The organism is Sorangiineae bacterium MSr11954 (genome assembly GCA_037157815.1).
Lineage (GTDB): Bacteria > Myxococcota_A > Polyangia > Polyangiales > Polyangiaceae > Pendulispora > Pendulispora albinea.
Window position 1 is genome coordinate 173,015 of record CP089984.1, and the last position, 57,671, is coordinate 230,685.

The window sequence follows — 57,671 nt, forward strand, 5'->3', positions numbered from 1 at the left end:
GCCGGGTGCAAGGTCGGTGCTCACATCGTGGTCCCGCCCGATTCATCGCGAATGGCGTGCGGTGTGCACACGATGGAATCATGAGCACGAAAGCAGAGGAGTTTGCGAGCCTCCAAGAACGAGCGAAGCCCGCCAAGAAGGCCTCACCGAAGCGCAGGGTCAACGCGCGAAACGCAAAGAAAGAAGACGGCGCGCGCGTGCACGAACGAGCGCTGCGGGTCACCAGCGGCAGGCCGGCCAACGCCAAAACGGCGCGCCGCAATGTAAAGGAGGATACGGCTCACGCGTCGGCGTACACCCTCGAAGACTCGGGCAGCGGGCGCCCCTCCCGCAAATCGACGCGTCGCGCGGCCAATCGAAGCAAGCCCGATAGCCAATTGAAACGCCGCGAGATGCGAAGGACGAGCGCGCCCAAATCGCGGGCGGCCAGGGCCGCCGTAAAGAACCCGTCCTGATGCGCCCGCGTGACCGAGCGCGGCACTCGACTTGCTACATAGATGGTTATGTCGCTTCGACGCCCGCATCTTTATACGTTGGAGTGAGCGCCGTCGCGATTGGAACGCCACGCGACATGGCGCCTGGTGCGCCACGCGAGGCTCGCCACCGCGAGCACGATGCCGAAGGCGATCGCGTCGCGGGACGAATGCTCATCGCCGGAGGCGGAACAACCGCCATCGCCCGTGGGCCCGACCTCGCCGCCCGGCGGAGGCGCTGCGTCGTAGCCCGCATCGAGGCCACCGCTCGGCGGAGGTGCGGCATCCGCGGTGGGGCCTGCGTCCGGGCCTGCGTCGCTCGGGCACGTCTTACCCGTTCGCGGAAAGTACAATTGCCCGCGGATCTCGCCATCGGGGTACGCGGCGGTGCGAACGCTGACGTGGAGGTTGCCGGTTTGCAACGCGCCGATCTCCGCCGGATCGAGCGCGGTGTCGACGGTCGTTCGTGTGGCCCCAGGTCCAGGCAGGGGCCGCGCGACGGTGCCGCGGCTTCCGCAGGCGCCGATGCCGAGATCCACGCCCGCCGGCGGGGCGCTCAGCCCGGAGTACTCGATGGTGCCGGCCAAGGTCTTCGCCTCGTCATCGAATTGCAAGACCGCCGTGCCCGTGACCGGGGTCGCGTTGGGGGGAACCGGCTGCGATCCATCGAGGGTGGCCTTGTAGGTGGTGACCGCCGCGCGCGCCGTGCCGGCGAAGAGGATTGTGCAAACGAAGAAGGCGAGTGCTCTCATGGTTGCGCTCCCGAACAAATCCAATCGCGAATGGCCGTTTTTTGCGCGGTCGACAAAGTCCCTACTTGCGGCATGCCGCCGCCCACCGTCTCGCCGTTTGGACCGGCGAACCCTTTGAGGTCGCCGCCGAGCACCTTGAGCATCATGGTGCTGGTGTGCGGCGCGCCGGGATCCACGATTTTCAGCGTTTTTGCGTAGCCGATCGACGCGACGCCGCGCGTGGACGCGAGCCCCTTTTCGGCCGTGGACATGTCCGGCGCCGTTCCGCCGGCACCGCCATGATGGCAGCCCGTGCACGCGGGGCCGATGACTTGCGCGTGAAGATCCGCGAAGGTCATCATGGCCCCGTTTTCACATTGCAGCTCGGAGGCGATACCGCTCTGTGGCGGGGGATCCGTGGCCGCCGAGCACGCGGTCAGCAGGATCCCGAGATACGCGAAGGTTCGATTCGTCATGTGTTCCCTTCAAGCCAAGGCCGATGCCACGACTTTGCCTTTGCCGATGCTCGCGTCGAGCACCTGCTGCGGTACGCCCACGGCGCGGGCCAATGTTTTTCCGAACGCGCCCAAGGTCTCGTGCACCGGCACGTCCCCGATGGGGATCGCGGTGTAGTCCTGCGACGAGCCGGGCGCGATGCCGCCGACGACGCCGGCCCGAATCGATTTGCCAATCATCACGGAGACATGGTGATCGGCCCAATGATTTCGGCCCTTGGCGCCCAATTGCTTCAAGGTTCGCCCGAACACGTTGAGGGTGGCGAAGGTGACCCGATCTTCGAGCCCGTAGCTTTGCAGTGTGCTCATCAATGTAGCGATGTGGCTGACGCCGGAGATCGTCTGCTCGCTCTCCTTCAGTAAATTGAAGTCCGCGTGGTTGTCCTCCCCGAAGGGGATGCGAATCACCACCACCGGGGTCACGTTCATGGCGATCAACACCACCGCCCCGATGATTTGACCGGCCACGTCGTTGTCCTTCACCTGCGTCAGATCGCTCACCAGCTTGTCGGAGATGGCGCGCGTCTCGTTGCGCGAGCGGGCGAGGCCGTCCACGAAGGCCCGCTGCGACGCCGACCCTTTCGCTTTGAGCCGCGCGTGCAGCTTGTCCATGCTCTTGTCGCGCAGCGCGGTCAATTGCGCGAGCGCGCCTTGGGGATGAATGAGCACGTCGCGCAACGCGACGGGGTTCATATTCGGAATGACATTGCCGTCGAAGGTGATGTACTCGGGACGGGTCGCGCCCACCAGGGACGCGGGGGCCGCTTGGATGGTGCCCAGGCAGCTCCGCAGGTACCGCGAAAGGAGCGAAGGCAGCATCTCGCCCCCTTGGGTCGCCCCCATGAGCGCGAGCACCTTGGGAATGTCCGGGTGAATCGTGGTCATGGTGGCCATGTGAAAGAAGCACGTGCGCGCGCGCACCCACTCGGGCAATGTCGACCAAGGCTGCGCGGCCGTCGTCTCGACCTGCCCCAGCTTGAACGGGGTGGGCGCCATTTTGGGAGCGAGCGCCGGATCCGGATGGATCACCCCGGGATCGAGGTACGTCCCCGGAGCATTGGCGTTGATGGGATCCCCGTCGCCGCTCACGCTGAGGACGAGGAACCGCGCTTGGCCCGCCTCGGCGCACTCGGGCTCCGCGTATTCATCCGCCCGTGCTGATTCGGCTCGAAGCAGAAAAGAGGCAGGCAGGCCCGTGGCCAGGGCACGTAAACCGAGCCAACCTGCCCCGAAGAGACCCTGGGCCAAGAGACTTCTACGGCTGGTATTCATCATGAGAACGTCTCCTAAAGGCCCATGGCGCTGCTGGAAGGGGAGGTGCACGCGAGCACGAAGGTGGATCGGAGCGCGTCCGTCGCGCTGTATCCTGCTTTCACGGCTTCGTCGTGGTGCTCGGTGAGGATGTTGCGCACGTCGTCGAATCGCGCATCCAACGGAGGAATCGCCATGACGATGCGCACGAGATCGCGGATGGCCTCTGGATCGGCGCTGGAGAAGCAGCGCTGTCCGGGGAGGCACGCGGGGGGATCCACCGCGCGCTCGGCCATGCGCTGGCAAAGATTTTCCACCGCGGAGGTGAAGAACAGATTGGGCTCCCGCGGCAAGAGCGGGGTCGCCACGCCGCGGGCGTAGCTGGCACCGGGGACGCCGAAGGCCAAGTTCTGAATCGGGGTGGGGGCGGTCGCGTTCAACTCGCACACATCGGCCAGCCCCAGGCGATTCTGCAGCGCCGCGCAGAAATGGTCGCGGCGCGCGATGGTCGCCGGCGGCTCCGGGTACGACGCGGTGGGGACGGCCGACGTTACCAGCGGTGAGCTGAATAATTCACGTACGAGGGATTTGAAATCGTAATGGGCGTCGCGGAAGACGTTCGTCACGCGAACGAACTCGGGATCCGAATCGAGGCAGGGGCTCGAGCTCGCGTAGTGGCAAAGCTTCTGCACCCACGCCGGGGCGAAGCGCGGATGCTGCGCGACGATGGCCGCCAGATCGCGCACGCCCGTCCCTCCGGCGACCGTGTCGTCGAGGACGAATTTGGCCACTTGCTGCTCGGGTTTCAGCTCCTGCGTTTGCCGATGGTACGTGACCGAGAAGCTCTGCCGAACGAAGTTTCGCATGGGATCGAGGGTCTGGTGGCACGCGAAGCAGGTGGTGCCGGGCGCGGAGTGCTGGGCGTCCGGCTTCCCCGTCTCGCTGACCGGCGTGGCCTCGGAGCTGGCGATGCTATAGCCGAGGCCCACGATCAAGGTCTGGTTGATGGTCACCCGGGCCAGGTTGCTCGCGTTGGTGGGCCAATTGGCGAAGAACGCCGGCGTGGTCATGAAGCCCACGCGCGGTACGTTCAGGACCAGCTCGCGCTTGCTGCGAAAGTCGGGGAGGCTCCAATACATGGAGGCCTCCTCGGCTGGCGACGGCGGGCGCACCTGGACCATGTGCCAGTCGTTCCAGTCGGCCTCGGTGAACTTTTGATTGAAGAGATAGGTCAATAGGGCCTGATCGACCCGCGTCGGTTGCTTCAATTCGATGACCTCGCACTTGGGTATGCCGTTCTTCCGCGGGCACGGCTCGTAGAAGTGCAAAAAGTGGGGGCTCTTCGGATCGATCGACGCTTCGAAGGGGACCGAGGTCGTGTCGTCGTAATGGAGCACGAATTGGAGCGCATTTCCGTACTTGGAGACCAGGGTGCTGGACGTCACCGCGTCGTCGTCGATGGTGACGTTGTCCAAGTACGCGAGCAAGGCCATGAGCGGCGGGTTGAGCACGAAGCGCTCGGTGGCCACGGTCTCGGTGAACGGGCGTCCCTCGTCCACGAGCTGCATGGCCGTGAAGGGAAAGCTCATTTCGGCGCTGCGAACCAGGCGCGCCGTCACGGCCGGGGTCAGGCCCGGGAGCTTGCCGCCGATTTGATCTTCGAATTGAAGAAAGCCAATTTGCGTTTGCTGGAATGCCTGTTTGAAGAACTCGAGCATCTTCTGACGAAACTCGGGTGTCTCCATCCAGGTGTCGATGAGCCCCGGAAGGGCAGAAGGGTTGGCGAGGGCCGTCTCCGCCTCCTGGTCGGTGGGCGGGAGGCCGGTGAGCAAGTTCTTCACCTTGGCGGTGTAAGCGACGGGCGAAGGAAGCTCGGCGTGCGATTCGGAGTCGCCGCTGCAGGATGCCAGAACGGAGGCGAGCGCCACCGCCGTGGCCGCCCAGCGGCACGTCGTCGTCGTGGTCATGAGGCGACTCTGGAGGCGAGATCTTAAGTTTCTCTGAAGCCGTCGATCTCGCTCTGAAATCCACCCTCGGGCGGCGCGGAGAGGCGCAGATCCCAGCCGTGCGCGCGTGCGACGCAGAAGGCGATGTGCAAGCCCAACCCGCGCCCTTGCGGCTCGCGGGAGCGCGCGGCGTCTCCTCGGACGTGCCGTTCGACGAGACGGGCGCGCTCCTCCTCGGAGATGCCGGGGCCATCGTCCGTCACCCGCAGCACGAAGCGGCCTGCGCCCCTGGCCTCGAGGAGCACCGCCACATGCCCTTCGTCGTGGTTGTAGCGGACGGCGTTGGAGACGATGTTGCTCAGCGCCTGCTCGATCATCGTGACATCGCCGCGCACCCGCAGGGGCTCCTCGGGGATCGCGTGATCGAGCTGGATGCGCCGCTGCCGCGCGATGGGCGCGTGGCGGCCCACGACGCGTTCGACCACCTCGCCGAGGCTCACCGAATCCTGCCGGAGCTCGGGCTCACCGGCCTCCAGCGCGGCGGCCAGGGCCAGGTTGTGAACGAGCGAAGCCATGTAGTGCGCCTCGTTCATCGCCGGCACGATGCTCGCCGGGTCGAGGAGCTGGCCCTGCTCGGCGCGCTGCCGAAAGGCCGCCAGATGGCCGTGCAGCACGGTGAGGGGGATCATCACGTCGTGCGTCGTGTTCTCCAGGAACGCGCGCAACGCTCGTTCGCGCCGCTGCTGCCGCGCCATCTGCGTACGGATCGCGTCGCCCGCCTCCACGAAGGCGCGCGCCAGCTCGCCTATCTCGTCGTCGCCGCGAACGGTGATGGTGTTGCGGTAGTCGTCCTTGGCCGAGTCGTTTACCTCTTTGGTGAGCCGCCGCACCCTTCGAACGATGGGGCCCGTGGCCAGCAGCACCGCGCCGAACGCCACCAAGGTGACCGGCAAAAGAACGTGCACCGGGAACACGAGCCCCAGGCGCGCCGGCCGCGGCCCGTCCTGCCGCATCATCATGGCGCGGCGCCGCAACGCCTCGCGCCCGGTGTCCTCCGCGAGCAAGGTCTCGCGCTCGTGCAGCCGCGCCCACGCGATGAGCGTCATGATGGGCACGATGGCCGCGACGGTGGCCAGCGCGACGCGGAGGCGCAGCCTCATGGCTCGGCCCGCGGTACGCGAAGGCGGTAGCCGAGGCCCCACACCGTCTCGATGAGGTTCTCCTGGCCGAGCTTCTTCCGGATGCGCGAGACGTGCACGTCCAATGTGCGCTCCGTCCCGTCGCGGTCGGGATCGAGCACGTTCTCCACCAGCCACCGGCGCGTGACGACCGCGTTGGCGCGGCGGACCAACGCGGCCAAAATGTCGAACTCGACCCGGGTGAGCTCCACGGATTTTCCGCCGGCCTTCGCCGTGCGATGCTCGGGGTCGACGCGGACCGGGCCGGCTTCGAGCGCGCCCTCGCGCTGCATCGTCGGGCGGCGAAGCCGTGCGCGCACCCGCTCCACCAGCTCCTCGGGCCAAAAGGGCTTGGTCAGGTAATCGTCGGCGCCGAGCTTCAGCGCGCGCACTTTGTCGAAGGAGTCGTTGCGCGCGCTGAGGACCAACACGGGGACCTCCGAGAAGGCGCGCAGCCCTTTGAGGATGTCCATCCCGTATTCACCCGGGAGCATCAAATCGAGGATCAGGAGACGAATGCCGGAGGCGATGGGCGGCGTGAGCGATTTGCCCTCCGTCCACCAGAGGGTCTCGAACCCCGCCTCGCGAAGGTGCTCGACCACTTGGGCGCCGAGGAGACGGTCGTCCTCCACGAGCAAGATGCGACCTTCCATGCTGGGAAGGGATAGCACCGCCGCGCCGATGCCGCGACCCGGAGGAAAATCGCGCCGCGGTGGCGTACGTTACACGTTGGCGCGGGCGCCGTCGGGTACGGCTTGGAAGAAGCCCTGGTGCTCGAGCAAATGCAGCGGCGTATCGAAGAGATCCGACAGGCGCGCGCTCGTCACCACCTCCGACTTCGGCCCATCGGCGACGACGTGACCTTTGCGCAGGAGCACCACGCGGGTGATCTCGGGCGGGATCTCGTCGACGTGGTGGGTCACCAAGACCAATGTGCGCTGCTCGTGCACGAGCTTGCGAATGAGCGCGATGAACTCGAACTTGGCCTTCATATCGAGGCTCGCGGTGGGCTCGTCCAGCACCAAGATGCGTGGATTGTGCACCAAGGCGCGCCCCAGGAGGCAGCGGCGCTGCTCCCCGGACGACATGGCGCCAATGGGCTTTTGCGAAAGCTCCGCCGCGCCCAATTCGGTCAGCACCTCCTGGGCGTGCGCGCGCTGATCGGCCGTCGGCTGCAAGTGCGAAAAGTAGCCCACGCCCACGCTGGCGAAGAACCCGGAGAGCACCACGTCGAGGCCGCGGACGCTGCGCTCGTATTGCATTTGCAATTCGTGTGAAACGAGCCCCAGCTGCTTGCGCAGGTCGAAGACGTTCCAGCGCTCCTCGCCCAGGATGCGGACCCAGGAGCCCGCGCGCGCCACCGGGTAAATCTCGCGCGAGAGGAGCCGCAGCAACGTCGATTTGCCGGCGCCGTTGGGGCCGAGGATGGCCGTGTGGCTCCCTTGCTCGATGCGCAGCGACAGGTGCTCGAAGACGCGCGTGTCGCCTCGATACACTTCCGCGTCGTGGATGTCGATGAGCGGGGGTGTCTCGTTCGTCATACGCGTCATTCGATGGGTGCGGCTTTCGTCATCGTCGTCTTACTCGTCATACGATATTTCGTTCGGGGCGCGTGGCGCCGGCGGTAAAGCGGGCGGCGGAGAGGCCGGAGACGTCGACCGCGGGCTCACGGCCCAAGTAGAGATCGCGAATCGTCTCCCCAATGGCCGGGCCTTGCAAAAAACCATGGCCCGAAAACCCCGTCGCGTAAAGGAAGCGCGACAGCGACGGCGCCTCGCCCACGATGGCGTTGTGATCGGGGGTGATCTCGTACAAGCCCGCCCAGCCGCTGGCGATGCCGGCGCTCCCCACCGCGGGCGCGCGTCTCTCCGCGGCCGCCAGCAAGGATGGAACCCACGCGTCGTTGCGATCGAGGTGAAAGCCGGGGGGCTCCTCTTGGTACGACATGCCCACGAGCAGCCCGCGCCCTTCGGCGTGGAAGTAAAACGAGGTGGCGAAATCGATGGTCATGGGCATCGGCGGCAAGCTCGCCATGGGCTCCGTAAAGAGCACCTGACGGCGGTAGGGCGTGACCGGAAGATCGACGCCCACCATGTCGCCGACCTCGCGCGACCACGCGCCGGCCGTGCAAATCACCGTGCCCGTCTCGATGGATCCCAGCGATGTGTCCACGTGCCGGATGCTCCCTCCGCGGGTCTCGATGTTCGTCACCCGACACTGCGTGGCGATATGAACCCCGCGCTGGCGTGCGCCCCGCGCGTACCCGTAGACGACGGCCTCCGGCGTGGCGAGGCCGTCGTCGGGGCTGAAGGCCGCCGCGAGGAGACCGTCCGTCTCGATGAGCGGGCTGAGTCGTTTGGCTTCTTTGGGCTCGATGAGCCGGCTGGGCACACCGTATTCGCGTTGCAGCGCGATGCTCTGCTCGAAGGCGCGAACGTCTTCGTCGCGCGAGAGGAGAAAGAGATAGCCCGCGCGGCGAAAGTCGATCTCCTGGCCGGGGCGCTCGGGGAAGCGCGCGAAGGCCTCCAAGCTGCGCTGGGCGAGCTGGATGTTGACCGGATCGGAGAACTGCGCGCGCACGCCGCCGGCGGCCTTGCACGTGGAGCCGGAGCCGAGCTCGTTCTGCTCGAGGAGCACGATGCCCTCGGCCCCAGCCTCGGCCAGGTGAAACGCGATGCTCGTTCCCATCACGCCACCGCCGATGATGACGGCCGCGGCCTTCGAAGGCAGTTCGCTCATAGTGCGATCCTGGTTCCGCGGCCCGCCTGCCGGGCGCGGTCGATGAGTGCCCAAGCGGCGGCGGCGTCCTGCACGCCGACGCCCACGCTGTTGTACACGATGATCTCGTCGCGGTGGCGGCGCCCCGGATGGCGGCCCAGCACCACGTCGGAGAGCGGAACGAGATCCTCGACGTTGCGCTCGCCGCGGCGGAGCGCCGAGACGATGAGACCTCCGTGCGCGACCTCGGTCGGCACGTGATCGACCACCAGCACGCTCGCGCGCCCGGTGGCCACGGTGTCGATCTCGGAGCGCGTCTCCGTGAACGATCCCACGGAGAGCACGGTGGCCCCGGGTGACAGCCAATCGCCGCGCAGCACCGGCTCCTCGCTCGAGGTGCACGTGACGATGACCGAAGCGCCCTCCACCGCCGACTGCGCATCGGCGTAGGCGACCACGTCGATGCCGAGCTCGGCGAGCAAGGTCTCGGCGGCGCGCTCGCGGTTGGCCCGCGTGGGGCTCCAGATGCGCACTTGATCGAAGCGATGAACCCGGCGGATCGCGCGGATGTGCGCCATGCCTTGAACACCGCTTCCGAGCACGGTGAGCACGTGCGCCGGGACGCTCTTGAGGAGGGAGATCGCGAGGGCGCTCGCTGCTGCAGTGCGGCGCGTGGTCACTTCGTTGCCGTCGATGATCGCGATCGGCCGGCCGTCGACGGGATCGAGCGCGGTCACCACCGACTGCACGCTCGGCAGACCCTTCGCGCCGTTGTGCGGGTGAACGCTGATGAACTTGCTCACCGCGCCGGTGTCATCCGACATGCGCGCGGCGTAGCAGAGCGCCATATTCTCGCCGGCCGGGAGCACGAGCTTCTCCGGCAAACAGGCCGCGCCGAGCCCGAGCTGCGCGAACGCCTGCCGCTGCGACTCGATGGCGAGGTCCCAGTCGTACAGCTCTCGAACGTCCGACGCGCTCAGCACGAGCATCTCGTACGCCACGCAACTGGTCTTACACCGAATTCTGCGGCGACGCGAGATCGGCGTGCGGGGGATGCCCTTTCCAAATATATCGTGAGACGATATATACCCCTCGTGCCGAAAGCCGTCACCCTGGCCGAGTACCGAGCGCTGGCGGAGATCCGTTATCGGATCCGTCGATTCATCAATTTCAGCGAGGCCAGCGCACGCGCCGTGGGGCTCGAGCCTCAGCAGCATCAGCTTCTGCTCGCGATCCACGGGCTGCCGCCCGAAGAGTTTCCCACCATCGGCCGCATCGCCGAGCGCCTTCAAATCCAGCACCACAGCGCCGTCGAGCTGGTGAACCGCTCGGCCGAAAACGGCTTGGTGAAGAAGCGACCGAGCGAGCGCGATCGGCGCGAGGTGCTCCTCGAGGTCACCCCGCGCGGCCGGCGCCTCCTCGAGAAGCTGGCGGTCGCACATCGCACCGAGCTTCGTTCGGTCGCGCCCACCTTGCTCGAGACGCTCGCCGCCCTGGTGACGGGCGAGGGGCCGGCGCTCGAGGACGACGATCCCGAGCTCGAAAGAGACGACGACCCCGAGAACGACGCGAGCGACGAGCAAGCCAAGCCAGCCAAGCCAGACAAGCCAGACAAGGAATTCGAGCGATGACTGCCGAGCCAAGAAACGCGACCCCGATCTCCGAGGAGCTCGGAGATTTCACCACCACGAAGCGGGTCGTTCCGCTCACGCTCCTCGCCGCGGTCATCGGAGTGCTCAGCGCGTACCTCGCGCTCGGCCTGCTCAAAGCCATTTCCCTCTTCACGAACCTCTTCTTCTTTCAGCGCGTGAGCCTGGAGAACGCATCGCCGGCGCAGCATCACCTCGGCTACGCGGTGGTGCTGGTGCCGGTGGTCGGCGCGCTGCTCATCGGGCTCTTGGCGCGCTACGGCTCGGAGAAGATCCGCGGGCACGGCATCCCGGAGGCCATCGAAGCGATCCTCGTTCGCGGCAGCCGGGTCGAGCCGCGGGTGGCGCTCCTCAAGCCGCTCTCGTCGGCGATTTCGATCGGGTCCGGCGGTCCGTTCGGCGCGGAGGGGCCGATCATCATGACCGGCGGCGCCTTTGGCTCGCTCATCGCGCAGTGCTTCGAGCTCACCAGCGCCGAGCGCAAGACGCTCTTGGTCGCAGGCGCGGCCGCGGGCATGAGCGCCACCTTCGACGCCCCGCTGGCCGCGGCGCTCTTGGCCGTGGAGCTCCTCCTCTTCGAGTGGAAGCCGCGCAGCATGATCCCGGTGAGCGTCGCGAGCGTGGTGGCGGCCAGCGTGCGCCCGTATCTTCTGGGGGTCGGGCCCATCTTTCCGGTCCCGTCCTTGGCGGCCGCCGAGGTGCACCCCACGTGGTCGCTCGTCCTCGGCAGCGTCGCGTGCGGGCTCGCGGCCGGCGCGATGTCCGGGCTGCTCACGCGCGGGGTCTACTTCTTCGAGGACGCCTTTTTGAAGCTCCCGATTCACTGGATGTGGTGGCCCGCCATCGGCGGCTTGACCATCGGCATCGGCGGCTTGATCGAGCCGCGCGCCATGGGCGTGGGGTACGACACCATCGAGGCGCTGCTCCATGGTGAGCTGCTCGGAAAGGCCCTCTTGGTGCTGATGGTTGTCAAGGCAACGATCTGGGTGGTGTCGCTCGGCTCGGGCACCTCGGGCGGTGTGCTGGCGCCGTTGCTCATCATGGGGGCGTCGCTCGGGGGGCTCGAGGCGCACGTATTGCCCGATATGGGCCGCGGTTTTTGGCCGCTGGTCAGCATGGCGGCCATCCTGGGCGGCACCATGCGCTCGCCGTTCACGGGGATCGTGTTTGCGCTGGAGCTCACGCACGCGTGGAGCATGGTGATCCCGCTGCTCCTGGCGGTGCCGATGGCCCACGCCTTTACGGTGCTGGTCTTGAAGCGCTCGATCCTGACCGAAAAAGTGAGCCGGCGCGGCTTCCATTTGAGCCGCGAGTACGCCACCGATCCGCTGGAGATCCTCTTCGTGCGCGAGGTGATGCGCACCGACTCCGATGCGCTGGCCCGCTCGGTGGCCGCCTTTGGTGAGGGCGCCGGGGCGGCGGCGGGGAAGATGCCGGTCGCGCACCCGGGCGAGCCGCTTCGAACGGCCGTTTACCGCATGGCGCAAACCGCTCGAACGCGGCTCCCGGTGGTGGCCGGCCGCGAACCCACCGGTGTGGTCGGCGAGATCACGCTGGAGGACATGCTCGCCGCGCGGGTGCGCCACCTCGAAGAGGAGCAGCGGCGCGAGCGCGTTCTCCTGCGAAAGGTGCCGTTCCCGCGCAGCTTCGCGCGCCGCGCACGCTGACGTCTTTCTCCTCGAACCGGGGCGCGGTATCGTTCCCACGAGGAGCACCGATGCCGCGTCGCAAAAACCCGACCGATGCCGTCGTCGCCGAGCTGCGCGCGTTCGGCTTGGCGTACCCCGAGACCCATACGAAGAGCCCCTGGCCGGGTCACCTCGATCTGGCGGTGAAGGACAAAACGTTCGCCTTCCTGAGCGCGGAGGGCGAGCCTCTTCGCATCTCGTGCAAGCTGCCGCACTCGCATGAGGCGGCCCTGCTATTTCCATTTGCGAAGCCGACGCCGTATGGTCTGGGAAGGAGCGGGTGGGTATCGGCGGAGTTCGAGGAGGGGGAAACGCCGCCCGTGGACTTGCTCAAGTCGTGGATTGACGAGAGCTACCGCGCCCTGGCGCCGAAAAAGTTGGTGGCGAGCCTTCCCGCGGTGGGCGGTTCGGCGCCTGTGCGAAAGGTGCCCGCGGCTGCCGCCGCAAAGCGGAAAGTGCCTGCTGCTGCTGCCGCCGCAAAACGGAAGGCGCCTGCCGCTGCTGCCGCCGCAAAACGGAAGGTGCCGCCTGCTGCTGCCGCCGCCGCAAAACGGAAGGCGCCTGCTGCTGCCGCCGCAAAACGGAAGGTGCCCGCGGCGGCTGCCGCCGCCTCTGCTGCGAAAACGAGCACGGTGAAACGAAGTGCCGTAAAACGTACACGTTAGTTCGATCCGAAATCGAACCAAGGAGGTCACGATGGCCGTCGAAGCGAGTCGCTCATGGGGAATGAATGACAACGTTGTCGCCGAATCGGGTGCGCGGCTGCCCCTCCTATCGAGGTTGCGGTGGGCCGCGCTCGTCGCGTCCGTGTTCGCAGCCTCGTGCACGGCGCCGTGTGCGAACAGCGAAGCGGGTGACGAGCAGGGTTTGCGCGAGACGTCGCCCGCGTTGCGAACGGCGCACGAGGCGCGTGCGAACGAGGCGGCCGCCGTGGCCATCATGCCGCTGGGCGACTCCATCACCCATGGTGCGGGGAGCAGCACCACGTCCAGCTACCGCGCCGAGCTGTGGCAGCGCATGGTGGGCTTGGCGGGATATCCCATCGACTTCGTCGGCTCGCAGCGGGATGGGCAGCTGCCCGACATCGATCACGAGGGGCATTCCGGCTGGCGCATCGATCAAATTGCCGCCAAGATCGACGGCTGGCTCGCCACGTCCAAGCCGCAAATCGTTCTTTTGCATATCGGCACCAACGATATGAATCAGAACTACCAAGTGGGCACCGCCCCCGACCGACTCAACGCCCTCATCGACCAGATCCTGGCCGGCGCGCCCGGCGCGACCGTGGTGGTCGCGCAAGTGGTGCCCGCGCTCGATGGCGCCATCAACGGCCGGATCGCCACCTTCAACGCGGCCATCCCCGGCATCGTGCAGAGCAAGGTGGCGCAAGGCAAACGCGTGCGCATGGTCGACATGTTCCACGCGCTCTCGAACGCGGACCTCGCCGATACCTTGCACCCGAACGACTCGGGTTACGCCAAAATGGCGAGCCTCTGGTACGCGTCCCTGGAGCGCATCTTGGCCGACGGGCGCGAGTGGCCGCACGTCGTCACCGGCTTGGAGGCGGGGCAAACGGCGCCCGCGTGGCTGGACACCGTCGAGGCGAGCACGAACGTTGGCGGCTATCCCTGTTGCGGACTGACCCGCATGGAGTCCTCGCCGCGCAACGAGCTGGCGCACGGCGGTGTGAGCGCGCTGATGTACTCCGGCAGCGACAAGAGCGCCTCGGGGCCGTCGTATTCGTACAATCGTGTCTTCGACGTGCATATCCCCATCAGCACCGATACCGTGCTCTCGTATTGGATTTATCCGCAACAGGCGAACGGCACCTTCGTGGCCCTCGATTTTGCCATGACCGACGGCTCCAACCTGCGCGACTCCGGGGTGGTCGATCAATTCGGCGCCCGCGTTCACCCGCAATTTCAAGGGGAGGGGAAGCACCTCGCGGTGAACCAATGGAACCTCGTGCGCGCCAATCTGGGGCGGCTCGCGGGCAAGACGATCGATCGAATCCACCTCGGTTACGATCAACCCGCCAACACGGGCGCGTATCGCGGTTACGTGGACGACATTCGAATCGTCGATACCCCCGCACCGTGATCGCGGCCTTCGAATCGTCGATACCCATCGCACCGTGAGGCGCGTCACCGATTGGCGCAATTGGCTCGCCATTTCGGATGAATCGGGCGTGTAAGGATGTCGTTCATCCTGGCTATTCGAACCCCCAGGAGGGATTTATGGATTCGAACGTTGGTATTTGCAACACAGTCTCGAAACTCCGAATGGAACGCCGCACGTGGGGTCAGCGTATGGCGCTCGTTCTCACCGCGGTGGCGGTGGGGGCGTGCGGCGCGGGAGAGAGCTCCTCGGATCCCGAGCCAGGGCATCGCGCAGCGAATCTCCTTGCGGCAGCGGCGGCCCCCCAGGCGGTGCTCACCGCGAGCGATGCGGTCGAGAACGATTGGTTTGGTTATCAAGTCGCCATCGACGGTGATACGGCGGTCGTGGTGGGGCAAAGCACGGTACCGGGAACCGCCGTGGTACTCTATGTGTTCACGCGGCAAGGAGGCACTTGGACCGAGCAGCAGCGGTTCGTTACCGGCGATCCACTCGAATACGGCGCGATTGCGCTGCAGGGCGATACACTCGCGGTGGCGGCCCATCAAGGCGTGTACGTCTTCATGCGCTCGGGCGGCACGTGGAGTTTGACGCAAAAGATCGCGCCGCCGGCCTCCACGCAAGGATCGCACACCTACTTTCCATCGATCGCGATGGATGGAGACGAGCTCGTGCTCGGATGGCCCATGGATCCCGCGGGGGGGTCGAACGCGGGCGCCGCCTTCGTCTACACGCGCGCGGCTGCGACCTGGTCGCTCGCGAAAAAGCTCGTTGCGAGCGATGGGGCCGCGGAAGAAGCCTTTGGCTGGGCGGTCGGCATCGAAGGCGACCGCATCGCGGTGAGCGCCCCCGGCGACGACGATCGCGGCCAGTACTCGGGCTCCGTGTACCTCTATGCGCACGCGACCCAAGGTTGGACCCAGCAGCAAAAGCTGCTTCCCAGCGCGACGACCTCCGAGGGCCTGTTCGGCTATGTCCTCTCGCTCCACGGGGGTACGCTCGCCGTGGGCGCTCCGGGGGACAACACGATCGCGGCGACCGCGGGCGCGGCCTATGCCTTCGCCGAGTCCGGCGCGGGGTGGGTGGAGCAGGCCAAACTGCTCCCCGCCGACGGCAAACCCAATCTGCAATTTGGCGGCAGCATCGCCGCATCCGGGGCGACGGTCGTAGCGGGGACACTTCACGCCGCAAAGACCTGGGGGGAGGAGTTGGGCGGGGCCTACGTGTTTGGACGGGCGGCCGACGGGGGCTGGACGCAGCGCCACAAATTCACCTCGGGCGATCCGGCGAAGCTCCACAGCTTCGGATACACCGTGGCCATGCATGGAAGCACCTGCCTCGTGGGCAGCCCGGTCCAGAAGCGGGGACCCGGTGAGGTATACGTCTTCGGGCTCCCGTGAGCGGTCCGAAATCCCCGGGGTGTGGTGCCTTTGCCGAGGCGTTGCGACGAAGCTTCACGGAAACACCTGCCTCGTGGGCAGCCCGGTCCAGAAGCGGGGACCCGGTGAGGTATACGTCTTCGGGCTCCCGTGAGCGGTCCGAAATCCCCGGGGTGTGGTGCCTTTGCCGAGGCGTTGCGACGAAGCTTCACGGAAACACCTGCCTCGTGGGCAGCCCGGTTCAGAAGTCGGGACCCGTGAGGGGGGCGTCTTCGGGCTCCCCTGAGCCCTTCGAACCGCCGTTGTGGCGCCTCATGCCCTCGTTGTGGCGCCTTATGCAGAGCCTTCACCGAGGGGTGCTTCTGCCGTTGACAACTAAGACGTTAGTACTAAGCTCTTAGTCATGTCCAAGGACGCGACCGAAAAGCCCCCGATGCTCACGCGAGCAGAGTCGGAGGTCATGCAGGTGCTTTGGAAGCGCGAGGTCGCCACCGTCCACGACGTGGTCGAGCACTTGCCGCGGCCGGTGGCGTACACCACGGCGCTGACCATGTTGCGCATCTTGGAGCAAAAGGGATACGTGCGGCACGAGCCGCATCCGGATGGGGGGCGGGCGCACGTGTACCGGGCGACCGCCCCCGTCTCCAAGGTCCAGCGCAGGCACGTTCGCGATTTGGTCGACCGGCTCTTTGGCGGGCGCGCGGAGAGCCTGGTGGTCGGGCTCCTCGAGGACGAGACCTGGACGCGCGACGAGCTGGAGGCGCTGAAGAGCGAAATCGAGTCGAGGTTGAAGACGGAAGGACAGGCCGCGGAGTCTTCACGGGAGCCGCGGGTACGTGCAAAATCGAGCAAGCAACATGGATAAGCTGACCCTCTCGACGTTTGGATTGGGCATCGTGCTCGCGTGGGGATCGCTCCTCGGGTGTGCGCTGGTTTTGCGTGTGCCGTTCGCGAAGGGCCGCAAGTGCGGATCGCTCTTGGCGTCGCCGACGTTCCGGTATCGGACCCTCGTCCTCGCGTGGATGGGCGCTGCGTCGATGCTCCTGCTTCCATCGCTTCGGGAGAGCGGCGCGGGGCTCTCGGAGCAGGGGTGGCAAGGGCCGTGGAGCCGCGAGTGGTCCGAGGCGGCGCCGGTGCGCGCGGCGGTGGACTGGGTGCGGCCGTGGGTCGGTCCGTCGGAGTGGTCCGCGTCGCCGGTGGGGCATGCGCTCGCCGTGGTCGCGTTGCTCTGGGGCGCGCTGGTCGTGGTTTCGCTCGTGCGCACGGTGGTGGGCCATGTGCGGCTCGGGCGCGTGTGCGCGCGGGCGACCGAGGCGCCGCTGCACGTGCAGGCGCGCGCGGCCGTGGTGGCCGAGCGGCTCGGGATGCGCGCGCCGGTGCTCTTGGTTTCGGACGAGACGGAGGCCCCTTTTGCGACCGGGTTCCTCTCGCCGCGCATCGTGCTGCCGCGCGCGGAGCTCGCGGCCTTCTCCGAGGAGCAGCTCGATTTCGTGCTGCACCACGAGCTGGTGCACGTCGAGCGCGGCGATCTCCGCGTGGCCTTCCTGGTGGGGCTGGCGCGCCTCGTCTTCACGGGGCACCCCTTGGGCGCGAGCTTCCTGGGCGAGATCGCGGTGGCGCGCGAGGCCAGCGTCGATGCGCGGGTCGCGCAAGATAGACCCCTGCAGTATGCACATTTTTTGCTGGAGCTGGCGCAGCGGCTGTCGATGGCCAACGGCATGAAGGGGACGGTCCCCATGGCCGACTCCACGCTCTCGCGGCGCATCGCGCTCCTTCTATCGCCCTCGCGCGCGTGCCATGCGCCGCCGCCGCGCACCCAGAGGCGCGCCGCCATGCTCCTCGGCGCCGCCGGCCTCGTCCTCGCAGCCTGCGTCTGGTTTGCGCCCACCTCGTGGGCGGCCGCGGCCGATGTGAAGCTCCCCGAGACGTGGGTGAACGACAACTCGCCCAGGCCGCACGCGTGCACGGAGCTCGGCGGCCCCAAGTAACCCGTTCGCGGTCAGCAAGCTAGGGATACCTGCGTATCGGCGCGCCGGCACATGGAGGGATCCGTGCGCCTTTCCAAAATACTTGTATCTACAACTTAACCTTATGAACGCTCGAACCGCCCATCGCGCGACGTTGGGCAAAATCACGAAAGGAACGATCATCATGTTTCAATCGAAACCGTCCCGTATCGCTCGGCGACTCGCCATCTTCCTCGCCGTCGCCGCCGCCGGCCTCGCGCTGTCGACCGGGTATGCCTCGGCGTCCCGGTCGTCGACCTCCGGTGAGGCCTCCAGCGGACACAATTGTGATGGCGGAGCGAAGTAACCTCGCCTTCGCGCTGCTCGCGTCGAGCTTCCTGCTCGGCGCGTGCGGCGGATCGCAGCCGCAGCCGCGCGCGCCCGAGGCCCGCGCGAGCTCCACGGAGACATCGGGCGAGACGATCCGCACGCCGACGGGCGATGTCCACGATTTCGATTATCTCGTCGGAAACTGGAACGTGGTGAGGCGGCGGCTCAAGGAGCGCGGCGTCGGAAGCAACGATTGGGAGACCTACTCGGGCACCACCAAATCCGTGGCTTACCTCGGCGGGATGGTCAATGTCGAGGAGAGCGAATCGCCCGGCAGAGGCTCCGGGGCGACGGTGAACGTCTTCGATCTCGCGAAACGCCAATGGTCCATTTATGAAATCAACGGCAAAGTCGGGAAGCTCGAGAACCCCAACGTGGGCGGGTTCACCGGCAATCGCGGAGAGTTCTACGGGGAGGACGAAGACAAAGGCCGGCCCATAAAGGTGCGCTACATCTGGACCAAATCCGGGCCCGATACCGCGCGCTGGGAGCAAGCGTTCTCCTACGACGGCGGCCGCACCTGGGAGACGAACCGCACGAGCGACTTCACGCGCGCGCGTTGAAGCGCGCCGGAAGGCGCCCGTATTCTGCTTCCTTGGAGTTGATTCTACGCGTTTGGAACAGGGCACCCATCGGGCCCGCAGGCGTCGCCTTCGGCGAAGGTGATGGGTTTTGCCTCGAGATCCTTCCAGGCGCGCTGGAGCGCGGCGAGGAGGTGCTCGGCGGGTTGCGCGCCGGAGACGGCGTAGCGACCCCCGAGCACGAAGAACGGCACGCCTTCGATGCCGAGATCGCGCGCTTGCTCCTCGTCGGCGCGCACCGCCTCGGCGTGGGCGTTCGTCTCGAGCTGGTGGCGGACCTCGTCCGCGTCGAGCCCGGCTTCGCTCGCCAGGCGCACGAGCACCTCGCGCTCGCCGATGGCCTCGCCCTCGGTCATGTACGCGCGTAGAAAACGCTCCTTCACGGCATCCTGCACGCCGCGCTCATGGGCAAAGTGCAGCACCCGGTGGGCATCGAACGTATTTCCGGGCTTGATGCGCTCGAATTGAAAGTCGAGCCCGTCGCCCTTGGCCACGGCGACCATGCGATCGATGCTCCGCTGCGCCTCGACCTGAGTCGTTCGGTATTTGCCGGCGAGGCGCTCGGCATAGGACACATTCGGATCGCGCACCCGCGGCGCAGCTGGATCGAGCTCGAAGGCGTGCCACACGACCTCGACCGCGTCCCGATGTGGGAAGCGCTCGAGCGCGGCCTCCAGCCGGCGCTTTCCGATGTAGCACCAGGGGCAAGCGATGTCGGACCAGATGTCGACGGCCAATCTCCTCTTCATCGTGGGTCGCAAGGTAACGCACGATGATCCCCGTGCCAGTCCTGGCAGGATCCGCGAAGAGGCCCTACGCACAACGATTGCGCAGCGCGAAAAACACGCTCGGGCGCCGCGAAGACCGCGCTCGCGTTGCGGCATTTGCCGACCCCAAGCGATGTCCTACCTGGAATCGCTCGGGACGCGGCTCTATGCGTGCGGTCATGTCCGATCCGCAAGACTCCGAGGTGTTCGAGCTGCCGAACTTCGAGTTGGAGCAAGGCGCCACCTTGCGGCCTGCGAAGCTCGTCTACAAAACCTACGGCACCCTGAACGCCGACCGATCCAACGCCATCGTCTATCCGACGGCGTACGGCGCGCGGCATTCGGACAATGAATGGCTCATCGGGCCCCGACGTGCGCTGAACCCGGAGAAGTACTTCATCATCGTGCCGAACATGTTCGGCAATGGCCTCTCGTCCTCGCCGTCGAACACGCCGCCGCCGCACGATCGCGGGAACTTTCCGCACATCACCGTGCGGGACAACGTGCGCGCGCAGCACCGCTTGGTCACCGAGCGGTTCGGGATCGAGCGGCTGGAGCTGGTCACGGGTTGGTCGATGGGGGGCTTGCAGACGTACCAGTGGGCGGTCAGCTATCCCGCTCTCGTGAAACGCGCACTACCGTTTTGCGGATCGTCGACGACGTCGCCCCACAACATCGTCTTTCTCGAAGGGCTGGAGGCTACCCTGACCGCCGATGCCGGGTGGAACGGTGGCTTTTACGAGCAGCAGCCGAGGAAGGGCCTGCGCGCGTTTTCACGCGTCTATGCGGGTTGGGGTTTCTCCCAGGCCTTCTATTGGGAAAAGCTCCACCGGCAGCTCGGGTTCGAGTCGCTCGAGGATTTTCTGGTCGGATTTTGGGAGAAGGACTTCGGGAGCCACGACGCCAACGATCTGTTGGCCATGTTGTGGACGTGGAAGCACGCGGACATCGGCACCACCCCGGGGAGCGATGGCGACGTCCGCCGGGCCCTCGGCTCCATCCGCGCGCGCACCGTCGCCGTGCCCGCGGAGAAGGACCTCTACTTCCCGCCCGAGGACGAGAAATGGGCGAGCCAATTCATCCCCAACGGCGATGTGCGCGTCATCCCCGGCGTGTGGGGGCATCTGGCGGGTCTCGGCATCAACCCGCCCGATACGGATTTCCTCGATGGTGTGCTGCGCGAGCTGCTCGCGAGCTCACTCTGACGGATCGCCGACCAGCGACTTCAGGGCGTCGTTCGAAGGCTCGTCCGCGTTTTCCGGGGCGTGCTCGGACGGCCCCAGCTCGGACGGCCCCAGCTCGGACGGTTCCAGCTCGGGCGAGCGCGCGGTGAGCGAGCTTTTGGGCATCAGGAGTTGCTTCTCGCAGCTCGGTTCCCATTTCGCGGCGTTGAAATCGGTGCAGGAGATGGTCTCGAACGACGGGATACATTTGAGTCGAAGCGCGTTTTCGTTGCGGACCCCGACGACCTTGTAGCAGCCGCTCCCGAACTCCGCGTCGAAGGCCGCGCGCACCTCTTTTTCCGCATTGCCACAACGAGCGGCTGCGGCGACGACGCTGTTCCTCAGCTGAATGCAATAGTCTCGGGCCCTCGCGACGGTTTTTGGATCGGGGCTCGGATCGGACTGCGGATTCGGATTGGGCCGCAGGGGCGGATCGTCGTTGCTGCTGCACGCCGTCCCCGCGAGGCACAAGGCGATGGAGATGGCGGAAAGAAAAGTTAAGGAAGAATAAGTCATGAGCGATAGCTCTCCTACGATGTTCGCGCAGGCGAACACCTCGATAACTTGGTAACGAATCGGTCCTCGAAAGCGTGCGGCGCCTCCGGAACCGCGCGTTCGCACCTAGTGCAAAGCAGCGGCCACACCTCGTCGGCGACCGCACGTGCACGCATGTCCGCGTTTTCCTCGACCGGCGCGCGCGCGGCGCGCAGACACCTCGTATCGCCCTGCGGTCGCAGATGGCCACATGTAACCGCACGTTCATGTAGTCCGCCGCGCGCGGGCGGCCCGCACCTCACCGAGGGCGTTCGGCGACGTAAATGTTGTAGTGGGCGGGCACCTCCTCCATGTACCGCGTCAGATACAGGCGGCATCCATCGCGGGAGATGGCGGCCGGCATATCGCGCTCCGGGGAGCTCACCGTGGGGAGGATGGTCGGCGCTTCGAACGGCTTGCTCACGTCCTCGCGCCGCGCAGTCCAAATATCGTAGTGGCCTTGTTCGGCGGGATCTCCGCGGGGACCGGAGGCGAAGTAGAGCGTCTTGGCGTCGAGGCTGAGGACGGGCGCGTTCTCGTGGCCGGCCGTGTCGATCTCCGCCACCCGCGCCGGCGCACCGAACGACGTTCCATTGAGCTTGGCCACGTAAAGGGCGAACCCCGTATCGCCGCGGTTCGAGCCGAACCAGAGCTCGTTGCTCGCGGCGGAGAAGAACGGCAAACCGTCGTATCGCGCCGTGTTGAGCCCCGGTATGGGCACCGGCTCCGAGAAGTCTCCGCCGCCGTCGCGGGTGGCCATATAGAGATCGTAGCTGGTTTGCTCGATCCGCCGGACGAAGTAGATGGTCGATGCATCGCCCGTCAAATTGGGATCGACGTCGTCCACCGAGGTCGCCAAGGCGCTCACCCGCTCGACATGGTCGAAACGCTCCGAGCGGCTCGTACGCGTGGCGCGGTAGATATCGAAATCCGTAGCGCTGCCGACCCGCGAGAAATAAATGATCGTCTCATCCTCCGAGATCCACGGCCACCCATTGATCCCGGCCGAGCCGATGCCCGGGATGGGCTGCGGCGCCCCGAACGGTTTTCGAGGATCGCACGCGCCGCCGCCCGCCTCCGGATCCGCCTGCGGGGGACCCCCTTCGACCGAGGGCCGCCGCTCGGGAAGATCGTCGATTCCAAGAATGCCGGCGCACGATGCCATGGCCCCAACCAGTCCAAGCGTGATTGCACCTGCCCATCCACGTCGCATCGGAAGGGCTCCAGTGTACGTCGTCCGCTCCACCAGGGCGCACGAAAGGCGCCGCCTTGCATTTGTTAAGAAACTTTACTAATAGATCGCGGTCGCAGCAACATCGGTCGCGGCCCCACGCGCTTGGAGGAATCCATGAAACGTCTGTGGACACGGTGGATCATGCGGCTCATGGCGGGGTCGGTCGCGTTGGCGGCCGCCTGCGATGGGCCTACCGCCCTCGAATCGAGCGCAGGGTCGTCTGCGCCGAGCCACGTGGGAGCCTTTGCGTGGAGTCTCGATGACACCATGTCGACCGACGCGGCATGGTCCTCGTACCTCGGCGGGCTCGATCCCGTATGGCGCTCGGTGCCGACGAGCTTTTACCAGGGCCCCTTTCTCGGCAATGGTGCGCTGGGCGCCTCCGTGTACCAGACCGGCGCGGCCAAGCGCATCTCGTTCAAGCTCGGTGATACGCGCGTTCGCGATCATCAAGGTACGGGCGGTTCGCTCTTTGGGAATGCGCGCCTCCCCATTGGCGAGCTCGTTCTGAACACGGCGGGCGACGTATCGGACGTGGATCTGCGGCTGTCGCTCTGGGACGCCGAGCTATCGGGCACCGTCACCACCACCAAGGGCGTGCTCTCGGTGCGCGCCTATGTGCACGCCCAGCGCGATGTGCTGGTCGTATCGACCACCGTGAAGTCCGGCGCGGAGAAGGCCGCCTGGAGCTTCGTGCCGGCGCAGGCGCGAAGCCCCCGCCTGGATTTCAAGCCTGCGCCCGATGGCTTGAAGACCAACCCCGACCCCGTTCTTCGCACGAGCGGCGACGGCGGCACCTGCACGCAAAACTTGGCGGCGGGCGGTCAGACCGTCAGCCAATGGCAGAGCGCGCCCGATGGCAAGGCGCAGACCTTGCTCCTGACCGTGGCCCACAGCTACCCGGAGAGCACGGCCGCCGCCGCGGCATCGAAGACCCTGGCGGCTGCGCGGACCAAGGGCGCGAGTGGGCTGCGCGCCGAGCACCTCGGGTGGTGGCACGCCTTTTATCCAAAGAGCTTCGTGTCGATGTCCGATACGCGGTTCGAGAGCTTCTATTGGATTCAGCTCTACAAAATGGCCAGCGCCACCCGCCGCGACCGGCCGGTGCTGAGCACCACCGGGCCCTGGCTCGAGAAGACCCCTTGGCCCGGCGTTTGGTGGAACCTCAATGTGCAGCTCGAATATTGGTTGATCGACGCCACCAACCACCGCGAGCTCGACTCGCTGACCGCTTCGCTCGATCGCTACCGCGAAAACTTGGTGTCCAACCTGCCCGAGGACTATCGGGGCGACTCGGTGGGCATGGCGCGCACCAGCCAGGAAGATCTGGTGACGGCGACGGTGGCCTTGCCGGGGAGCAGCGGCGATCCCGAGGTCGGAAACCTGATTTGGGCGCTGCACAACGCGTGGCTCGGATACCGCCACACCATGGATGACGGCGTGCTTCGCGATCTCGTGTTCCCGCTCCTGCGTAAATCGGTGAATTTCTATCTGCATTTTCTGACCAAGGACGCGGCCGGCGTTTACCACCTGCCGAGGACGTTCTCGCCCGAATATGCGTCCACGGCCGATTGCAATTACGATCTCGCGCTCCTGCGTTGGGGCGCCTCCACCCTGCTCGCAGCCGACGCCCGCCTGGGGCTCCATGATCCGCTCGCGCCCACGTGGCAGGACGTGCTCGAGCACCTCGCCCCGCCGCCGCAGGACGCGACCAACGGCTTTTGGATCGGCGCCGACGTGCAGCTCACGTCCTCGCACCGGCATTATTCGCACTTGCTCGGGTTCTATCCGCTGTACGAGCTGGACGTGACGACGAGCCGCGCGAACCGCGATGCGCTGACCAAATCGATGGCGCACTGGCTCGGTTACACGGGGGCGCTGCAGGGATATACGTTTACGGGATCCGCCTCGATGTATGCCCTCCTTCGCGAGGGCGACAAGGCGCGCGGCCAGCTCGTGACCTTGTTCGACAAGTACGTGCAGCCCAACACGATGTACAAGGAGTCGGGCCCGGTCATCGAGACGCCCTTGTCGGGCGCGCAGAGCATGCACGATATGCTACTGCAAAGTTGGGGTAACACGGTACGCGTCTTTCCTGCCGTGCCCGCCGCATGGGCTGATGTGACCTTGCACAACGTGCGGGCCGAGGGCGCCTTCGTGGTGAGCGCGGTCCGGCGCGGCGGTAAGACGCAATTCATTCGAATCAAGAGCCTTGCAGGTGAGCCTTGTCGGATCGATCCCGGCAACCTTCCGGGACCCTACGATGTGCGCGCCTTGCCCGATGGCCGCCCCGTTCCCTTTACGACGAACGGCGATGGCACCTTACAAGTGGTTTTGACGCGCAACGACGATGTCCTCCTCGTCACCCGAGGCAACACATCGAATTGGACGATTGCACCTGCGGGCAAGCCTACCAATCGATTCTGGGGCCTTCCCTAAATCGACGAAAGGGTGGAAAGAAGACTCGAGCGCGACTGCCTCGCTATGGCACAATGACACCGGTGTCTATCGCGTGTCCAACGCGCGCCCCATCGCAAAGAATCGCAAAAGGAGGATCCATGCCCCACTTCCTCGGCAACCGACGCTTCGCCCTTACCTTGGCCGCTCTGGTCACCTCGTCGCTCGGCATCATGTGCGCGCCCGCAGAGTCCGAGCCGGCGAATGGCAGGCCGAACGACTCGGAGGCGTCGACCCTGGCCCCGGACGCTTCGTGGCAGCTGAAATGGAGCCCGGAGGCCAACCGAGATGGATTGTTGAAGTCGTTCGAAGGGGTCGAGGACGACCGTGCCAACTCGCACACGGAGGGGCAGCCTCACATTTTCGTTCAGGACAACAATTTTCGGTTCAACATGCACACGGTCGATCGCGACGCCAGCACCGATCGCCAGCGGCAGGAAGTAAAGGGCATGCGCGCCTCGAACGGCGCCAACTTGGAGATTCGCGCGGGCGAGACCTGGCGGCTCTCGTGGTCGTTGTTCATTCCGAGCTCGCTCAAGGCGACCACCAGCTTCACCCATATCATGCAGCTCAAACAGCCGGGCGATGGCTCGAGCCCCATCCTGGTGATGTCGCTGCGCCGGCGCAAGACCAATACGCGGATCGAGGTCAAGGTGTTCGAGTCCGACACCATGGTGGGCGAAATCGATTTGGCGCCGCTCCAGGACAAGTGGATCAGCACGGACGTGGAGTTCAAAGCCGCCAATGGGCCCGACGGGTGGGTGCGCTGGGTCGTTCGCGATGGCGAGGCCACGGTGCTCGACAAGAAGGTCACCGGGGTCGATACGTTCCTCGCCGATCGCGTTCGGCCCAAGTGGGGTATTTATCGCTCGCTCGCCGATACGTCGGGATCGCTGCAAGACTGTTACATGCTGACCACGAACATGCGCGCGTATCAGCTTTTGTAGCCGCCTCGCGCGAGGAAGGCCGAGTAAATCGCGGGGATGAGCGCGGCGGAGACGACCGCCGCGCACGCGATGGCCACGCCGAGCGCGGGGGCCACGAGGGCGGTCGCGAAGCACGCGATGGTGGCGGCCAACATGGTGAAGGAGGCGAGGCGGTGGGTGCGCGCCCAGTTCTCGTCGGACGCCAAGGTCCATGGGGTGCGCACGCCCACGAAGGCGTTGCGGCGCACGCGCGGGAGCAAAATGGTGAGGGTGAGGCAGAGGCCACCAATGGCCAGGGGGCAAAAGCTTTGCGGCAATTGCCCGCTCTCCGCCGCGCGCAGGGTGGCCGTATGAACGGCCAATAAAAAGATGGCGAGGGCGCACGCGACCGAGGCCATCGTCCCCGCGGAGCCCGCGCCGCCCGCCGCCCGTGCGCCCACGGGCAGCCAGGCCGCGCCGAACCGCACCAGCAGCCACATGGCGACGGCCAGCGCAGGGAGAAGCCAACCGCCCACGGCGCGCGACGCAAAGCCGTTGGCGACGCCATTCACGTCGAAGTGGATGGGGATGCGCGCTGGAAGCGACGACCACAGGATCGCGGTGACCGCGAACGAGGCGCCCAGCGCGACGACGGCGAGAATATCCGTTCTTCGGATGCGCCGGCCAGGCCGGATAGGGAGAGGATCGCTCATGGCAAACGCTCCTTTCGAGCGCGTCCGAGGCCCCCGCTGCGACCGGCGGCCGATGCGGCCGACGTGACCGGCGCGACGAGCTCGAGCAGCTCGGCCGCGACCTCCTCGAGCGCGCTCGTTTGAAGGGTGTACACGATCGACGTGCCCCGCCGCTCCGCGCGCACGAGCCCCGAGCGTCGGAGCACCGCAAAATGATGCGACAGCGTGGGCTTGGCCAGGTCGAAGGCTGCCGCGATGTCGCCGGCGCTCTTCGAGCCGCGCCGCAAAAGGCGGAGGATGGCGCGGCGGGTGGGATCGGCGAGGGCGCCGAAGATGCCGCTTTCGTCGGGCTTGGAGGGCATTGTTCGATGGTTACGAAATTAGATGCTCATCGAACATTGTCAAGGCGGTCCCATGGATCCCTCGGAAAAACGTGCTCGACGACGCTGCGCCGGCATGGTCGTGGCGCCAGGGATCGCGGCAGGAGACGAGGTCGGCCGCGATCGCGAGCTCCTCGCCCGCGCGGATCGAGCGCGCGAGCTTGCATCGCTCGATGCGGCGGCACGGTATCCGCGCGGGAGACTACCGGCCCCGGTGATCCTCGTTCCCCAGATGGCGCCAGTGGCGCACGAGGGGGACGATGTACCACGTGGCCAGGATGAGCACGAGCGGGACGGCGGCGGCGGCGGGGGCTAGGCGCTCGCCCAGGAGCATGCCGGAGATGAGGAAGACGACCCCGCAAATGGCGAGCGCCAGGAAGGCGATGCCCACGATGGCAAAGCCGTTGGAGCGGTAGAGGAGCCGCTCTTTGTCGTGGGCGCGAAAGGCGATGCGGTGGTTCGACGAGGGGGCGATGAGCAAAATGGCGGCGGTGGCCGTGCACGCGAACGTGAAAAAGAATGCAATATGCAACTCTTCGGAGAGCCGCGCGAACGTCTCGTGAAAGGGGACGGTGAGGAGAAACGCAAAGAGCATTTGCACCCCCGGCAGCGCGATGCGTAGCTCGCTGAGCAGCTCGGTCATCTCCCGGTTGATGCGCGCCTGAGGCGTTTCCTTGTCCGACGTATCCGCGCTCACCCGGCGATGATACCGCGATTCACCCCAAGGGCGGTACTCCACCCCGAAGGGCGGTACCGCCACCACGCTGCCAAACGACTCGTGGGGCGGTACCGACGCGCAGGCGGGAGCTGCGATCAGGGCCAGGGCACTTGGGGCGACGCGTAGTACGTGATGTTCGCCTTCTTCCAGCGCGGGCCTTGGGCGGCGAGGCGCTGCTTGAACTGGTCCCACGTCTGGTTGGCCGACGCCCATCCGCGCTCGGCCAGGGCCGGGAGCCTGGGGAAGATCATGTACTCGATATGGGCGAGGGTGGTGAGCGTCTCGGTCCACAGGGGCGCCTCGATGCCGGCCACGCTGCTGCTGGAGACGCCGGTGAGGTAGCTCGCGGGGTTCCAGTTGTACGCGTCGCGCGCCTCGATCAAACCGGCCCAGTCCTGGCCCAGCGGCGTGTTGCGATTGTACTTCATATCCAAGTACGCCTTGTTGGCCGGCGAGAGCAGGATCTTCAGCCCGCGCTTGGCCGCCGCTTGAACGCTGCTGTCGGTGGGGGTCGTCCCCCAATATTGAGGGATGGCCGACGTCTCGGGGTTCGCCTTCAGGATCTCGTGCCAGCCGATCAGCTTTTTGCCGGCTTGCGCCACCAGGGGCATCACCCGCTGCTCGAAGGCGAGGTAATCGGGCTCCGAGGTGCTCGATGCTTCGTCGCCGCCCAGGTGAATGTACGGACCCGGCGTGAGGGCCGCGAGCTCGCGCACCACGTCGCCCACGAACTTGACCACCACGTCGCGGTGCTGCGCGTCCATACAGAACGTGGAGAACCCGACGTCCGTCCCCGTGTAGAGCGGCTTGGCCTTGTTGTCGCAATTGAGCTCCGCCACCGACGCCAGCGCCGCGTTGGTGTGGCCGGGCATGTCGATCTCGGGGACGATGGTGATGTACCGCGCCGCCGCGTAGTCGACGATATCCGTGTAAACGGCCTTGGTGTAATAGCCGCCCGGGCCTCCGCCGACCTGGGTGCTCCCGCCGTAGGTCGCCAATCGTGGATAGGCGTCGATTTGAATGCGCCAGCCCTGATCGTCGGACAAATGGAGGTGCAGATAGTTCAATTTGTAGCGCGCCAGATGGTCGATGTACCTCTTCACCGTACCTTCGGGGAAGAAATGGCGGGCCACGTCGAGCATGGCGCCCCGGTAGCCGAACTTCGGGTAGTCCAAGACGTGGCCGCCCGCGACCTGCCACGGGCCGGTTTGGGTCGATGATCCCTCGATGGTAACCGGTAGCAATTGCCGGAGGGTCTGCACGGCCGCGAAGAGTCCCGCGCCGGTGTTCGCGCGCACCAGGATGCGGCTCGGATCGACGTCGAGCTCGTAGCCGGAGGCGCCGACCTTGGGATTGGCGCCCGTGAGGAGGAGCACGATGCCAGAGCTCACGCTCGACGCGGGGCGCACGGGGAGGGGATATCCCGTGGCGGGGCGGAGCAATGTACCCAGGTATTCGCCCACGCGCGCGGCCTCGGCCGAATTGGCCTCGGTGTAGATCACGGTGCTCTGCGTGATGGTATGCGTTTGGCTCGCGCTCGATTGCACCGATACCGGCGCAGGAATGACCTTGTCGAGGGCCACGGGGGCGGCCTCCAATTGCAACTCGTCGGACGTCGAATCCGTGATGTCCGGATTGTCCTCCGTATCGATGTCCGCGCCGGAGCACGCAGCGGTGCCCGCGGACGAAAAGAACGTGAGGAACATGCAGAGAAAGGCTCGGGTGGAGAAAGATGCGGATGTGCCTCGGGTGGGATCCATTCCAGCACAGTGCCGCCGGACTACGGATTCTCGCAAGCGTGAATATCTGAAATGCGACTGGGATACGCGCCTGCGACCAAATGTGATTCGTACATCATGACCATTCGGTTGATAGCGGTTGTGTCTTCGATTTGCGATCAACGGAGTGCCGAATTGGGTGGTCTCATGACTAAGATATGGTGATGAAAAGAATTTTCGCCGGCTGCATGATCCTGGTGAACCTGGGTGTGTTTGCGAGCTGTCAGACCGCGCCCCCCGAGTCGGGAGAGCTCGGACCGACGGGTCCGGAGGGCACACGGCAACGCGCGTTTGCGGAGGCGTCACGGGAGTTCGGTGTGCCCGAGAGTGTGCTGCTCGGCGTCGCGTACATGGAATCGCGGTGGGACGCGAACGCCGGTGCGCCAAGCCGCAGCGCGGGCTACGGCCCCATGCACCTGACCGACGTGGACGCGGCTCGTTCCATGAGCTCCCGCGCGCAAGGACAAATGGACGAAGACGACGCCGATCCGCGCGGCGACGATGCGCGGCCCCTGCGCCCGAGCGCTACCCGCGCCGTCGCTGCGGAAATGGCGCCGTCGCTGCGCACCATGGATCTCGCGGCGCGGCTGGTGGGGCTCGACAGAGATACGCTCCGCCGCGATCCGGAGCAGAACATCCGCGCCGGCGCGGCGCTCCTGGCGCATTACCAGCGGGCGGCGAATCCAGGGGCGCTCAGCGCCGATCCGGCGGATTGGTATGGCGCGGTGGCGCGCTACAGCGGCGCGGCGGACGCAGGCTCGGCAAAGCGGTTTGCCGATGACGTCTTCGAGACCATGGCAGAGGGCGCGCACCGGGTGACGGACGATGGGCAGGACGTGACCTTGTTCGGGCGCGCGGAGCTCCGGCCGCGCAAGGTGGAGCAGCTCGAGCGCCTCGGGCTGCGCGCGAGCGTCGCGGCGGAGACGGATTGTCCCGCGGAGCTGGGGTGCGAGTGGATCCCGGCGCCCTATCAGGAGCTCGGCGGCGGCGATTATGGCAATCACGATTTGGCCGATCGACCGAACAGCCAGCGGATATCGTACATCATCGTTCACGACACGGAGGGGTACTATCCGCATGTCCTGGAGCAAGTGCAGGATCCCACGTACGTGAGTTGGCATTACACCTTGCGCTCCTCCGACGGCCATGTCGCGCAGCACGTGCGGACCAAGGACGTGGCGTGGCACGCGGGCAATTGGTATGTCAACGCCAAGTCGATTGGCCTGGAGCACGAGGGCTTCGCCGCCCAGGGGACATGGTACACCGAGGCCCTCTACCGCAGCTCGGCGAGGCTCGTGCGCTACCTGGCGCTGCGCTATGGGATCCCGCTCGATCGCGCGCACATTCTAGGTCACGACAACGTGCAGGGCACGGTGCCGAACACCGTCAAGAACATGCACTGGGATCCCGGCCCGTATTGGGATTGGGCGCACTACTTCGACTTGCTCGGCGCGCCCCTGCGAAAGACGGGCGGCGCGCGCGCGGGGCTGGTGACCATCAAGCCCGATTTCGCCAAGAACCAGCCGCCGTTCATCGGCTGCGACAAAAATCGTCCGGCCGATCCCTGTCCGGCGCGGCCTTCGTCGGCCGTGATCCTGCGCACGGAGCCGCGGGCGGACGCTCCGCTGCTCAAGGACGTGGGCCGCCATCCGCCGGATGGGACGAGCACCCTCCACGTCTCGGATCATGGCAGCCGCGTCTCCACCGGGCAGCAGTATGCGGTGGCCGAGCGCCGCGGCGATTGGACCGCCATTTGGTACCTGGGGCAAAAGGGGTGGTTCTACAATCCACCGAGCGCGCCCGCCGCGCTCCCTGCCTTTGGGTTCGTGGTCACGCCCAAAGAGGGAAAGGCGTCGATTCCCGTGTACGGGCGCGCGTATCCGGAGAAGGAAGCGTATCCCGCCCAGGTGCCCGTGCAGGCGATCGTGCCGCTGCAATACGCGCTGCTCGCGGGCCAGAGGTACGCCGTGGGCGAGGTGCCCGAGGCGGAGTACCTCTGGGCGACCACCTTCGACCCCGCGGGGCACGTGGTGGTGGAGGGCGGGACGCGCTATTTCCAGGTTCAGTTCGGCCACCGCGTGGCGTACGTGATGGCCGATGACGTGCAGCTCCTACCCTCTGGGGTGGGGGCGCCGTAAACGGCGCGCTCACTCGGTCGAGGGCGGAGGCGGAGGGCACGTGGTCAGCGACGTGATCCAATCGTCGATGAGCCGCGTGCCCTCGGGGTGAACGACGCGCGAGGCGAGCGGCGGCATGCGCAGGCCCGGATCGGTCGTGTGGATGCGGCGCGAGATGACCGACTTGGCGGGCTGCCCCGGCACCAGTAGCTTCGAGCCCGCCTCCCCGATTTCGCCGAAGGGCTCCACGTTGCAGAGGCCCGCGCCGCCGGCGGTCATCGCGAAGCGCAGGTCCATCGGGCCGATGCTCGGGCCCTCCGGCCGATGGCAGCCGGCGCAATTGGCATGAAGGTACGAGCGCGCCCGGACCTCCAGGGACTCCGTGCCATCGATCTTCGCATAGTGCGCGATGGCGGAGACATCGCCCAAGGGCGCGCTGAACATGCCGATGTGCTCGAGGGTCGAGAGCTGGTTGGCGACCCTGCCCGTGCCCGGGTACAGCATATCCATATTGAGCTGGGCGCTCTCCGGCCCGAGCGTTCTTCCGGCGGCCGCCGTGTGGCATTGGAGGCAGTGCGAGCGCCCCGGGTATGTCCAATCTTGCGTCCCAACCTTCTTCGTCTTGATGGCGGGCACCAAGGTGGCGTCCGTCTGCGCATCGTTCCACTCGTACGTGTAGCCCGCCCACTCACCGTCTTGGTGGCGGACGAACAAGCGCGTTTCGACCAGCTTGTCGCCGATTGAAAATTGCTTCATCAGCACGCTGCCATTGGGAAAATCCCAGTCGCCATCCTCGGCCACCTTGATGGTGGTGCCATCCGGAATGGCGAACCAACGCTTTTTGCCCGCGCCGTCCGACCACAGCGCAGCGTTGATGTCGTAAGGAATCAACCCCGCCGCGGGCTCCTTGGGGTTCTGCGGGTTCACGCAGCCGGTCGCCGACAGCGCGCGCGGAAATGCGGCCGAGCCCGGGTCCGAAAAAGGGACGGGGTCGATGCGATAGAGCCGGCCATGAATGTAGTCGATGACATACAGCTCGCCGTCCAGCCCCTCGCCGAAGGACGAAACGTTGAAGCCCGCCATGCCGAGATCTTCGATCGACGCCGCGCCGGTCTTGGGATCGCGGACCATGCGCGAGATGCGCCCCGAGGAGAGATCGCTGAAGATGTACGAGCCGACCAGGGCGGGGATGTTCTTCCCGCGGTAGACGTAGCCGCCGATGATGCCGCGGTCCCCATTGCCGTGCTCGTACGCGACCACCGGATCTTTGAGGGTGGGATCCGGGCACTTGAACTCCGGAAAACGCTTGGTGCAGTCGAACCCCTCCTTGATGCGCCACCCGTAGTTTCCGCCCTTTTCGATGAGGTTGACCTCTTCGTATTTGTCGTCGCCCACGTCCCCCGCCCAGAGCTCGCCCGTGACCTTGTCGAAGCTGAAACGCCAGGGGTTTCGAAAGCCGCGCGCCCACGTTTCCTTGAGCTCCCCGACACCCAGCGGGTGTTCGACCCATGGATTGTCGGTCGGGACTTTGTACGTGGAGCCGCCCGCCGGATCGACCTCGATGCGCAGGATTTTGGCGAAGTAGCCCTTGATGTCCTGTCCTTTCGCGCCATCTTCCTCCCCGCCGTCGCCGAAGCCGATATAGAGCTTGCCGTCGTTGCCAAAGGCGAGGGACGTGTTTTTGTGCTCGATGTCCGGCTGATCGAACTCCAGGGGCCGTTTGTCCTCGGAGATCAACGTCTCTTCCGTGCCCCGATCCAGCTCGTTCAGCACGGTCTTTCGCTTGAAGCGCTTCACCACCGACTTCATGTCGGCCCGGCTGGTGGGGCTGTGCAAGGTGTACGAGAGGTACACGGTGCGGTTGTTGGCGTAGTCCGGGTGGAACGCAAAACCCAGGAGCCCCGCCTCGTTGGACGGGACGCCGGAGGGGATTTCATTGGGCTTGAATCGAATGAAATCGCGGGTGCTGTCGACGTCTTGGCGGTTGTCGAACACGTGAATGCCCGCCGCCGGGCCATTGTCCATCCCTTGCTCCACGACGTACCACTTGCTCGGATCCCCGGGGGCCTGGACCATGTACAAGGGAGCGTCGAACGTGAGGTTCGGGAAGACCCGCGTGAGCTTGATCCCCGCGGCGCCGCGCTCGGGCGCGCGGCACGTGCCGTTCGTGGGACGTGTGTCGATGCCGAATGGGCCTTTGGGCCCCGTAGCGCCCGGCGACGGGGACGAGGACGAGCAATCGATGCTGCAGAATGCAACGAGCGCAACGGCGACCGGGGCGAACCCGTAAACGATGGAACGCATCGAGCATGTTTATACGCGACCTCGGGTTCCGATCGATCTTTACATCCTATCGAAACTACATCTAGGACCTGCGGCTACAGACGCCACGCGCGCGCATGCAGCGTGCTCATCGGGCCATAAATGGGACAAGGCGTTCGTGTTACGAGCGCGCGCGCTCCGAGCGCAATGACGTGAGGGTCGAGCCGCCGAGCAGGCAGGTGATGACGAGGAGGCTCACGCCCGCGGGCACCTCGAAGGCAAAGGAGGCCAGCATTTTGGCGCCGATGAAGAGGAGGACCAGGGAGAGCCCGATCTTGAGGTGCCGCAGGCGGGCGAGGAGCTTGGGCAGAAGGAAATAGAGGGAGCGCAGGCCCAGGACGGCAAAGAGGTTCGAGGTGAGGGCGATGAAAGGATCGGTGGTGGCGCCCAGGACCGCGGGGATGGAGTCGAGGGCGAAGACCACGTCGGTGGCCTCGATGACCAAGAGGGTGACGAGGAGCGGCGTCGCGAAAAGGACGCCGTCCTTGCGGGTGAAGAAGCGGGTGCCATCGAGGGCCGGCGCGATTCGAAACATGCGGCGCGCGGTGCGCTCGACGAGGCCCTCCGAGCGCGTCTCGTCCGAGGGCTCTTCGCGGAGCAGTTTGTAGGCGGCGACGATCAAGAGCGCGCCGAGGATGTAGATGAGAAAGTGGAAATGGGCCACGAGCGAGGTGCCGGGCAGGATCAGCACCGTGCGCAGGACGAACGCGCCGGCCACGCCGGCCACCAGGACCTTGCGCTGCGCCCAGGCGGGGATATCGAAATATCCAAATACGAGGACCATCACGAACAGATTGTCGACGGAGAGGGCCTTTTCCAGGAGATAAGCCGTGAAGAACTGAACCCCCTTCGCGGCGCCGAGCTGCAAGGTGACGCCGGCGCCGAAGGTCGCGGCCAGAGCCAGCCACACGGCGCTCCACGCGAGGGACTCGCGCGTGCTGGGGGCGTGCGGCTGGCGCTGAAACAGGCCGAGATCGAGCGCGAGCATGGATAGAACGACCAGCCCGAAGGCGAGCCAGAGTGCCGCGGTGTCCGTCGTGAGGTGGGTCATCGAGCGCTCGCTTCATGCGAGCATGTCACGCCACCTTTGGAATGGGTAGCGAATCGGCTCGGGCCTCCACCGCATCGTGTGCCAGGAAGGTGGTGTGGCGGCGCTCCTCGTCCAGCTTCTCCGCCTTGGCGATGTACTGCGTGAGCTGCTCGATCGTGATGTAGGGAATGTGAAACTGCTTGGCCATTTCGATCAGCTCGTCACGGCGGGCCATCTCCCCCGCTTCGTTGATCACCTCGACCAGCACCGCCGCCGCCTTGGTGCAGCCGGCCAAACGTGCCATATCCACACCGGCCTCGGTGTGACCTCGACGTACCTTGAGCCCACCTTCGCGCGCGACCAGTGGAAACATATGACCGGGGGAGCGAAGGGCTTCGGGCCCGTACGCGGCATCGATGAGGATGCCCACCGTGCGCGCGCGCTCGGAGGCGGAGATGCCGGTGGTGATGCCGTACTTGGGATCGGCGTCGATGCTGATGGTGAAGGCGGTCCCTTTGGGATCGCGGTTCATGGTGACCATGGGTTGCAATTGTTTCTGAGTGGCGATTTCATGGCTGATGGCCAAGCACACCAGGCCCTTGCCGTGCGTGATCATGAAGTTGATGGCGGCCGCCGTCGCGTGCTCGGCGGCGATCACCAGGTCGCCCTCGTTCTCGCGGTCCTCGTCGTCCGAGACGAGGACGGGCTCTCCGCGCGCAAAGGCGGCCAGCGCCTCGGGGATGAGGGTGTAGGGCGTCGGCGCGCACGTGACATGCGGGCGGGTGCGGGACGCCACGCCATTTCGAAGGCTGCAAAGCGCGTCGTCGAGCTCCTTGACGCATCGTGAAATTTGAAGGGTCGTGTGGGCGGCCGTGACGGTGAGGCGCAGGCCTTGCTGCTCCTTGGGGACCGCGGGGTAAACGATGGGCGCGATGTAGAAGCCGCGCCGCCGCATCTCGCGGGAGAGCGCGTGGGCCTCGGTGTCATCGTCGCAGACCACCGGCATGCACGGGGAGCCCCAGCGGAGCGAGGGGATGCGATGCGCTTCGAGCAGGCGCTCCATGAGCGCGATGTTGTCGCGCAGTCGGCCCATCACCGCGGGATCGGACTCCATGACGCGGAGCGCGGCGCGCGCCGCGGCCACGTTGGCGGGATCCATGGCGCCGCTGAAGACGTGCGGGTTGCTGCGGAAGCGAAGGTAGTGAACGATGGCGCTGCGCCCGGCGACGAAGCCGCCGTGGGCTGGAATGCCTTTGCCGAGCCCCCCCGTGAAGAGGTCGACGTGCCCCTCGAGCCCGTGGTGCTCCGCCGTGCCCCGCCCGCGGTGGCCGATGCCGCCGAGCGCGTGGGCCTCGTCGACCATGATCAGCGCACCATGGCGGTGGGCCACGTCCACCAGGGCGGGCAGGTTGGCGATCTCGCCGCGGAGCGAGTAGACCCCATCGACGATGACCAGCGCCGGGCGGCCTCTGGGGCGGCGCGCGAGCATGCGCGCGAGGGCCGCCTCGTTCTGGTGCGGAAACATTCGAACCTCCGCGCCCGAGAGGCGGCAGCCATCGAGGATCGACGTGTGGACGAGCCTATCGCAATAGATGATTCCATCCTCCTTCATCAGCCCATCGATGGCCGCCAGGTTCGCCATGTAGCCGGACGAGTAGAGGAGCGCTTCGTCGGTGTGGAAGCTCGCGGCGAGCGTTCGCTCCAGCGCTTCGTGCTCCGAGGTGTACCCGCCGAGCAGCGCCACGCCGTGCGAGCCGCTGCCAAAGCGCTGGATGGCCTCGACTTTGGCCTGCAAAACCTGCGGGTGATCGCCCAGGCCCAGGTAGCTGTAGGACGAAAAGAAGGTGAGCGTCTCGTCCCCCAGCCGGGCGTCGGTGGCATTCAGTTTTCGTTCTTGAACCAAGTTGTAATTGAGAACATCGGCCGACTCGAGCCGCCCGAAGTGCTCCGCGTGCCCGCGGAGGCGGGTGGCGAGCGGCTCGCTCTTTTTCGGGGGCCCTTGCCCTTGCGGCTCGTGCGGTTCATGGGATTTGTGCGATTCCTGGGGCTCTTGGACGCGCGACGCTCGGGCGTGCTCCTCCAGCTGCGCGGCGATGCGCTCAATGGTTGCTTCGGCAACAAAATGCGCCGGCCCGAGATCCACGCCGAATCGATCCGCGAGCTCGGCCGAGAGGTTGCACGCGCCGAGCGAGTCGAGCCCCAGATCGCCCAAGCGGGTCCTCGGGTCCGGCGAGAGGCCCGACAGCCGTGACGCGGCCTTCTGCACGGCCGACACGTAGGCGTCGAGGTCCTCACCGCGGCGCGCGACGATTTGCAAGGTGCGCTCCGCGTAGCGGGTGCGGCACGCGCTGCGCTTCGATTTGCCGCTGGTGGTCACCGGTAGATCGCCGGATTTCACGGCCAGGACCACGTGCGCATCGAGGCCATGGTCCGAGCGAATGCGGCGATGGATGGCCTCGAGCACCTGCTCTGCGCGGGCGTTCGTCTCGGCCAGGATCTTGTTGTCGCACTCCACCAGCAGAACGAGCCGCTCGGTCGAGGCCTCCTCGATCGCGATCGCCACGCACCGGTGCGGCTTGATCGCGGGGTGCGCCATGCGCATGGAGCTCTCCAGATCTTCGGCGGCGTAGTTGCGGCCGTTCGCGATCACGGTGTCCTTCGAACGCCCGACGAGATAGAGCTCATTGCCGCACAAGAAGCCGCGATCGCCCGTGCGCAGAAAGCGCGGCGATGTGTCGTCCGATCCCGCGAGCCGCGCGCGGAAGGTGCGCTCGCTCAGCTCCGGCTTGCCCCAATAGCCGGCGGCCACGCTCGGCCCATGGATCCATACTTCGCCCACCTCACCGGGCTCGCACGGCTCGTGGGTCGTTTCGTTCACGATGCGCACATCGGTGCCGATGGCGGCTTGGCCTGCGCCGACCAGGGTCCACCCCCGCTCCGGCGCATCGGGGGCCACGGCCGCGCGCGGCTCGCGGACCGCGATCGCGCGCCCGTCCTGCTCGAGCCGTTTGCGGTCGATGCGAAGGACTTCGACGCCGCCCATGCGCGGGCGCGATGCGCAGAGGAGGGTGGTCTCGGCCATGCCGTAACAAGGAAATAGGCTCTCGCGGCGGAAGCCGTTTTTGGCGAAGACCTCGCAAAACGCGTTCATGGTGTCGCTTCGAACCATCTCGGCGCCGTTGAAGGTCAGCTCGAGGCTCGACAGATCGAGGTGGCGCGCGAGCTCTGGGCGGGCGAGGGCGGCGCGAACGCAACGGTCGAAAGCAAAATTCGGCGCGCCGGTGACCGTGGCGCGAACATCGGAGATGGCCTCGAGCCACGCGAGCGGTGCGCGCATGAAGGTGGCCGGCGGCATCAAGGTGGCGGGCATGCACATCGAGAGGCTCCCGAGGATGCTGCCGACGAGCCCCATATCGTGGTAGGGCGGCAGCCAGAAAACGGCGCGATCGCGCTCGCCCGCGCGGAAGGCGTGCGCGATCATGCGCAGGTTCGCCATCAAAGCGCCGTGTGTCACCATGACGCCTTTGGGATCGCCGGTGCTGCCCGATGTGTATTGGAGAAACGCCAGCGACCGATCGGTGAGCGCGGGTGCGCGCCATCGATGGGCGGCGTGATGTTCGATGCGGTCGGTGGCGATGGTGACGATATCGTGAAGCGTTTGGAGCGCGCGCCCGAACCACGCGCCGCGGGCCTCGTCCGTGGACCAAGACGAGAGGGTGAGCACCGCTTTGGCGCCCGCGTCTTCGGCGATGCGGGGGATGACGGCGGCGCTGGCGCGCGTGAGGCCCGGCGGATAGCACGGCACCGCGGTGACCTCGGCGTAGAGGCAACCGAAGAAGGCATGGATGTACTCCAGACCCGGCGGATAAAGGAGGATCGCGCGCTGGCCGGCCAGTCCCGCTTCTCTCAATGTGGTCGCGATGGCGCGCGCGCGTTGGTGCAGCTCTCCGTAATCGAGCGTTTCAGCGCCTCCGGTCCCTTTGGTAAGGAATCGGAAGGCCAGGCGGCGCGGGTTCTCCTCGGTTCGTGCGCGCACCAGTTCGACGATGGTGGCTGGATTCATGTCTCGTAGCTCTCCTTCCCGGGGGGCGTGCGCACGGCGTGCGCGATAACGAGGACGTGTCGCGAGCGGGGCCGCGGTGTCATGGAAAGTTCGGTCGAGCGCCGGAAGCGATGGGTATCCGCACGAGCCACCTTTTTCCGTCACAGCAAAGGGCCGCCCGCCACACTTCATTCGTGACGCATCGAACGACAGGAATCCCGAATGCAACGACGAATGGAAAGGTCCGAGCCCGCGCGCGAGGACCTCGTCTCGGAGATACGGCCCGTGATCGTCGAGTCCCGGCGCGCCGTGCGCGGGCTCGAGCTGACCATGGCCCAGCTCGGCGTATCGGATCTCATCGTCGGAAAGGTCCGCGGCGATCTACCGATTACCGTCCTTCATCGCGCCGCCTTTCGCATGCAGCGGCGGCACCCGGGGCTGCGCGCGCGCATGGTCCGGCCGAAGGGCGCCGGCTCGCGGCCCGTGTTCGAGTTTTGCGAGCCCAACGTGCGCCGCGTGGTGATCGAAGAGGTGCGCTCGGGCGAGGATCTCGCGCCGGACGGCGCCCCGCTCTGGCAGCGCGTGGTCGAGCGCGAAGCGAACCGCAAGTTCGATATCGCGCGCGGATACATGTTTCGCGTGGTGTGGGTCCCGAACGAGGACGACGGAGGGCACGTGATCGTCGTCGCGCACCACGCCCTGGTCGATGGCTTGTCCCTCATGCGCCTCTTGAACGATCTCCTGCGCGAGGCGCAAAAGCTCATCGCCGATCCCTCGCAGCACTGGCACGACTCCAGCGTGCTCGATCCGCTGCCGCACACCCCCGCGGTGTTGACCGAGCTCCCCGCGCGCCTCCACGAGCAGATCCTCACGTCGCTGGTGCGCCGCAGCTTGATCCGCTCCCAGCGCCTCTACGCGACCTATAGCCCTTTTCCCATCGAAGGGGCCCTGCCGCCAGGGCAGTCGATTCGAACGCATTGCCACTTTCACACCGGCCGGGGCGAGGCCTTCCGCAAGGTGCGCGAGGCGTGCAAGAGGAACGGGGTCACCGTGGGCGGCGCGTTCGCGGCGGCGACGCAGTTCGCCTCGCTGCGGCTGATTCACGCGCGGACGGGCGCGCTCCCTTCGTCGGGCGGGAGCTTGAAGTTCCCGATGACCATGGATTTCAGCCTGCGCGGGCAGCTGGAGGACTTCGCGCGCACGGCGCCGCAAATGGGTTTGCTCATCGGGGCGTCCGATATCGGGGTACGCGTTCGCGACGATATCACCTTTTGGGAGCTGGCGCGGTCGTTGAAAAGGCGGGCCGTGCAGCAGTCGCACCGGCGTTCGCCGTTGCTCTTCCACCAGGTGCTCGACGGCCTTTCGGATCTGGAAGCGGCGCTGGCGAAGGAGGGGGTCGACTACGTCGCGAGCGGCGGTATCGCGGAGTCGGTGAACGTCAGCAGCGTCGGCGAATATCCCTATCCGGAGCGCCTGGGATCGCTGGTGCTGGAGGAGGTGTTCGGCCTCAATACGGCCATGAAGGGCGGTCCCATGTTCATCGTTTGGCTGCGCTCGATCGGGGGGCGATTCTGTTACAACGCGACGTCGGCCCACCCGGCCGCCCGCCGCACGACGGGCGATGCGCTGTTCGCATCGCTGGTGGAGTTGATGGAGACGTGCCACCAGCCCGCGGTGGAGCGCCTTCGCTTGCGCGATTATGCGAGCGCGCAATCGGACCTGTCGGGCTCGTAAAGGCAGGTGCGTATGAACGCCGAATGGACATTGAACCTCCTGGATCCCGAGTTTCGCAGAGACCCTTATCCTACGTTGGCCCGCCTTCGCGCCGAGGATCCGGTGCATCGCACGCGGTGGGGGGCGTGGGCCGTCACGCGCTACGACGATGTGATGCAGATCCTGCGCGACAAGCGAATGAGCCGGGATATGCGGAATTGGTCGGGCTTCGAGAGAAAAGGCACGTGGAAGGAGCACCCCGAGCTCGCCCACTTCGCGAGCTTGTACATGATGAACACCGATCCGCCCAACCATGGCCGGCTGCGCGGGCTCATGGCGCACGCCTTTACGCCGGCCTCGGTCCGCGCCATGCGCGGGGTGGTGGAGTCGATCGCCGACGGGCTGATCGCCGAGCTCCGCGACGGCGAGCCGTTCGAGCTCATGAGCGCCTTTGCGCTGCCGTTGCCGCTCGCGGTCATCGGCCGCCTCTTCGACTTTCCGTACGAGGATTGCCCCAAGCTGCGAAGATGGAGCGCGGCGTTTGCCCCCTTCGTGGAAATGACGGTGACGAAAGCACAAAAAGACGAAATGCGCGCCGCCGTTCAGGAGTTCTTCGGATATCTGAAATATCGGATCGCCGCGCATCGCCGGAACCCCGGCGAGGGGCTGGTCGATCGCTTGCTCGCCGTGAGCGCAGGTGCGGACGCGGGCGCAGGCGCAGAGGAAAAGCTGAGCGAGGACGAGCTGCTCATGAATGTGGCGGGGATGTTCTTCGCCGGCCACGAGACCACGGCGAACTCCATCGGCAATGGCTTGCACGCGCTGCTCCGCGCACCTTCGGAGCTCCTGCGCTTGCGGGCGCACCCCGAGTGGGTGCCCAACGCCGTGCAGGAGTTTTTGCGCTTCGATGGCTCGTCGAACATCGTGATCCGGGTGGCCATGGAGGGCTTCGAGCTCCGTGGAAAGCCCATCGCCAAAGGCGATGTGGTGATGTGCATGCTGGGGGCCGCCAACCGCGATCCGGCGCAGTTCGACGATCCGGATCGGCTCGACGTGACCCGCACGGGCGTGCAGCACGCCACCTACGGCGGCGGCCGCCACTTCTGCATCGGCGCGCAGCTGGCGAACATGGAGCTCGAGGTGGCGTTCGAGCGTCTCTTGAAACGCTTTCCCCGCCTCGAGGTGGACTCTCTCCAGGTCGAGTGGCTCGACCGCGTCAATTTGCGCGGGCTAAACCGCTTCGTCATGACGGGATGGGGTTGAGCCAGGCCGCGCTCATCACGCAAATCGCGTTAATAGAGCGAATGCGCCAAGCGGGCCCACGATTCGGGGCGGGCGATGGGAACCTTGGTGAAGTAGGCGCGCACGCGCTCTTCCAGGTCGACGACGGCCAAGGAGGCGGCGGCGCCGGGGGTGGGGGATGTCGGGGTCAAAAGGCGGGCGAGGTGCATGCAGGCCACGGCGCTGGGGCCGGACATGCCGCATTGGTCGAAGATGTCGATGGCGCGGCGAAGCTTGACGGCGCCGTAGCTGGGATCGCCTATGAGCTCGTGGGCTGCGCCCTGGAGCAGGTGCGCGAGGGCGCCGGCCCATGCGATCCGTTGTTTGGCGGCGAGCTTGGCGAGGTGCCGCAGGCGGGTGATGCGCGCCGCGTCGGAGAGCCGCGCATCGAACAAAGTACAGTCGCTCTCCATCGCGAGCACGGTCAGGCGCACCATCGGCAGCCGGTCCATGCCGAGGCGCTTGCAGTGCACCCACCGTTCGCGCAGCTCGTATTGCGCGCGCTCCACGTCGCCGCAATACAAATGGAAGCTCACCACCGACGACATGATCAGGTGATCGAGCGCGATGAACGGGTACTCGGCGCGTAGCCGGGCGAGCTCCTCCAAGGTGGAGCGCGCCATCGTCACGTCGTCGCGCGCCAGGTGCAGGGCGATGCTCCGGCGCAAGAGGTCCAGGTAGTTGCACCGCGCCTCGCTGGCGGAGAAATATTTCAGCTCGTCGGGGAGCTCCTCGGCCAGATCGCCGATGCGGCCCGTGTGCAAGAGCACCGTGTGCCGGATGGAGCGCACCAGGCACGATTCCCACGAGGCGCCGACCACCTCGTGGCGAAAGATGGAGTCGGCGCGCTCGGCGGCGGCGCTCACGTCCTTCCAGTGCCCCATCCAGTACGAGCACATGGCGCGCGCCATATGCCAGAGCCCCCGCTCGTACGGCCCCGTGCCGCTCCGCTGCAGCTCGTCGATCTGCCGGTGCACCGCGCTGGCGCGGGCCTCGCCGTCTTCGCCGTCGAGCATGGCGCTGTAGACGGACTCGCTGGCCAGGGCCACCACCAGCCGTTTCGGCTCCCCCGCGCGCAGCGCCAAGGGCAAGGTCACGGCGGCGAAGGTGGCGCCGCGAAGGTGATCGAAGGCCCCGAGCGCGGTTTGGGCCGGGTGCAGCGCGTCGAGCTTGCGTAAGAGCTCCGGCGGCACCTCCGACTCGGGCCGCACGACGTAGTGCAGCCCGCGAAGGCGGACCTTCATGCGGTTCGTGATGAGCATCCACTGCGCGCTTCGCTCGCTCTCCGGCCAGGTGAGCCCCACGTCTCGGATGGTCTCGCGCAAGAGCTCGATCCCCTCGTCGAGGTAGCCGCAGCGGATCATCTGCGACACCGCCAAGGTGCGCAGCCGCGCGCGCTCGTCCGGCAGCGCGGTGCGCGCGGCGCGAAGGTACGCGCGCACCGCCTCGGCGCCGCGGCCGGCTTTGGCGAAGGTGTCGGCGCAGCATACGTTGAGCGCCACCCAGTCTGGCTCGTGCTCGCTGCTGCACTCCAGCGCCGTGAGATACAAGCTACCCGCATGCTCGAACGCCAGCGCGGCGAGCGCGCGATCGGCCGCCAGGATCGCGTAGCGCTTGGCGCGCTGATGGTCGCCCGCGCCGCGGTAGTGCGCGAGCAGCCACTGCGGATCGACGGCCGGGAGCGTCTCCAGCGCCTTCGCCAGCGCCGCATGGCGCGCGGTCACGCGCTCGTCCGGAATGGCGCGCATGACCACGCGCCGCACCTGCTCGGTGTAGGGCTCGAAGCCCGTGCCGTTGCCCGCCAGCGCCATGGTGCGCACCAGCCGCCGCGCCAGCAATTGCCGGAGCGACGTTTGAACGTGCGGCACCCCGCAGGCGCTCGCGATGGGCAAGGTGACCGGGCGCACGGCCACCGCGATGAGCTCGAGGAGCGCGCGCGTATCGTCGGTGAGGCGCTCGATGCGCTCGAGCAAGAGCTGCCGCATCGACAAGAGCTCGGGCCGAGGCTCGCTGCCCTCGAGCTCCTGCACCAGCTCGGCGATGTAGAGCGGCATCCCCCGCGACTCGCGCACGACCCACGAGAGCACCGCGTCGCTGGGCGCGCTCTTTCGCGCCGAGAGCGCGATGGCGAGCGCCCGGCTCTCCTGGTCGGTGAAGGGCGCGAGCGGCACGGCAATCGTATTCGGAGCGCAGAGGAGCGCCGAGAGCTCCTCGGGGCGCGCGTCCTCGCTGCGCAAGCTCGCGACCAGGAGCATGCCGGGCGCGTCCGGCCCGCACAAAAACTCCGCCAAGAGGCGCATGCTGTCCGCGTCGGCCCACTGGAGATCGTCGAGCACCACCACCACCGGGTGGCGCTCGGCCAGGCGGTAGATCATGTCCTTGGTGCCCACGAACGCTTGCCGCCGGAGCAGCTGCTCGTCCACCTCGCGGCCGGCCTCCGCCGCCTCGCGAAAGGCTTCGACCCGAAGCAGCGCCGGAAAGAGGCACGCCACCGCCGACGCGTGCCGCGGCACGAACTGCACCGCTTGCTCGGCGGGCATCCGCAGGAGCACGCGCGAAAACGCGTCGACCATCCCGTCGATGCCTTTGTACGGCACGGACTCCCACTCCGAGCACCGCCCCTCGAGCACCACGGCGCCTCGCGCGCGGACGTCGGACGTGAAGCGATGGAGCAAGGTGGTCTTGCCCGTTCCACAAGGGCCATCGAGCAGCACGATGGACGCCGTGCCGGTGCGGGTGCGCTCGAACGCCTGGTGGAGCGCGGCGAGCTCCGCCTCGCGGCCGATGAAGGGCCGCTCGCCCGGCAAGGTCGTGAGGGGTGGCGCCGTCGCGAGCTCGACGCTCGGCCACCCGCTGGAGAGCGCCATCATCTCGTCCGCCGTGGGCCGCGCGCTCGGATCGGCCGCCAGGAGCCGCATGGCCAGGGCCTCCAGATCGGGCGCGATCCGATGGCGGACGACCCGCGAGGGCGGCAGGGGCCGCGGTGCAATGGCCCCATCTCGGGTGACGTCGGGCGCAGTGCGCGGCATCCGACCCGTGAGGAGCTGGTAGAGGATGGCGCCCACCGCGTACCAGTCGCCCGCGCGGGAGACGGGGCCGCCCAAGAGCTGCTCCGGCGCCATGTACCCGAGGGTGCCCGAGATGCGATCGGCCAAGGTTTGCCCCACGCCGCCCACGCGATCCTCGGTGACCAACCCGAAGTCGAGGATGACCGGCCGGCCATCGTCGCGCACCATGACGTTGTGCGGCTTGAGATCGCGGTGGACGAGCCCCGCGCCATGAATGGCGGCGATGCCCTCGATGAGCGCGCGCAGAAGGCCCCGCAGCTCGCCCTCGTCGAAGCCGATTCCGGCGCCCTTGGGGGCAGGGGTGTAGCGAAGCTCGATGTGGCGGTTGAGCGGGAGCCCGTGCACGCGCTCCATGGAGAAGAACCACTCGCCCTGCTCGCTGAACAGCTCGTAAACGCAGATCACGTTGGGGTGCATCAGCTCCGAGAGCCGGCGAAACTCCGTCTTTAGCCGGTACACGTGCGACGCTTGGACCCCGTCGAGGATCTTGAGCGCCACGGGCCTCCCTTGATCGGTGGCCTCGTACACGGTGCCCATCGAGCCTTTGCCGAGCTTGCGGCCCAGCCGGATGCGGCCGTCCACCAGCTCGCGGCCCACCGGGAACTTATCGGGATCGACGCGTACGCTGGGACGTACGGCACGCATCATCCCTTCGAGGCGCGAGAATGCATCGGAGCCCGAGCCAAGGGACTCCGGCAGCGCCTCGGGCGCGGCCAACGAATCCCGGCGAGGCTCGGGGCCGATCGTCGACTTCGGCGTCATGGCGCTAGCCTCGCCCTGCCGACATCAACGAATCGTCGAGGCCCCGCTCCTCTTCCCCATCGCCCGAGGCCACCGTGCTCGACGCATGGGCGGCGGCCGTGCGGCTGGGAACGGCGGAGAGGATCTTGAGCTGCCTTCGAACGAGCTCGCGCGCTTTCCTGACGCGGCTGTACGCGGTGTCGACGGGGACCCCGAGGACCTGCGCGAGTTCAGGACCACTCAGGTCCTCCCAGTAATGAAGCTCGAGGGCAATTTGAAAGTTCAGAGGAATGCGGCGCAGCGCACCCAAGAGCAGCTCGTGATCGCGCCGCTCGGCTGCCCGTGTGCTGGGGGAGGGGTCCAGATCGAACGCGGTGACGGTGTCGTACTCGAACAACTCCGCCGCGCGCTTGCGACGGCGCAAGTGCTCGTAAAGTTGGAAGCGAGCAATGCTCAGCAAATACGCACGGAATGTGGAGCGTGCTTCGAAGCGGTCCCGCGCGGCCAGCAGGGCCATCATCGTTTGCTGCACCAAATCGTCGGTGTCGGAGGAAATTTTGTTGGCGAAGAAACGATAAAGTACATCGAAATAGCGTTTGAGCAGCAGCTTTCCGGCCGCCTCGTCGCCACCGCTCCAACGGTCGAGGAGCGCCAAATCATCGGTCGCGGATCCGTCTCGCGATGTCACATGCACACCCTTCCCTGAAAACGACGGGACCAATGCGAAATACGGCGGAACGATAGCTCAGTCGACACGATGCCGCCAGCAGCTTCCCCGTCCATCTATTTCGATAAAGGATATGCAATTGCGATGCACGCGAATGGGATTCGCATGAGGTTGTCGCAACTTCACACAATCGACAAGACGCTCGTTACGGTCGGTCGTGGTTATTTCGCGCAGAGCGCCGGCTGATTGCTACGCGAAAGGATTGTCCGTACGCAAAATTTGCCGTGAGGGTCATGGCTGAGATGAGTCGCCGTTCGCACGCAGGATCATAGGCCGTGCGTCCGTGCAGGACGCGATGGTTGTCGATCATGAGAAGATCGCCCGCGACCCACTCGACTTTGCGCGTGTGCCGATCGGTCGCGTTCCGAATTTGCTGCATGGCGCGCGGCGCGATGGGCATACCGTCCTCGAAACGAATTTCATCTTCGATGGCCGGCTCCATATAGGAGCAGACGTGGTTCGCGAACGCCCACGTCCGGCCGTCACGTCCCAATGTGACGCCATGGCGTTTCACCTCCGCATGCAGGTTTCGGGCGTCGTCGAACCAGTGGCGAACGCCGGGGGTCCCTCGGGCCATGTGCTCCACCGCCGCGCGGATATTTCCCTCGCCATCGTCGGCGTTGATGCCATATTCGAGGAGCTCCTTCGGCACACACAGGCGATAGACCAGGCGCTTCTCGAGAAATTGCTTGCGCAATCCGGGGTCGAGCTCGTTCCACGCCAGGGCGCCGTCGCAGAGGAGCGTGTGGCCTTCGTGCTCGGGCGGGCGCTCGCAATAGAGCCAGACGATCTCGGGCCAGTATTGCTGGAAGAAGTAGCTATTCTCCGAGTGGAGCGGGATGGGCAGTCCGGGGTAGTCGGTGAGGACGCTGGTGCCCCCGGTGCCGAGGGCGTCGCGCCGTCGTGGTGCGTCCATCCGAAGGAGGGTGTGCGAATAGAGGTTCACGGCGTCGAGGACGTTCGACGGCTCGAGGGAGAAGCCGCGGAAGAGGAGCGCTCCGTGCCGCTCGAAGAGCGCGATCACTTCGTCGGGCGAGAGATCGGCGAAGTGGGCCCCCCGCCGCGCCTCGAGGAGGTAGCCGAAGTCGAAGAGGTTCCGTCCCGTGAAGGTCCTGGTATGCATGATGATTGCCTGATCATTGGGTGAGGATGCGGGCCGTGGGTCGTTCGCGACCGAGTCGTTTGAGCAGCATTTGCGCGCGGTGCCAGCGGCGAATGTGGCGCAGGCTGTCGCTCTCGGGGCCGGCGCCGAAGTGGTGATGCAAAAGATCGAGCGCCTCGTCCGTGCGCCCGTTCTTGGCGAGCGATGCTGCATAGTTCACGGCGAAGCGGCTGGGGCTGAGATTGTACGCGGCGGCGTTTTCGTACGCCGTCTCCATGGCGGAGACCGCGCGTGCTTTGTCGCCGCCGAGGATGCCCGGCACCCTCAGCATGTATTGCCCCAGGACATAATTCACGTAAGGCTGGCGCGGATCGCGCGCAAGCAGCGCGTCGATGCGGCGGCGAAACCCCGGGAGCAAGAAGATGGAGGCGAAGACCGGGAGCGACCCCACGAAGAACCCGAAGGCGCGCAGGTGCTGCACCTCCAGCCGCAGCGACCATGCCAACCGGCGCCCGAGGCGGGTGATGCGCAGCACGCGGAGGGCATCGCGCGCGGAGACGTTCTCGGCGCCTTTGTCGAGCAGGCGCTCCAGGGCGTCGCGCGCGCGGTCGGCGAGGTGCTCGGCCTCGAGGTGCAGCGCGTCGTCCCCGAGCAGCTCCGCGTCGGTGGCCGAGACCAGCTCCTCGAGGGTCCTTCGCGTGTGCTCCATCACGCGCTGCGCGCGGCGCCGTGCATCGCCGTCCGGCTCCGTGAAGTCGCTGGGGCGCACGATCTCGCCAAAGGCGACCCCCGCCATCTCGCCGCGCCGGAACCAGAGGCTCCCCTTTGGAAGAACGCGCCCGGTGCCGCGCATGGCGATCGGCAAAAGAGGCACGTCCAGCTGCACGGCCAGGTTGAAGGCGCCGTAGCGAAAGGGCAGGAGCGCGGAGCTCTCGGAGCGGTGGCCCTCGGGGTAGATGATGAGGGTCTTGCCGCTCGCGAGCTCCCTCTGGATCCGCGCATAGGTCGCGGCGGGATCGGCGGGGTCGACGGCGATGTCGCCCGCGGTCTCGTGATAGAGGCGCGCCCAGGTGCCGCGGAAGGCCTTGACATTGGTGACCGTGTAGGCGCGCCGCCCGTGGAGGGTCCACAGAAGGAAGGCGATCACGTGGCCGTCGAAGTAGCTCTGATGGTTCGGCACCAAGAGGATGGGCTGCTCGTCCGGCAGGCGGGCCACATGGAGGACGTATTTCAGGTGCTTCGCCACCTTGCGGAAGAGCACGAGCGCCGCCGCGCGAAGGAGGACCGCGCGCAGCGCCCCGAGTGGCCATGTCAGCACGCTTCCCCATGCCATCGGAGGCTCCATGTTCAAACCGAGGCCGAGACCAATCGGTGGGCGATGAGGCTCTCCCCCATGTCGATGACGGCATGGTGGATGGAGCGCGGTTTCCAGTTCAGCACGCGCGTGATCTTCTCGGTCGACACGTCGACCCTTCGTCCGAGCTTGTGGGTCACCGTTCGCAGCGACGGGTCGACGAAGGCCATGGCGCGCAGGACCAGGTCGGGCAGGGTGCGCGTCGGCACCCGGTAGCCGCGCGGCGCGAAGTGTTGGTGCAGCATGCGCGCGATGTCCGGCATCCACGCGTGACCGCTGGCGCAGCAGAATCGCTGGTTGGCCGCCTCGGGGGTGAACATGGCGGCGACGTGCGCGTCGGCCACGTCGCGCACGTCGGCGATCGCCCAGCCGATGCGGGGCGAGCCGGGGACCTCGCGCGCGAGCAGCCGCCGGACCACCTCGGCCGACGCGGAAGGATCGCCGCCGAGCAGCGGGCCGAGGACGAGCCCCGGGTTGATGGCCACCAGCTCCATGGCCCCGCGGCTGGCGAGGACGAACTCCCACGCCGCGCGCTCGGCCAAGGTCTTGCTCTTGTCGTAGGCGCCCAAGTTCTCGTCGTCGGACCAGTCTTTTTCGCTGTGGGTGCGCGCGGTGCGATCCTTGGTGAAGATCACGGCCGAGAGCGACGAGGTCAGCACCACGCGCTTGACCCCCACGGCGTGCGCCGCGCGCAGCACGCGCAAGGTGCCCTCGCGCGCCGGGACGATGAGCTCGTCCTCGTGCTTCGGCGGGCGCGCCGGCAGCGGGGACGCCAAGTGCATCACGTACCGGTACCCGCGCAGCGCGTCGGTCCAGCCATGGTCGCGATCGAGATCGGCCATGGCAAACTCGAGCCGGCTCACATCGGCGTGCTTCGCCAGCACGTCGCGCACGGATTCGACGCTCGCCGCCCTGCGCACGGTGCCGCGCACACGGTGGCCGCGCGCGAGCAAGGTCGCGATGCAGTGCTGCGCGATGAACCCGGTGGCGCCGGTCACCACCACCGGGGGGCGATCATCGAGTGCTTGCACCGCTGCACCCGCGCATCGTGAACGAGGTCGGCCCCGGAGCGCTTCGTGTGCGTCGCTCCTCGACCCACTGCGTGCAGAAGCGCCGTACGTCGTTCGCGTCGAGCGAAATGGGGGCGCCAAAGGCGCGCGCAAAGCGCTTCTTGCCGCCGTGCAAATAGCCGGCGTAGAGGTTCGTGGCCGCCTCCAGCGCCTTCTCGAGCGGCGCCCTTTCCTTCACGGGATCCGGGACGAGGGCCAAGCGGGGCACGGAGACGGCGTCGCACATGGCGTTCAAGGTCTCGACCAAGGGCGGGCATCCCTCGCTCGTCACATGGTGGATGGGGCCCTTGGGAAAGCCGGCCTCGCGCAGCGCCGCCAGGGTGTCCACCACGTGATCGACCGGCACGAGATCGAGCTCCGTGTCGGGATCGGCCGACAGGCGAAGCGGGAGCTCCTGGCGCCGCATCGCATCGCGCAGGGCATGAATGGCGCGCAAAAACCCGTACAGCCCATGGTTGGCGCCGCCCGATGCGTACGTGTCCGCGGGGCCCACGATCACCGAGGGGCGCACGATGCGCCAGTCGAGGGTGCTCCGGCTGCGCGCGGCCGCGGCGAGGACGTGCTCGCTCGCGCACTTGCTCTGCTCGTAGGCGTTGACGAAGGGGGCATCGAGCGGGTGCAGCGCCTCGTCGATGGCGCCCGAGACCTGGCCGCAACAATACGACGTGGATGTGTGAATGAACCGCGGCGCGCCGATGCGCTCGGCCAACGCGAAAGCGCGCTTCGTGCCATCGACATTGGTGCGCACGATGGCGTCGGTGTTCCCGGCATCGAAGTCCGTGGTGGCCGCGAGGTGCCAGAACTCGGTGATCCGCGCCTCGCGCAGCTGCTGCATGTCGTAGCGATCGAGCCCGCACCCCACGCTCACCATGTCGCCCGCCAGCACCTCGACCCGACGATGCGCGTCTTGGGAGAGGTACGAGCCGCGGCTCTGCGAGGCGCGCATCAGACCATCGAGCACCCGCAGCCGCGCGTGCGCCGGGTGGGTGGCGCGCACGATGGCGAACACGTGAAGATCGGGATCGCGCTCGAGGAGCTCGTGCAGCAAATGCCGCCCGAGAAAGCCCGTGGCGCCGGTGAGCACGATGTTGATGGATGACATGATGCGACAACCCTCCGAGGTGCTCCGCGAGCCTGCGCGGGTGCCTCGATCGATCAGTGTCGGGAGGGCCCTCGGTCTGTGAGGTCAATGCACATCAAAAAGGTGTGAGCGCCTCAACCGCGTACTCATTGCCGTGGAATCGAGCGCGGGCAGGTCAAAAGCGGCCCGTGTGATCCTTGTTGCTCACGGGGGCGGGCGCTAGATGGATCGATGTGTTTACGACCCGTCCCGAGCTCATTGGTACGCATGGCATGGTGGCGAGCACGCATTGGTTGGCCTCGGCCGCCGGCATGGCCATCTTGGAAGAAGGTGGCAATGCCTTCGACGCCGCCGTGGCCGCCGGCTTCGTGTTGCAGGTGGTGGAGCCGCATCTGAATGGACCGGGGGGCGAAGTCCCCGCCGTGTTCTATGCCGCGCGCGAATCGCGGCCGCGTGTGCTTTGCGGCCAAGGGGTCGCGCCCGCCGGTGCGACCATCGCGCACTACCGCCATCTCGGTCTCGATCTCATCCCGGGCAGCGGGCTCTTGGCGACCACGGTTCCTGGTGCGTGGGATGGCTGGCTGCTCCTCTTGCGCGACTACGGCACCAAGACCTTGCGCGAGGTGCTCCAGCGGGCGCTCGGTTATGCGCGCGGGGGCTTTCCCATCATCGCGCGCATTTCTGAAACAATCGGCGCCGTCTCCGATTTATTTACGGACCATTGGCCCACGTCGGCGGAGCTCTGGCTACCGCGCGGCCGGCCCCCCGCCCACGGCACGCGATTCGCCAATCCAAGGTTGGCCGATACGTGGGAGCGCCTCCTGGCCGAGGCCGAGTCTGCGGGCGGCGATCGCGAGGCCCAAATCGAGGCGGCGCGGCGCGCATGGTCCCACGGCTTCGTGGCCGAGGAGGTGGATGCCTTCTGCCGTCAGGCTTTTCGCGATGACTCCGGGCGCGATCACGCGGGCGTACTGACCGGTCAAGACATGGCCGGCTGGCAAGCTTCGTTCGAGGACGCGCTCACCGTGGAGCTCGGTGAATGGACCTTGGTGAAGTGCGGTGCATGGACGCAAGGACCGGTGCTCGCACAACAACTCCTCCTTTTAGAGGGCTTTGCCGATCGGTTGTCCTACTCCAAAGGAGCCCCCACGGCGGAGACGATTCACCTTGCTGTCGAGTGTGCCAAGTTGGCATTCGCCGATCGCGAAGCATGGTATGGCGATGATACCAGTGTTCCTCTAGATACGCTTTTATCGCGCGATTACGCAAACCAGCGCCGCGCCCTCGTCGGAGACCACGCCTCGTTGGAGCTCCGTCCCGGCTCGCCCGACGGCCGCGCGCCGCGCCTCCCCGCGTATGCGGCCGCCGATCGCTCCTTCGATCCGGCCCTGAGCGATGCGCTGGGCGATCCCACTGTGCGGCGCGATGGCACCGTGCGGGGTGACACCGTGCACGTCGATGTGGTCGACGTCCATGGCAATATGATCTCCACCACGCCCTCGGGCGGTTGGCTGCAATCGTCCCCCACGATTCCGAAGCTGGGCTTTTGCTTGGGCAGCCGCGCCCAGATGTTCTGCCTCGAGCCCGACTTGGCCAGCGGCTTGCGTCCGGGCCGTCGCCCGCGCATCACGCTCTCCCCGTCGATGGCGCTTCGCCATGGCGAGCCTCGCCTGGCGTTTGGCACCCCGGGCGGCGATCAACAGGATCAGTGGCAGCTGTGCTTTTGGCTCGCGCACACGGTCGGCGGATTGAACCTTCAAGAGTCCATCGACGCGCCGGCCTGGCACTCCGCTGCGTTTCCCAGCTCCTTCTTTCCGCGCAACTGGCGGCCGGGCGAGCTGGTGGTCGAGTCCAGGCTAGGTGCGGATGTGCTCGAAGAGCTGCGCGCACGTCATCACCGCGTGATCGATGCCGGCCCCTGGTCGCTCGGTCGACTGTCCGCTGTATCCCGCAATCCCACCGATGGTCTCTTGCGCGCAGCGGCCAATGCGCGGGGTATGCAAGGATATGCCGTAGGCCGTTAGTGTGCCGGGGGGACGCTTTTCCAATGGCCCCCTGCACCATATCGTGATGTAACCCCTCTGCGCGAGTCGCGAGCGCGCGCGTGTATCCGTGCGTCTGCACGGGTACCGGACCGTAACCAAGGGGAAGGTGCACAGTGTCCGAGGAGAAGGAAGGACGAGGAATCGTCAAGCGCCGTCAATTTCTGGCTGCGGTGGGGATCGCCGGCATCGGCGGTGCGCTATGGGCTCGTAAGGTCTGGCGAAGCGAATCCGAGAAAGGGTCGGGCGTGATCTACATTGGCGGATACAGTACACCGAGCGGCCTCACCATCGCTCGATTGGATGAAAAAACGGGCGCGCTGATCGCGCTGGGGCAAGTTCCGGACGTCCCCAAGGCATCGTGGTTTGCCTACTCGGCCGACCGCCGTTTTCTTTATCTGACCAACGAGTTCGAGACGGCCGGCCAGCTCACCGCGCTCGACGTCTCCGATCCCAAGCAGCCCAAGGTGCTCGGCACCCAGCCCAGTCGCGGGGCGGCGCCGACGCACGTGACCGTGCACCCCAGCGGGCGCCATCTGCTCACCGCCAACTACGGCGATGCCACGGTGGCGGTGCACCGCATCGAGGCCGATGGCCGCATCGGCGAGTCGACGGATCTCGTGCGCCAGACGGGAACGCAGCGCGAGGCGCACGCGCACCAGGTGCTGGTCGATCCCAGCGGCAAATGGGTGCTGGTGGTGGATTTGGGCGCCGATTCGGTGTTCGTTTATGCGTTCGATCCGGCCGCCGGCAAACTGAAGCAGCACGCGAAGGTCACCTTGCCCACGGGCACCGGCCCGCGGCACCTCGCCTTTCACCCCACGGCCAATCGCGTCTACATCCTAGGCGAGCTGGTTCCGGTGGTCACGGTGGCGACGTGGGATGACAAAAGCGGGGAGCTCACGCTCGGGCAAGTCGTCGGCACGGTGGCGCCGGGCACCACGAGCACCAACTACCCTGGCGAGATCGCCATCTCGTCCGACGGCAAATTCGTCTATGCCTCGAACCGCGGCGAGAACAGCATCGCCACGTTCGCGGTGCAGGATCAGGGCGCGCGGCTGGAGTTCCTCGGCACCACACCGACCGGCGGCAACTGGCCCCGCCACTTCGTCTTGAGCCCGGACGAACATTGGATGTACGTCTCGAACCAGCGCTCCAACAGCGTGACCTGGCTCCCGCGCGATCCAACCACCGGTCGCCTTGGTTCCAGCGCGGGCTCGCTCGAAGTGCAGACGGCCGCCATCGTATCGTTTCGCTGAACGATCGGTTTCGCGGGAGGTACAATCGTTCGTGAGCCCATGCCTTTGCCGAAGAAAGCCACGATCGCACCCCGCAAAAAACCGCAACAAGCGCGCTCCATCCAAACGGTCGCCGGCATTCTCGAGGCGGCCGTTCGCGTTTTGAAGCGGGACGGCGTCGATCAGTTCACGACCGTGCGGGTGGCCGAGGAGGCAGGGGTGAGCGTAGGCTCCCTCTATCAATATTTTCCGAACCGCGAGGCGCTGCTCTTTCGGCTTCAAGCGGCCGGCTGGCGCACCACCGTGGGCTATGTCCAAGAAATCCTGAAGAGCCCGCGCATCACGCCGCTCGAACGGGTCCGGGCCGCCGTCCTCACCGTCTTTCGCACCGACGAAGAAGAGGGCGACGTCCGCGCCGCCCTCGGCGAGGCCGGCGCACTGGCGCGCGACTCACCGCAGGCCAAAGCCCAATACGACCGCGGGCAGGTCCAGGCCGTGGCCTTCCTCAAAGAGGCGCTCCCCGATCTCGACGGCGCGGACATCGCCTTCATGGCCGATTTCATGAGCTCCGCGCTCGCCGCCATCGCACAGCGGGCGACCGAGCGAAAGCTCCTGCCCGAAGAAGGCGAACGATGGGCCAAGGCCACCGCCGATATGTTCTGTCTTTACGTCGAGGCCGCGGCCTCACGAAATAAGGCGTAACAACGGCCCGCACACTTGCGCACGCCGCACGAAACGCGCACGCCGCATGAAACGCGCGTGACGCATGCAAAAGGTGCAACGTTTTGTCTCCATGTCGGGCCGCGGCGTCACGAACCAAGGCGTAACAACGGTCCGCACGAACGCGTACGCCGCATGAATGCGCACGCCGGATGCAAAAGGTGCAACGTTTCGTTTCATGTCGGACCGCGGCGTCACGAACCAAGGCGTAACAACGGTCCGCACGAACGCGTACGCCGCGTGATGCGCACGCCGGATGCAAAAGGTGCAACGTTTCGTTTCCTGTCGGACCGCGGCGTCACGAACCAAGGCGTAACAACGGTCCGCACGCTTGCGCACGCCGCGTGATGCGCACCGCGCATACAAAAGGTTGATCACGGGAAGGCGGGAAGACGGGAAACTCGAGGGATGGACAAGCCATGCTCTTGCTTCTCGTCTTCCAGTCTTCCCGTGATCGCACCCGTCACGTCATGCGCGAAGCTTGCGCGCGCACCTTTAGACTAATTCACGCCGACCGCGCGCCAAGCTGCATCGACGGAGTCGACGACGTCGGCGGGGTAGCCAAGCTGCGTGGCGGCTTGCTTGGTCCATGTCTTCGCCTGGGCGAAGGTGGTGCTCGCCGTGAAGATCGATGTGTTGGCCCGGTAGAAGATTTGGGCCGCGCGCTCGATCCCGATTCCGGTCACTTGGACGGTCGACCGGCCGCGCGGGTGCTTGCCACCTTGCGCGAGCAGGAAGAACGCCAGGTTGGAGATACCGGAGCTGAAGTGCACGTCGATGCCGTTTCGGTAGTCGGCGAAGAAGTCGAGCGAGCGCCCGTCCTTCTTTGGATCGTTCAAATAGCGAAGGGCGTCGCCGGGGGTCCCGGGCGTAAAGATATCTTCGCCGACCTGAAAGATGCCGGGCGAAATGACCTTTCCCGCGCCAAACCATTGGGTGACTTGGCCAAAAATATCCGAGACGGACTCATTGAGCCCGCCCGATTGGTTCGAATAAATGAGGTTCGAGGTGGCCGTGGTCACGCCATGGGTCAGCTCATGGGCGGTCACGTCGAGGGAGGTCGCGAGGTTCGAGAATGTCCTCCCGTCGCCATCACCGTAAACCATCTGGGTGCCGTTCCAGAAGGCATTGTTGTAGGCGCGGCTGTAGTGCACCGAGCTAATGAGCTTGCTGCCGCGGCCATTGATGGAGTCGCGATTGAACAAGGTGCTGTACGCGTCGTACGTGGTTCCCAACAAATTGAAGTTGGTGTTCACGATGGAGTCCGACGACGCGGGCCCCGTCTCGGTGCGCGCAACCGGCCCCGGCAGCACCGTGCTGCCGTTCAAATTGTGCACCTCGCGGTTTTTGGCCGTGTGGATGCTCGGAATGCGATCCACGATGGCCCCCGAAACGGCATTGACCAGGACCGTGTCCAGAATCGGCGTGCCATCGGCCTCGGTCCCCTGCACCGTGACCTTGTACACGAGAAGAAGCGCATCGCCGTCGTAGGACGGTCGATACGCGAGCTCCGCCTTGGGTTCGGCCGTGAGCTCGGCGCCGGCGAGCGAGGCATACGCGCCGTACGCCGCACCTACGGCCGCCTGCGGCGAGAGGCTCGCCTTTGCCGGCGCGGGCAAATCGTCGCGCGCACTTCCATTGGCTCCATAAAGAACGCCCCCGCGGCTATGGACGAGCAGCTCGCCGCCGATCACCTCGAGCCCGTTCTTGAACTGCGTATAGCGGTAGTGCACATCCCCGAGCGCGTCCCGATCCGTGCTCTTCAGCACCAGATCCGCCGCATTGGCGTGAAAAACGGGGGCGATGGTCGCGAGCGCGGCCCGCACATCGTTCTCGGTGCCGGGATCCCTGAGCGAGGCGACCCCGAGATGGCCGCCGATGTACGTGGGAACTCCCGTGGCCTCGTCTGTGGCGATGACCTCGGCCTGAGGCAGTGCATCGATGGCTTTTGCAGCGGGGGACGACGTGTCGGAAACATCGGTGTTGCCGGAGCATGCGAGTGGGGCGCATGCAAGAAGCGTCAAGGACGCGGGCAAAAGCCAATTGCGACGATTTTTGTTCGATAGGACTCTGTGTGTCATGGCCGATAAACCTCCCAGCGTTGTCGAGTGCAGCGGGGTGTTCATTCGAGTCCCCGAATCGACTGGAAATGACTGCGTGTGCAGGCGCGCGCGTCGCTTGGACGCGATAACGTCGCGTCCGATCCAATAGTTCGTATACGAATCGATGGGTGTGCGTCGTAGACGCCAACCGATCGGCGGTGTCGATTCGGTATGATTCATCGTCCCAGCGCGACCCAGCCCGAGCGTCTGTCGACACCGGTCACCGAGGTCCGCACCACGAACGACCGCAATTGCCTAACATTGATTTATCGGTTCATCAATCGCGAATTTGGAAGACGATCAAAAGAGTGCATTTGATTACCTGCCCGTGCACCTGCATGTGATTATGACTCGTTCGCGTGCATGTGCATCGGATTCGTGTGCGCGCACCCGCGTTCGAGCGGTGCGCGCGTGTGCATGCGCGCGCGGGTGCATACGATCCGAGCACGTGCACGCCACCGCCCCACGGCAAACGGCCGCGATCCCGAGCGGCCCGCGCCCGCGAGCCCCACGGCCAACGGCCGCGGTCGCGAGCGGCCCGCGCCCCGTGATCCCGCGCGGCAGACGCATGCGATCCCATACGGCAGACGGTCGTGCGGCGGCCGCCCGCGCCCCGTGATCCCGCGCGGTAGACGCATGCGATCCGCGCACGGCAGACGGTCGTGCGGCG

General features: G+C 66.5%; 44 protein-coding genes. 18 read left to right on the plus strand and 26 right to left on the minus strand.

What is annotated here, in order from left to right:
- Positions 1 to 80 precede the first annotated feature (80 nt).
- On the plus strand, positions 81 to 455 hold the full coding sequence (locus tag LZC94_00705; protein WXB15798.1) for a hypothetical protein: 375 nt from the start codon (positions 81 to 83) through the stop codon (positions 453 to 455).
- 71 nt (positions 456 to 526) lie between these two features.
- Here the strand turns inward: LZC94_00705 and LZC94_00710 are convergent, their stop codons facing one another.
- The 9 genes from LZC94_00710 to LZC94_00750 form a co-directional block, all read right to left on the minus strand.
- The gene (locus LZC94_00710) at positions 527 to 1,225 is read right to left on the minus strand and encodes a CHRD domain-containing protein (GenBank protein ID WXB15799.1); all 699 of its coding nucleotides are present in this window, start codon (positions 1,223 to 1,225) and stop codon (positions 527 to 529) included.
- The gene (locus LZC94_00715; protein WXB15800.1) at positions 1,222 to 1,680 is read right to left on the minus strand and encodes a hypothetical protein; all 459 of its coding nucleotides are present in this window, start codon (positions 1,678 to 1,680) and stop codon (positions 1,222 to 1,224) included. Before LZC94_00715 ends, LZC94_00710 begins: the two co-directional genes overlap by 4 nt.
- Before the next feature lie 9 nt (positions 1,681 to 1,689).
- On the minus strand, positions 1,690 to 2,994 hold the full coding sequence (locus LZC94_00720) for a DUF1501 domain-containing protein (GenBank protein WXB15801.1): 1,305 nt from the start codon (positions 2,992 to 2,994) through the stop codon (positions 1,690 to 1,692).
- An 11-nt stretch (positions 2,995 to 3,005) separates the two neighbouring features.
- Positions 3,006 to 4,937, minus strand: a complete 1,932-nt coding sequence (locus LZC94_00725; GenBank protein ID WXB15802.1) for a hypothetical protein — start codon at positions 4,935 to 4,937, stop codon at positions 3,006 to 3,008.
- A 23-nt stretch (positions 4,938 to 4,960) separates the two neighbouring features.
- Entirely contained in the window at positions 4,961 to 6,076 is a 1,116-nt protein-coding gene (locus tag LZC94_00730) for an ATP-binding protein (GenBank protein WXB15803.1), read from the minus strand.
- Positions 6,073 to 6,747: a response regulator transcription factor gene (locus LZC94_00735; protein WXB15804.1), complete on the minus strand. Its 675-nt coding sequence runs from the start codon at positions 6,745 to 6,747 to the stop codon at positions 6,073 to 6,075. The genes LZC94_00730 and LZC94_00735 overlap by 4 nt, the downstream gene beginning before the upstream one ends.
- Positions 6,748 to 6,816: 69 nt before the next feature.
- The gene (locus tag LZC94_00740; protein WXB15805.1) at positions 6,817 to 7,635 is read right to left on the minus strand and encodes an ATP-binding cassette domain-containing protein; all 819 of its coding nucleotides are present in this window, start codon (positions 7,633 to 7,635) and stop codon (positions 6,817 to 6,819) included.
- Between the two features lie 46 nt (positions 7,636 to 7,681).
- Complete coding sequence (locus tag LZC94_00745; protein ID WXB15806.1) at positions 7,682 to 8,833, minus strand: FAD-binding oxidoreductase; 1,152 nt, start codon at positions 8,831 to 8,833, stop codon at positions 7,682 to 7,684.
- Positions 8,830 to 9,795, minus strand: coding sequence for an ornithine cyclodeaminase family protein (locus tag LZC94_00750; protein ID WXB15807.1), 966 nt, complete (start codon positions 9,793 to 9,795; stop codon positions 8,830 to 8,832). Before LZC94_00750 ends, LZC94_00745 begins: the two co-directional genes overlap by 4 nt.
- Positions 9,796 to 9,906: 111 nt before the next feature.
- Between LZC94_00750 and LZC94_00755 the strand changes: the two genes are divergently transcribed.
- From LZC94_00755 to LZC94_00790, 8 genes are all read left to right on the plus strand, one after another.
- The gene (locus tag LZC94_00755) at positions 9,907 to 10,443 is read left to right on the plus strand and encodes a MarR family transcriptional regulator (protein ID WXB15808.1); all 537 of its coding nucleotides are present in this window, start codon (positions 9,907 to 9,909) and stop codon (positions 10,441 to 10,443) included.
- Complete coding sequence (locus LZC94_00760) at positions 10,440 to 12,128, plus strand: chloride channel protein (GenBank protein ID WXB15809.1); 1,689 nt, start codon at positions 10,440 to 10,442, stop codon at positions 12,126 to 12,128. Before LZC94_00755 ends, LZC94_00760 begins: the two co-directional genes overlap by 4 nt.
- Positions 12,129 to 12,178: 50 nt before the next feature.
- A complete protein-coding gene (locus tag LZC94_00765; GenBank protein WXB15810.1) occupies positions 12,179 to 12,814 on the plus strand; it encodes an MmcQ/YjbR family DNA-binding protein in 636 nt (211 codons plus the stop codon).
- Between the two features lie 61 nt (positions 12,815 to 12,875).
- Positions 12,876 to 14,249: an SGNH/GDSL hydrolase family protein gene (locus tag LZC94_00770; protein WXB15811.1), complete on the plus strand. Its 1,374-nt coding sequence runs from the start codon at positions 12,876 to 12,878 to the stop codon at positions 14,247 to 14,249.
- Positions 14,250 to 14,458: 209 nt separating this feature from the next.
- Positions 14,459 to 15,667 carry an FG-GAP repeat protein gene (locus LZC94_00775; GenBank protein WXB15812.1) on the plus strand — a complete coding sequence of 403 codons (1,209 nt, stop codon included), beginning with the start codon at positions 14,459 to 14,461 and terminating at the stop codon, positions 15,665 to 15,667.
- Between the two features lie 382 nt (positions 15,668 to 16,049).
- On the plus strand, positions 16,050 to 16,511 hold the full coding sequence (locus LZC94_00780) for a BlaI/MecI/CopY family transcriptional regulator (GenBank protein ID WXB15813.1): 462 nt from the start codon (positions 16,050 to 16,052) through the stop codon (positions 16,509 to 16,511).
- Positions 16,504 to 17,634, plus strand: coding sequence for a M56 family metallopeptidase (locus tag LZC94_00785; GenBank protein WXB15814.1), 1,131 nt, complete (start codon positions 16,504 to 16,506; stop codon positions 17,632 to 17,634). Before LZC94_00780 ends, LZC94_00785 begins: the two co-directional genes overlap by 8 nt.
- 308 nt (positions 17,635 to 17,942) lie before the next feature.
- Complete coding sequence (locus tag LZC94_00790; GenBank protein WXB15815.1) at positions 17,943 to 18,545, plus strand: hypothetical protein; 603 nt, start codon at positions 17,943 to 17,945, stop codon at positions 18,543 to 18,545.
- A 44-nt stretch (positions 18,546 to 18,589) separates the two neighbouring features.
- Here the strand turns inward: LZC94_00790 and LZC94_00795 are convergent, their stop codons facing one another.
- Positions 18,590 to 19,312, minus strand: coding sequence for a DsbA family oxidoreductase (locus LZC94_00795; GenBank protein WXB15816.1), 723 nt, complete (start codon positions 19,310 to 19,312; stop codon positions 18,590 to 18,592).
- A gap of 197 nt (positions 19,313 to 19,509) precedes the next feature.
- Here LZC94_00795 and LZC94_00800 point away from each other — a divergent pair, with 197 nt between their 5' ends.
- Positions 19,510 to 20,535 carry an alpha/beta fold hydrolase gene (locus tag LZC94_00800; protein ID WXB15817.1) on the plus strand — a complete coding sequence of 342 codons (1,026 nt, stop codon included), beginning with the start codon at positions 19,510 to 19,512 and terminating at the stop codon, positions 20,533 to 20,535.
- On the opposite strand, the gene LZC94_00805 is transcribed toward LZC94_00800, so the two are convergent.
- Both LZC94_00805 and LZC94_00810 read right to left on the minus strand, forming a co-directional pair.
- Positions 20,527 to 21,069, minus strand: coding sequence for a hypothetical protein (locus tag LZC94_00805; GenBank protein ID WXB15818.1), 543 nt, complete (start codon positions 21,067 to 21,069; stop codon positions 20,527 to 20,529). The genes LZC94_00800 and LZC94_00805 overlap by 9 nt on opposite strands.
- Before the next feature lie 277 nt (positions 21,070 to 21,346).
- Positions 21,347 to 22,252, minus strand: coding sequence for a hypothetical protein (locus LZC94_00810; GenBank protein WXB15819.1), 906 nt, complete (start codon positions 22,250 to 22,252; stop codon positions 21,347 to 21,349).
- A gap of 183 nt (positions 22,253 to 22,435) precedes the next feature.
- On the opposite strand from LZC94_00810, the gene LZC94_00815 reads away from it, so the two are divergent.
- The gene (locus LZC94_00815; protein WXB15820.1) at positions 22,436 to 24,760 is read left to right on the plus strand and encodes a hypothetical protein; all 2,325 of its coding nucleotides are present in this window, start codon (positions 22,436 to 22,438) and stop codon (positions 24,758 to 24,760) included.
- 119 nt (positions 24,761 to 24,879) lie between these two features.
- Entirely contained in the window at positions 24,880 to 25,725 is an 846-nt protein-coding gene (locus LZC94_00820) for a polysaccharide lyase (protein ID WXB15821.1), read from the plus strand.
- Here LZC94_00820 and LZC94_00825 read toward each other — a convergent pair.
- The 4 genes from LZC94_00825 to LZC94_00840 form a co-directional block, all read right to left on the minus strand.
- Entirely contained in the window at positions 25,713 to 26,396 is a 684-nt protein-coding gene (locus LZC94_00825; protein WXB15822.1) for an SdpI family protein, read from the minus strand. The genes LZC94_00820 and LZC94_00825 overlap by 13 nt on opposite strands.
- Entirely contained in the window at positions 26,393 to 26,737 is a 345-nt protein-coding gene (locus tag LZC94_00830; protein ID WXB15823.1) for a metalloregulator ArsR/SmtB family transcription factor, read from the minus strand. Before LZC94_00830 ends, LZC94_00825 begins: the two co-directional genes overlap by 4 nt.
- Positions 26,738 to 26,957: 220 nt before the next feature.
- Positions 26,958 to 27,518 carry a DUF6328 family protein gene (locus LZC94_00835; GenBank protein ID WXB15824.1) on the minus strand — a complete coding sequence of 187 codons (561 nt, stop codon included), beginning with the start codon at positions 27,516 to 27,518 and terminating at the stop codon, positions 26,958 to 26,960.
- 50 nt (positions 27,519 to 27,568) lie between these two features.
- Positions 27,569 to 29,179: a beta-N-acetylhexosaminidase gene (locus tag LZC94_00840; GenBank protein WXB15825.1), complete on the minus strand. Its 1,611-nt coding sequence runs from the start codon at positions 29,177 to 29,179 to the stop codon at positions 27,569 to 27,571.
- Positions 29,180 to 29,415: 236 nt separating this feature from the next.
- Between LZC94_00840 and LZC94_00845 the strand changes: the two genes are divergently transcribed.
- Entirely contained in the window at positions 29,416 to 31,389 is a 1,974-nt protein-coding gene (locus LZC94_00845) for an N-acetylmuramoyl-L-alanine amidase (protein ID WXB15826.1), read from the plus strand.
- Positions 31,390 to 31,398: 9 nt separating this feature from the next.
- Here LZC94_00845 and LZC94_00850 read toward each other — a convergent pair whose 3' ends face one another.
- The 3 genes from LZC94_00850 to ribB all read right to left on the minus strand — a co-directional run bounded on the left by LZC94_00850 (position 31,399) and on the right by ribB (position 38,783).
- On the minus strand, positions 31,399 to 33,672 hold the full coding sequence (locus LZC94_00850; protein WXB15827.1) for a PQQ-dependent sugar dehydrogenase: 2,274 nt from the start codon (positions 33,670 to 33,672) through the stop codon (positions 31,399 to 31,401).
- A gap of 139 nt (positions 33,673 to 33,811) precedes the next feature.
- Positions 33,812 to 34,741: a TerC/Alx family metal homeostasis membrane protein gene (locus LZC94_00855; GenBank protein ID WXB15828.1), complete on the minus strand. Its 930-nt coding sequence runs from the start codon at positions 34,739 to 34,741 to the stop codon at positions 33,812 to 33,814.
- Positions 34,742 to 34,766: 25 nt separating this feature from the next.
- Positions 34,767 to 38,783, minus strand: coding sequence for a 3,4-dihydroxy-2-butanone-4-phosphate synthase (ribB, locus tag LZC94_00860; protein WXB15829.1), 4,017 nt, complete (start codon positions 38,781 to 38,783; stop codon positions 34,767 to 34,769).
- Positions 38,784 to 38,984: 201 nt separating this feature from the next.
- Here ribB and LZC94_00865 point away from each other — a divergent pair, with 201 nt between their 5' ends.
- Both LZC94_00865 and LZC94_00870 read left to right on the plus strand, forming a co-directional pair.
- Entirely contained in the window at positions 38,985 to 40,496 is a 1,512-nt protein-coding gene (locus tag LZC94_00865; GenBank protein WXB15830.1) for a condensation domain-containing protein, read from the plus strand.
- 12 nt (positions 40,497 to 40,508) lie between these two features.
- Positions 40,509 to 41,738: a cytochrome P450 gene (locus LZC94_00870; GenBank protein ID WXB15831.1), complete on the plus strand. Its 1,230-nt coding sequence runs from the start codon at positions 40,509 to 40,511 to the stop codon at positions 41,736 to 41,738.
- A gap of 29 nt (positions 41,739 to 41,767) precedes the next feature.
- On the opposite strand, the gene LZC94_00875 is transcribed toward LZC94_00870, so the two are convergent.
- From LZC94_00875 to LZC94_00900, 6 genes are all read right to left on the minus strand, one after another.
- Positions 41,768 to 45,586 carry an AAA family ATPase gene (locus LZC94_00875; protein ID WXB15832.1) on the minus strand — a complete coding sequence of 1,273 codons (3,819 nt, stop codon included), beginning with the start codon at positions 45,584 to 45,586 and terminating at the stop codon, positions 41,768 to 41,770.
- Positions 45,587 to 45,590: 4 nt separating this feature from the next.
- Positions 45,591 to 46,253 (minus strand): RNA polymerase sigma factor, encoded by a 663-nt coding sequence (locus LZC94_00880; GenBank protein ID WXB15833.1) that lies wholly within the window; start codon positions 46,251 to 46,253, stop codon positions 45,591 to 45,593.
- A gap of 184 nt (positions 46,254 to 46,437) precedes the next feature.
- Positions 46,438 to 47,415: a TauD/TfdA family dioxygenase gene (locus LZC94_00885; protein ID WXB15834.1), complete on the minus strand. Its 978-nt coding sequence runs from the start codon at positions 47,413 to 47,415 to the stop codon at positions 46,438 to 46,440.
- A gap of 13 nt (positions 47,416 to 47,428) precedes the next feature.
- Positions 47,429 to 48,727, minus strand: a complete 1,299-nt coding sequence (locus LZC94_00890) for a 1-acyl-sn-glycerol-3-phosphate acyltransferase (GenBank protein ID WXB15835.1) — start codon at positions 48,725 to 48,727, stop codon at positions 47,429 to 47,431.
- 14 nt (positions 48,728 to 48,741) lie between these two features.
- A complete protein-coding gene (locus tag LZC94_00895) occupies positions 48,742 to 49,779 on the minus strand; it encodes an NAD-dependent epimerase/dehydratase family protein (protein WXB15836.1) in 1,038 nt (345 codons plus the stop codon).
- Positions 49,763 to 50,920, minus strand: coding sequence for an SDR family oxidoreductase (locus tag LZC94_00900; GenBank protein ID WXB15837.1), 1,158 nt, complete (start codon positions 50,918 to 50,920; stop codon positions 49,763 to 49,765). The genes LZC94_00895 and LZC94_00900 overlap by 17 nt, the downstream gene beginning before the upstream one ends.
- 212 nt (positions 50,921 to 51,132) lie before the next feature.
- Between LZC94_00900 and LZC94_00905 the strand changes: the two genes are divergently transcribed.
- From LZC94_00905 to LZC94_00915, 3 genes are all read left to right on the plus strand, one after another.
- Positions 51,133 to 52,923 carry a gamma-glutamyltransferase gene (locus LZC94_00905; protein ID WXB15838.1) on the plus strand — a complete coding sequence of 597 codons (1,791 nt, stop codon included), beginning with the start codon at positions 51,133 to 51,135 and terminating at the stop codon, positions 52,921 to 52,923.
- 134 nt (positions 52,924 to 53,057) lie between these two features.
- Positions 53,058 to 54,200 carry a lactonase family protein gene (locus LZC94_00910; GenBank protein WXB15839.1) on the plus strand — a complete coding sequence of 381 codons (1,143 nt, stop codon included), beginning with the start codon at positions 53,058 to 53,060 and terminating at the stop codon, positions 54,198 to 54,200.
- A gap of 39 nt (positions 54,201 to 54,239) precedes the next feature.
- Positions 54,240 to 54,881: a TetR family transcriptional regulator gene (locus LZC94_00915; GenBank protein ID WXB15840.1), complete on the plus strand. Its 642-nt coding sequence runs from the start codon at positions 54,240 to 54,242 to the stop codon at positions 54,879 to 54,881.
- Between the two features lie 518 nt (positions 54,882 to 55,399).
- On the opposite strand, the gene LZC94_00920 is transcribed toward LZC94_00915, so the two are convergent.
- Positions 55,400 to 56,980: a M4 family metallopeptidase gene (locus LZC94_00920; GenBank protein ID WXB15841.1), complete on the minus strand. Its 1,581-nt coding sequence runs from the start codon at positions 56,978 to 56,980 to the stop codon at positions 55,400 to 55,402.
- Between the last annotated feature and the right edge of the window lie 691 nt (positions 56,981 to 57,671).

What these genes read in the sequence shown, in the direction of transcription:
- LZC94_00705 (WXB15798.1), top strand. Translation starts at nt 81, where the DNA reads ATGAGCACGAAAGCAGAGGAGTTTGCGAGCCTCCAAGAACGAGCGAAG.
- LZC94_00920 (WXB15841.1), bottom strand. Translation starts at nt 56,980, where the DNA reads ATGACACACAGAGTCCTATCGAACAAAAATCGTCGCAATTGGCTTTTG.
- LZC94_00815 (WXB15820.1), top strand. Translation starts at nt 22,436, where the DNA reads ATGAAACGTCTGTGGACACGGTGGATCATGCGGCTCATGGCGGGGTCG.
- LZC94_00770 (WXB15811.1), top strand. Translation starts at nt 12,876, where the DNA reads ATGAATGACAACGTTGTCGCCGAATCGGGTGCGCGGCTGCCCCTCCTA.
- LZC94_00870 (WXB15831.1), top strand. Translation starts at nt 40,509, where the DNA reads ATGAACGCCGAATGGACATTGAACCTCCTGGATCCCGAGTTTCGCAGA.
- LZC94_00890 (WXB15835.1), bottom strand. Translation starts at nt 48,727, where the DNA reads ATGGCATGGGGAAGCGTGCTGACATGGCCACTCGGGGCGCTGCGCGCG.
- LZC94_00790 (WXB15815.1), top strand. Translation starts at nt 17,943, where the DNA reads ATGGCGGAGCGAAGTAACCTCGCCTTCGCGCTGCTCGCGTCGAGCTTC.
- LZC94_00775 (WXB15812.1), top strand. Translation starts at nt 14,459, where the DNA reads ATGGCGCTCGTTCTCACCGCGGTGGCGGTGGGGGCGTGCGGCGCGGGA.
- LZC94_00710 (WXB15799.1), bottom strand. Translation starts at nt 1,225, where the DNA reads ATGAGAGCACTCGCCTTCTTCGTTTGCACAATCCTCTTCGCCGGCACG.
- LZC94_00865 (WXB15830.1), top strand. Translation starts at nt 38,985, where the DNA reads ATGCAACGACGAATGGAAAGGTCCGAGCCCGCGCGCGAGGACCTCGTC.
- LZC94_00780 (WXB15813.1), top strand. Translation starts at nt 16,050, where the DNA reads ATGTCCAAGGACGCGACCGAAAAGCCCCCGATGCTCACGCGAGCAGAG.
- LZC94_00820 (WXB15821.1), top strand. Translation starts at nt 24,880, where the DNA reads ATGCCCCACTTCCTCGGCAACCGACGCTTCGCCCTTACCTTGGCCGCT.
- LZC94_00715 (WXB15800.1), bottom strand. Translation starts at nt 1,680, where the DNA reads ATGACGAATCGAACCTTCGCGTATCTCGGGATCCTGCTGACCGCGTGC.
- LZC94_00740 (WXB15805.1), bottom strand. Translation starts at nt 7,635, where the DNA reads ATGACGAACGAGACACCCCCGCTCATCGACATCCACGACGCGGAAGTG.
- LZC94_00795 (WXB15816.1), bottom strand. Translation starts at nt 19,312, where the DNA reads ATGAAGAGGAGATTGGCCGTCGACATCTGGTCCGACATCGCTTGCCCC.
- LZC94_00850 (WXB15827.1), bottom strand. Translation starts at nt 33,672, where the DNA reads ATGCGTTCCATCGTTTACGGGTTCGCCCCGGTCGCCGTTGCGCTCGTT.
- LZC94_00915 (WXB15840.1), top strand. Translation starts at nt 54,240, where the DNA reads ATGCCTTTGCCGAAGAAAGCCACGATCGCACCCCGCAAAAAACCGCAA.
- LZC94_00765 (WXB15810.1), top strand. Translation starts at nt 12,179, where the DNA reads ATGCCGCGTCGCAAAAACCCGACCGATGCCGTCGTCGCCGAGCTGCGC.
- LZC94_00845 (WXB15826.1), top strand. Translation starts at nt 29,416, where the DNA reads ATGAAAAGAATTTTCGCCGGCTGCATGATCCTGGTGAACCTGGGTGTG.
- LZC94_00885 (WXB15834.1), bottom strand. Translation starts at nt 47,415, where the DNA reads ATGCATACCAGGACCTTCACGGGACGGAACCTCTTCGACTTCGGCTAC.
- LZC94_00730 (WXB15803.1), bottom strand. Translation starts at nt 6,076, where the DNA reads ATGAGGCTGCGCCTCCGCGTCGCGCTGGCCACCGTCGCGGCCATCGTG.
- LZC94_00725 (WXB15802.1), bottom strand. Translation starts at nt 4,937, where the DNA reads ATGACCACGACGACGACGTGCCGCTGGGCGGCCACGGCGGTGGCGCTC.
- LZC94_00735 (WXB15804.1), bottom strand. Translation starts at nt 6,747, where the DNA reads ATGGAAGGTCGCATCTTGCTCGTGGAGGACGACCGTCTCCTCGGCGCC.
- LZC94_00900 (WXB15837.1), bottom strand. Translation starts at nt 50,920, where the DNA reads ATGTCATCCATCAACATCGTGCTCACCGGCGCCACGGGCTTTCTCGGG.
- LZC94_00810 (WXB15819.1), bottom strand. Translation starts at nt 22,252, where the DNA reads ATGGCATCGTGCGCCGGCATTCTTGGAATCGACGATCTTCCCGAGCGG.
- LZC94_00825 (WXB15822.1), bottom strand. Translation starts at nt 26,396, where the DNA reads ATGAGCGATCCTCTCCCTATCCGGCCTGGCCGGCGCATCCGAAGAACG.
- LZC94_00785 (WXB15814.1), top strand. Translation starts at nt 16,504, where the DNA reads ATGGATAAGCTGACCCTCTCGACGTTTGGATTGGGCATCGTGCTCGCG.
- LZC94_00840 (WXB15825.1), bottom strand. Translation starts at nt 29,179, where the DNA reads ATGTTCCTCACGTTCTTTTCGTCCGCGGGCACCGCTGCGTGCTCCGGC.
- LZC94_00720 (WXB15801.1), bottom strand. Translation starts at nt 2,994, where the DNA reads ATGATGAATACCAGCCGTAGAAGTCTCTTGGCCCAGGGTCTCTTCGGG.
- LZC94_00855 (WXB15828.1), bottom strand. Translation starts at nt 34,741, where the DNA reads ATGACCCACCTCACGACGGACACCGCGGCACTCTGGCTCGCCTTCGGG.
- LZC94_00830 (WXB15823.1), bottom strand. Translation starts at nt 26,737, where the DNA reads ATGCCCTCCAAGCCCGACGAAAGCGGCATCTTCGGCGCCCTCGCCGAT.
- ribB (WXB15829.1), bottom strand. Translation starts at nt 38,783, where the DNA reads ATGAATCCAGCCACCATCGTCGAACTGGTGCGCGCACGAACCGAGGAG.
- LZC94_00805 (WXB15818.1), bottom strand. Translation starts at nt 21,069, where the DNA reads ATGACTTATTCTTCCTTAACTTTTCTTTCCGCCATCTCCATCGCCTTG.
- LZC94_00760 (WXB15809.1), top strand. Translation starts at nt 10,440, where the DNA reads ATGACTGCCGAGCCAAGAAACGCGACCCCGATCTCCGAGGAGCTCGGA.
- LZC94_00745 (WXB15806.1), bottom strand. Translation starts at nt 8,833, where the DNA reads ATGAGCGAACTGCCTTCGAAGGCCGCGGCCGTCATCATCGGCGGTGGC.
- LZC94_00800 (WXB15817.1), top strand. Translation starts at nt 19,510, where the DNA reads ATGTCCGATCCGCAAGACTCCGAGGTGTTCGAGCTGCCGAACTTCGAG.
- LZC94_00875 (WXB15832.1), bottom strand. Translation starts at nt 45,586, where the DNA reads ATGACGCCGAAGTCGACGATCGGCCCCGAGCCTCGCCGGGATTCGTTG.